Origin of the sequence: Rahnella sp. AN3-3W3 (genome assembly GCF_003263545.1) — a bacterium.
Taxonomy (GTDB): domain Bacteria; phylum Pseudomonadota; class Gammaproteobacteria; order Enterobacterales; family Enterobacteriaceae; genus Rahnella; species Rahnella variigena.
This window is the reverse complement of sequence record NZ_JYDG01000080.1, coordinates 1-40,388: the sequence shown is the minus strand read 5'-3', so window position 1 is coordinate 40,388 and position 40,388 is coordinate 1. Positions and strand designations below refer to the sequence as shown.

General features: G+C 53.2%; 33 protein-coding genes, 6 tRNA genes and 1 rRNA gene. 6 read left to right on the top strand and 34 right to left on the bottom strand.

Features of this window, described 5'->3' with window-relative positions; all coding sequences use genetic code 11:
- Positions 1-2: 2 nt before the first annotated feature.
- From UC15_RS19695 to trxA, 17 genes are all read right to left on the bottom strand, one after another.
- A tRNA-Pro gene (locus tag UC15_RS19695) sits at positions 3-79 on the bottom strand.
- Between the two features lie 59 nt (positions 80-138).
- Positions 139-224: transfer RNA gene (locus UC15_RS19690), tRNA-Leu, on the bottom strand.
- Between the two features lie 29 nt (positions 225-253).
- Positions 254-329 (bottom strand) — tRNA-His (locus tag UC15_RS19685).
- Between the two features lie 68 nt (positions 330-397).
- Positions 398-474: transfer RNA gene (locus tag UC15_RS19680), tRNA-Arg, on the bottom strand.
- Between the two features lie 143 nt (positions 475-617).
- A complete protein-coding gene (locus UC15_RS19675) occupies positions 618-2,012 on the bottom strand; it encodes an amino acid permease (protein ID WP_112290315.1) in 1,395 nt (464 codons plus the stop codon).
- A 240-nt stretch (positions 2,013-2,252) separates the two neighbouring features.
- Positions 2,253-2,993 carry a lipopolysaccharide N-acetylmannosaminouronosyltransferase gene (gene wecG / locus UC15_RS19670; protein WP_112290313.1) on the bottom strand — a complete coding sequence of 247 codons (741 nt, stop codon included), beginning with the start codon at positions 2,991-2,993 and terminating at the stop codon, positions 2,253-2,255.
- Positions 2,977-4,356, bottom strand: a complete 1,380-nt coding sequence (gene wzyE, locus UC15_RS19665; RefSeq protein ID WP_112290312.1) for an ECA oligosaccharide polymerase — start codon at positions 4,354-4,356, stop codon at positions 2,977-2,979. The genes wecG and wzyE overlap by 17 nt, the downstream gene beginning before the upstream one ends.
- The gene (locus tag UC15_RS19660; protein ID WP_112290310.1) at positions 4,353-5,435 is read right to left on the bottom strand and encodes a TDP-N-acetylfucosamine:lipid II N-acetylfucosaminyltransferase; all 1,083 of its coding nucleotides are present in this window, start codon (positions 5,433-5,435) and stop codon (positions 4,353-4,355) included. Before UC15_RS19660 ends, wzyE begins: the two co-directional genes overlap by 4 nt.
- On the bottom strand, positions 5,432-6,682 hold the full coding sequence (gene wzxE, locus UC15_RS19655; RefSeq protein ID WP_112290309.1) for a lipid III flippase WzxE: 1,251 nt from the start codon (positions 6,680-6,682) through the stop codon (positions 5,432-5,434). The genes UC15_RS19660 and wzxE overlap by 4 nt, the downstream gene beginning before the upstream one ends.
- Before the next feature lies 1 nt (position 6,683).
- Complete coding sequence (rffA, locus tag UC15_RS19650) at positions 6,684-7,814, bottom strand: dTDP-4-amino-4,6-dideoxygalactose transaminase (protein ID WP_112290308.1); 1,131 nt, start codon at positions 7,812-7,814, stop codon at positions 6,684-6,686.
- 4 nt (positions 7,815-7,818) lie between these two features.
- Complete coding sequence (gene rffC / locus UC15_RS19645) at positions 7,819-8,529, bottom strand: dTDP-4-amino-4,6-dideoxy-D-galactose acyltransferase (RefSeq protein ID WP_198659740.1); 711 nt, start codon at positions 8,527-8,529, stop codon at positions 7,819-7,821.
- The gene (gene wecC, locus UC15_RS19640; RefSeq protein ID WP_112290305.1) at positions 8,520-9,782 is read right to left on the bottom strand and encodes a UDP-N-acetyl-D-mannosamine dehydrogenase; all 1,263 of its coding nucleotides are present in this window, start codon (positions 9,780-9,782) and stop codon (positions 8,520-8,522) included. The genes rffC and wecC overlap by 10 nt, the downstream gene beginning before the upstream one ends.
- Positions 9,779-10,909 carry a non-hydrolyzing UDP-N-acetylglucosamine 2-epimerase gene (wecB, locus tag UC15_RS19635; RefSeq protein ID WP_112290303.1) on the bottom strand — a complete coding sequence of 377 codons (1,131 nt, stop codon included), beginning with the start codon at positions 10,907-10,909 and terminating at the stop codon, positions 9,779-9,781. Before wecB ends, wecC begins: the two co-directional genes overlap by 4 nt.
- A complete protein-coding gene (wzzE, locus tag UC15_RS19630; protein WP_112290318.1) occupies positions 10,906-11,958 on the bottom strand; it encodes an ECA polysaccharide chain length modulation protein in 1,053 nt (350 codons plus the stop codon). The genes wecB and wzzE overlap by 4 nt, the downstream gene beginning before the upstream one ends.
- A gap of 42 nt (positions 11,959-12,000) precedes the next feature.
- Positions 12,001-13,086, bottom strand: a complete 1,086-nt coding sequence (wecA, locus tag UC15_RS19625) for a UDP-N-acetylglucosamine--undecaprenyl-phosphate N-acetylglucosaminephosphotransferase (protein ID WP_112290302.1) — start codon at positions 13,084-13,086, stop codon at positions 12,001-12,003.
- A 288-nt stretch (positions 13,087-13,374) separates the two neighbouring features.
- Positions 13,375-14,634, bottom strand: a complete 1,260-nt coding sequence (rho, locus tag UC15_RS19620; protein ID WP_013577536.1) for a transcription termination factor Rho — start codon at positions 14,632-14,634, stop codon at positions 13,375-13,377.
- Between the two features lie 415 nt (positions 14,635-15,049).
- Positions 15,050-15,376: a thioredoxin TrxA gene (trxA, locus tag UC15_RS19615; RefSeq protein ID WP_013577537.1), complete on the bottom strand. Its 327-nt coding sequence runs from the start codon at positions 15,374-15,376 to the stop codon at positions 15,050-15,052.
- A gap of 117 nt (positions 15,377-15,493) precedes the next feature.
- On the opposite strand from trxA, the gene rhlB reads away from it, so the two are divergent.
- On the top strand, positions 15,494-16,786 hold the full coding sequence (gene rhlB / locus UC15_RS19610) for an ATP-dependent RNA helicase RhlB (protein WP_112290300.1): 1,293 nt from the start codon (positions 15,494-15,496) through the stop codon (positions 16,784-16,786).
- A 6-nt stretch (positions 16,787-16,792) separates the two neighbouring features.
- A complete protein-coding gene (gene gppA, locus UC15_RS19605) occupies positions 16,793-18,283 on the top strand; it encodes a guanosine-5'-triphosphate,3'-diphosphate diphosphatase (RefSeq protein WP_112290299.1) in 1,491 nt (496 codons plus the stop codon).
- A gap of 100 nt (positions 18,284-18,383) precedes the next feature.
- Here the strand turns inward: gppA and rep are convergent, their stop codons facing one another.
- Positions 18,384-20,408 carry a DNA helicase Rep gene (gene rep, locus UC15_RS19600; RefSeq protein WP_112290297.1) on the bottom strand — a complete coding sequence of 675 codons (2,025 nt, stop codon included), beginning with the start codon at positions 20,406-20,408 and terminating at the stop codon, positions 18,384-18,386.
- Between the two features lie 175 nt (positions 20,409-20,583).
- On the opposite strand from rep, the gene ppiC reads away from it, so the two are divergent.
- Positions 20,584-20,865, top strand: a complete 282-nt coding sequence (gene ppiC, locus UC15_RS19595) for a peptidylprolyl isomerase PpiC (protein WP_015690589.1) — start codon at positions 20,584-20,586, stop codon at positions 20,863-20,865.
- 104 nt (positions 20,866-20,969) lie between these two features.
- Here the strand turns inward: ppiC and ilvC are convergent, their stop codons facing one another.
- A complete protein-coding gene (ilvC, locus tag UC15_RS19590) occupies positions 20,970-22,445 on the bottom strand; it encodes a ketol-acid reductoisomerase (protein WP_056772344.1) in 1,476 nt (491 codons plus the stop codon).
- 186 nt (positions 22,446-22,631) lie between these two features.
- On the opposite strand from ilvC, the gene ilvY reads away from it, so the two are divergent.
- Positions 22,632-23,513 carry an HTH-type transcriptional activator IlvY gene (ilvY, locus tag UC15_RS19585; RefSeq protein ID WP_112290295.1) on the top strand — a complete coding sequence of 294 codons (882 nt, stop codon included), beginning with the start codon at positions 22,632-22,634 and terminating at the stop codon, positions 23,511-23,513.
- 48 nt (positions 23,514-23,561) lie between these two features.
- Here the strand turns inward: ilvY and ilvA are convergent, their stop codons facing one another.
- From ilvA to UC15_RS19545, 7 genes are all read right to left on the bottom strand, one after another.
- Entirely contained in the window at positions 23,562-25,106 is a 1,545-nt protein-coding gene (gene ilvA / locus UC15_RS19580) for a threonine ammonia-lyase, biosynthetic (protein WP_112290293.1), read from the bottom strand.
- A 5-nt stretch (positions 25,107-25,111) separates the two neighbouring features.
- On the bottom strand, positions 25,112-26,962 hold the full coding sequence (gene ilvD, locus UC15_RS19575; protein ID WP_112290317.1) for a dihydroxy-acid dehydratase: 1,851 nt from the start codon (positions 26,960-26,962) through the stop codon (positions 25,112-25,114).
- Between the two features lie 203 nt (positions 26,963-27,165).
- The gene (locus UC15_RS19565; protein ID WP_101079475.1) at positions 27,166-28,095 is read right to left on the bottom strand and encodes a branched-chain amino acid transaminase; all 930 of its coding nucleotides are present in this window, start codon (positions 28,093-28,095) and stop codon (positions 27,166-27,168) included.
- A gap of 16 nt (positions 28,096-28,111) precedes the next feature.
- A complete protein-coding gene (gene ilvM / locus UC15_RS19560; protein WP_013577547.1) occupies positions 28,112-28,375 on the bottom strand; it encodes an acetolactate synthase 2 small subunit in 264 nt (87 codons plus the stop codon).
- Positions 28,372-30,036, bottom strand: a complete 1,665-nt coding sequence (gene ilvG / locus UC15_RS19555; RefSeq protein WP_112290290.1) for an acetolactate synthase 2 catalytic subunit — start codon at positions 30,034-30,036, stop codon at positions 28,372-28,374. Before ilvG ends, ilvM begins: the two co-directional genes overlap by 4 nt.
- Positions 30,037-30,184: 148 nt before the next feature.
- Complete coding sequence (ilvL, locus tag UC15_RS19550; protein WP_015699153.1) at positions 30,185-30,286, bottom strand: ilv operon leader peptide; 102 nt, start codon at positions 30,284-30,286, stop codon at positions 30,185-30,187.
- Positions 30,287-30,418: 132 nt separating this feature from the next.
- Positions 30,419-31,657 carry an MFS transporter gene (locus UC15_RS19545; RefSeq protein WP_112290289.1) on the bottom strand — a complete coding sequence of 413 codons (1,239 nt, stop codon included), beginning with the start codon at positions 31,655-31,657 and terminating at the stop codon, positions 30,419-30,421.
- Between the two features lie 367 nt (positions 31,658-32,024).
- On the opposite strand from UC15_RS19545, the gene UC15_RS19540 reads away from it, so the two are divergent.
- A complete protein-coding gene (locus tag UC15_RS19540) occupies positions 32,025-33,560 on the top strand; it encodes a YifB family Mg chelatase-like AAA ATPase (protein ID WP_112290287.1) in 1,536 nt (511 codons plus the stop codon).
- 25 nt (positions 33,561-33,585) lie between these two features.
- Here the strand turns inward: UC15_RS19540 and UC15_RS19535 are convergent, their stop codons facing one another.
- Positions 33,586-33,924 (bottom strand): DUF413 domain-containing protein, encoded by a 339-nt coding sequence (locus tag UC15_RS19535; RefSeq protein WP_112290286.1) that lies wholly within the window; start codon positions 33,922-33,924, stop codon positions 33,586-33,588.
- A gap of 118 nt (positions 33,925-34,042) precedes the next feature.
- On the opposite strand from UC15_RS19535, the gene hdfR reads away from it, so the two are divergent.
- Complete coding sequence (gene hdfR, locus UC15_RS19530) at positions 34,043-34,867, top strand: HTH-type transcriptional regulator HdfR (RefSeq protein ID WP_112290284.1); 825 nt, start codon at positions 34,043-34,045, stop codon at positions 34,865-34,867.
- Between the two features lie 11 nt (positions 34,868-34,878).
- On the opposite strand, the gene yjfF is transcribed toward hdfR, so the two are convergent.
- From yjfF to rrf, 7 genes are all read right to left on the bottom strand, one after another.
- Positions 34,879-35,865 (bottom strand): galactofuranose ABC transporter, permease protein YjfF, encoded by a 987-nt coding sequence (gene yjfF, locus UC15_RS19525; RefSeq protein WP_112290283.1) that lies wholly within the window; start codon positions 35,863-35,865, stop codon positions 34,879-34,881.
- Positions 35,865-36,884 (bottom strand): galactofuranose ABC transporter, ATP-binding protein YtfT, encoded by a 1,020-nt coding sequence (gene ytfT, locus UC15_RS19520; protein ID WP_112290281.1) that lies wholly within the window; start codon positions 36,882-36,884, stop codon positions 35,865-35,867. Before ytfT ends, yjfF begins: the two co-directional genes overlap by 1 nt.
- A gap of 10 nt (positions 36,885-36,894) precedes the next feature.
- On the bottom strand, positions 36,895-38,376 hold the full coding sequence (ytfR, locus tag UC15_RS19515) for a galactofuranose ABC transporter, ATP-binding protein YtfR (RefSeq protein ID WP_198659741.1): 1,482 nt from the start codon (positions 38,374-38,376) through the stop codon (positions 36,895-36,897).
- A 111-nt stretch (positions 38,377-38,487) separates the two neighbouring features.
- The gene (gene ytfQ / locus UC15_RS19510; protein ID WP_112290278.1) at positions 38,488-39,444 is read right to left on the bottom strand and encodes a galactofuranose ABC transporter, galactofuranose-binding protein YtfQ; all 957 of its coding nucleotides are present in this window, start codon (positions 39,442-39,444) and stop codon (positions 38,488-38,490) included.
- 404 nt (positions 39,445-39,848) lie between these two features.
- Positions 39,849-39,924 (bottom strand) — tRNA-Trp (locus UC15_RS19505).
- Between the two features lie 52 nt (positions 39,925-39,976).
- Positions 39,977-40,053, bottom strand: a tRNA-Asp gene (locus UC15_RS19500).
- A gap of 98 nt (positions 40,054-40,151) precedes the next feature.
- Positions 40,152-40,267: ribosomal RNA gene (gene rrf, locus UC15_RS19495) — 5S ribosomal RNA — on the bottom strand.
- Positions 40,268-40,388: the final 121 nt, after the last annotated feature.

The following is a 40,388-nucleotide window of genomic DNA, read 5'->3' as shown; positions in this document are numbered from 1 at the left end:
TGTGGTCGGCGAGAGAGGATTCGAACCTCCGACCCACTGGTCCCAAACCAGTTGCGCTACCAAGCTGCGCTACTCGCCGATGTCGTGCATCTTACTACTTTCTGATGCTAACTGCATCATTTAAATGAAATTTGTGTGTGGTGCGAAGGGAGGGACTCGAACCCTCACATCCGAAGGACACTAACACCTGAAGCTAGCGCGTCTACCAATTCCGCCACCATCGCATGTCACAATCACAAAATCATTTTTAGAGTGGGGTGGCTAATGGGGCTCGAACCCACGACAACTGGAATCACAATCCAGGGCTCTACCAACTGAGCTATAGCCACCATATCTCTAACTACTAACGTGAACTGTCAGACTTCAACATTTCACCGCAACTCTAGCGCATACTAAATGGTGCGCCCGACAGGATTCGAACCTGAGACCTCTGCCTCCGGAGGGCAGCGCTCTATCCAGCTGAGCTACGGGCGCTTAGCGCCGTTGCGGGTGGGGATACTACGGTTTTAACGCTTGGCTGTCTAGTGCTTTTTTTCAGAAATATTGCGTTTGATTACGCTTTATCCAATACGCATTAAAAGTAAGCGCCTTCCCTTCCCCACCCATGACTTACGGCGTTATTTTAGTTTTTCCGACGTCAGCGCGGCACGTTTGTGCATGCCGAGGCCGAAGTATATCAGCGACACCGCCGCGATGAAAATCCCACCTACCAGCAATGAAACGCGGGTATCCGGATTAATCGCCATACCGACCAGCACACACGCCAGGAAAAGCAGCGTCAGATAGTTGGTATAAGGAAAAAGAATCGATTTAAACGGATGGTTTTTCAGTTTCTCTTTATGCGCATCACGAAAACGCAGCTGGCTGATCAGTACCACAAACCACGGCACCATGCCCGGCAATACGCTGGCGCTGTAAACGTACACAAACACTTTCTCAGGATTCGGAATGATGTAGTTCAGGCACGAACCGACCAGCAGACACAAAATCGTGATCGCAATGCCGTAAACCGGCACACCGCTTTTAGATACATTGCTCAGGAACGCAGGCAGCTGACGATTCTGAGACAACGCATACAGCATACGTCCGCAGCTATACATGCCGCTGTTACAACCCGACAGTGCCGCTGTCAGCACCACAAAGTTGATAATACCCGCCGCTGAAGCGATACCAATCTTCGCGAAGGTCAGCACGAACGGACTGCCGTGCGAGCCCATTTCGTTCCACGGGAAGATGGTGATAATAACGAAAATCGCGCCAACGTAGAAAATCAGGATACGCCACAGGATGTTATTGATGGCGCGTTTGAGGGTAACCTGCGGGTTTTTGGCTTCACCGGCGGTGATACCCACCAGTTCCACGCCCTGATAGGACGCCACGACAATACACAGCGCAAACAGGAAGCCTTTCCAGCCGCCGGCAAAGAAGCCGCCGTGCGCGGTCAGGTTCGCAAACCCCACCGGTTCGCCGTGATTACCAAATCCGAAGAAAATCACTGCCAGCCCGACCACGATCATCACAATGATGGTGGTGATTTTGATCAGCGCAAACCAGAACTCCATTTCGCCATAGAGTTTCACAGCCGCGAGGTTTGCCGCAGCAACAATCGCCACAGCCGCCAGCGCGGGGATCCACTGCGGTAAATCCGGGAACCAGTATTGCGCGTAAACGCCAATCGCGGTGATTTCGGAAATCCCCACCGCTATCCACATGAACCAGTAACTCCACGCGGTGAGATAACCGTAATACGGCCCGAGATATTTATGCGCATACACCGCAAACGAACCGGCCACCGGCTCCAGATGCAGCATTTCGCCCATCGAGCGCATGATAAAGAAGACGAACACACCGGCCAGAATGTACGCCAGTAACACTGACGGCCCGGCCCATTTCAGGGTGCTCGCCGCGCCCATGAATAATCCAACACCGATGGTACCGCCCAGAGCGATCAGCTCAATATGTCTCGCCTCCAGCCCCCGGTGTAGCCCACCCTTTTCTTCTTTATTCTCCATAGATCCTCAATTTCTCTCTCGTTGTGTTTGCCTTCCGGAAGGAGCGGAATGTTATTTTTATTGTGATGATGCCCGTATAGGGCGGAAAAACGGCGTTATGGTTCCGTATTTTCCGACGAGTTGCAAACGCCTATTGAGAAAGATAAGCACTGATATGCAAAGCGGACAGGAAACACAGGCAAGAGAAGTGAAGAAATGAGAGGTGACGCGCCGTCCTGAAGATTCAGAACGGCGGATTCATTACAGACGACCGGTGTAGTAATAACGCACGAATTTGAGCAGTTTTAGCTGACGACGCAAACGGCTTGGCTGCAAAATAAGACGATAGAGCCATTCCAGCCCCATGTTTTGCCAGATTTTTGGTGCCCGTTTCACGTGGCCGGTGAAAACGTCGTAGGTGCCTCCGATGCCCATATAGAGCGCATCCGGATGAACCAGACGACAATCACGCATCAGGATTTCCTGTTTCGGCGAGCCCATCGCCACCGTCACAATCGCTGCCCCGCTGCCTCTGACGCGTTCGAATAACGAGCCACGCTGCTCCGGCGTAAAGTAGCCATTCTGGCTGCCGACAATATTGACGTTCCACTGCGTGCGCAGCTTTTCTTCCGTTTGTTCCAGAACTTCAGGTTTGCCGCCAATCAGAAAGACCGGCGTTCCTTCACGACCGGCGCGATCCATCAGGCCTTCCCAGAGATCGGCACCGGCGATACGGGAAACCTGCGCCTGCGGGTATTTACGGCGGATGGCCCGCACAATGCTGATACCGTCGGGATATTTGTATTCAGCGCGGCCAATCAGCTCACTCATTTCCGGATTACTTTCGACGGTCAGTACTTTCTCGGCATTTATCGCCACCAGCGCACCGGTTTTCACCTTGTGACCGGCAAAAAGGTAATCGAGAAAATGCGCCATATCACGAAAGCCCCAAAGGCGGATCCCGCGGATATCGTATTGCGGAACGTTATTCTCCAGATTCATGACTCTTCCTTACTGCCAGCGGCTCCATGAGGTTTTTTCTGCGGGGTATTTTGGCACGTATCAGCCCGGCGGCGTCAAACATCCAGTACAACAATTTGGCCACCACCAGACATGCGCCGAAAACGACACAGAAGAAGACCACCCGCGAAAAGAAGGAATCCACGCCTTCACGGGCCAGCACAATCATATTAAAGACCGCACCGAAGCAAAAACTTTGCAGGATGGCGGCTTTGTAGCGGTTGGTGTCTGCTTTGCCTTTTTCGTACAACCAGTCGAACCATTTGATGATCATACCGACGGCGACAGCGCCCAGCGGGATAAACCACACGCCGCCCATCACCACCAGCGAGCCAATCAGCGTTGGTGAAATCGCCAGACCGGAATGGTTATCCAGCACTTCCCAGGTGAAATAGTTTGCCGAGTTGAGCACCACGCCCGGGCGATCGTGCCAGAGCCAGCCGGGGATAAAGACGTAGAAATCACGCACAATCGGTGCCAGTCCCTGAAAACTGATTTTGTCGTAGTTTTGCAGCAACAGCCCCAGATTCTCCCACGGCGAAAAGGTATCGCGCGTCAGATAAAGGAAGGTATAAATGGCTTCCGGACCGCTGACGTTCAGACCGTAGCGTTTCAGCGCCAGCCAGAACATCCCGACGATACCCAGCACGCCCGCCGCCGCCAGCATCCATAAGCTGATCCAGCCACGAACAATGCCGATAAACAGAAACAGGGCGAACGCGATAATGATATTGGCGCGGGTTCCGCCGACGATGACATACGTCAGGAAGCCAAACGCCACCGTACTGGCAAGGAAAAACAGCCAGCGGCGCACGTCAGGTTTGAGGAAAAAGACCACCAGCATGGCCGGAATAAAGAAGTAGAAGAAGCGCTTGAGCGCCACGCCGGACACATCGCTGGAGAATATCTGGCTGTAAGACTTGAGCTTAAACAGCAAAAAGCCGTTATGCGCAAAGAAAATAGAAACCGTCACCACCGCAATCAGCGCCAGCAACATCCAGGTGAGATGGGTTTCCACCCGGTTCATGGTAAACAGCGGGCGTGAAGGCCCGTCACGTTTTGCCTTCAGCCGTGTTTTATAGCTGACGTAATAAATGCCGTAGAAACAGGTGGCGGCCAGCATGGCCTGCAACAGGTTTTCGACCGGCACCACTTTCACATCAAACTGGAATACCAGCAGACAAGTCAGAGGAAAACCGAAATAGAACGTCAGCAGATAGAGCAGCGAAAACAAGACGTTGAAGTTAAAGCGCACGCGGCGAAACTCTTTATACGTCAGCGTCAGAATGAACAGCAGCGAGAACGCATACACCAGTGACAAGCCACCGAGCTGTGTCAGCGTCATGATGCGTCTCCCGCCGCCAGCTGCAAGGCCTGCTGCCAGCCCGCGATGTAATTCGGATTAAAAAAGGCGATATTTTGGCGGTCGGCGCTCAGCAACTGGCGTCGTGCTTCCGCCACTGTTTTGGCATCCAGCGCATCACCATAAAACAGCACAGGCAAATGCTGCTCAGCCAGATCCTGCCAGAACGGATTCTGACGGCTGACAACGAACGGCACGCCGAACTGGATAAGCAGACATTGCGTCCCAATGCCCTGCTGGCGGTCGAAAATAAAATACCCCAGCGAGCAGCGGCGCAGCACGTTGAGATAGTCGTCAAACGCCATCGCGCCGGTCATCAGTTCAACGTGTTCAGGCGCAAAAAGTTTCAATGCTTCAGCACGAACCTGCTCAATGTAAGTCTGGTTATTGGCCGGATAGCCCATCGGGATAATCACCCGGATATCGGCTCCGAACTGCTGATGCAAAGAATGCAGCGCTTCAATATGCCGGTTAGTGCGATCGCCGGAGTTACCGACAAGAACCGTCATCGGCCCTTCGGGCTGGGGCAAATCCGCAGGCTGCGTCAGCGCCGGATCCATCCGCGTCGGGAAATAGAGCAACGAAGAAGGCACGCGGGGATGGCGCTGATGGAAGTGGATCAGGTCACCGCGGGTGGCGAAAACATGCCCGATACGGCCCTGCGCCAGACGACGCATCAGATAGAACAGGCGGAATTTCAGACCGCCTGCCGATTCATAAAGGTCTGCGCCCCAGATATGCCAGCTGACCTGTCGCGCCTTAATTTTGCCGGTCAGCAATGCCAGCCAAAGTGTCGGATTAAACTGGCCGTGGAAGAAAAAGTGATGTGTCCGCTCCTGCGCACGGGAAATCACCGCCGCCGCCAGCGTCTTTTTATCCGGATAAACGCGAATATCCAGACGCGTGAACTCAGCAAACGCTGATGCATCCGCCGCCGCGACCATAAAATGACAAATCAGCTTTTCCGGCGCGCATTCGGCCAGTACATCATTAAAAAAGCGCAGTACGGTGACATTATGGTGGGGAATGTCAGATCCCAGAACGTGAATCAGCGTTGTCATGCTCGTCTACGATAGATAACAAATACGGTGCAACACAGGGTGAAATAGACGATGTAGGTCGCCATATAGGCCTGTGCAGCGCCAAGAGAACCGTGTATCGGGATCAGCCAGTGAGAGAATCCCGTCAGTAACGCGAACTGGCTGATTTCAGTCAGCACGTAAAAGCGCAATGACGCTCTGGCGATCACCAGATACCCAAAAACATACGAGCCGACTTTCAGCACATCGCCGACCAGCTGCCACGCGAACAAATCTCGCATTGCGATAAATTGTTTTGAAAACAGCAGCCAGATAGCGAAGTCGCGCAGCAGCCAGACGGTAAAACTGACCGCCGCTACCGCAGGCAAAACGAATTTCAGCGATTTCACAATCTCGCGAGTGACATCGCGTTTATCGGTCATGCGCGATAACGTCGGTAACAGATACACGCTGAAAGAGGCGGTAATGAACTGTAAATAGGCATCGGAAATGCTGCTGACACCCTGCCAGATCCCCACATCTTTCCAGCTGTAATGCTCCGCCAGCAGATTTCGCATCATCACATACGCCACCGGTAAGGTAACGGAGGTGATCAGCGCCATCAGCGTAAATTTGCCCAGATGGCTGGCGATAAAGCGATCCCAGCCAGGCTTTAAATAATGCAGCGGGAAGGATTTTCGCCGCCACAACATACCGCCCGCAGGCAGGATCACCAGCGCCGGCACCAGCGCCAGCCCGGCCAGAGCGCCTTCATAGCCGCCCAGCTTAAAGCACAGCAGATAGGCCAGAAGACCGATCAGGCTGCCGCCGATCACCGCCAGCGCGTTGCCCATGGCATCACGGTAGCCTTTCAGGATGGCCTGAAAATAGTTGGCGTAGGCGATGCCCATCTGAATAAAAGCCACAAAGCGGACGACCGCCTGGTAGCGGTCATGGCCGAACAGCGCGACACTCACCGGTCCGGCGGCCAGCAGAAACACGGCCGCCAGCACCGTCGAGAAACCTAAAATCAGCGTGGAAGACGTGCCGAGAACGGCTTGTAACCGCTCCGGGTTTTCATGATGTTCAGCGACGTATTTGGTAACGCCGTTGAAAATGCCGGCACCAGAAAGCACGCCCAGCACGGTCACCAGCTGGCGGAAATTCCCCGCCTGCCCCACACCATCAGGCCCGAAAACCACCGCCAGCAGTTTCACCACCAACAGCCCGGCACCGATTTTAATCAGCGTGGAACCGGCGGTCCAGACGGACGCTTTTGCCAGCGACATATCAGGCGAAATATTGCAGCATGGCCGCAATCACCGTGCGCTGGGTATCGTCGGTCATGTTGTAGAACAACGGCAGTCGCACCAGACGTTCGCTCTCTTTGGTCGTGAAACGATCGACACCAGAGAAACGACCAAAATCTTCACCCGCCGGACAGGCGTGCAGCGGGATGTAATGGAATACAGTCAGGATATCCGCCGCTTTCATGTGACGAATAAACGCGTCGCGGTCTTCGATATCGTTCAGGCGGACATAGAACATGTGGGCGTTTTGCACGCAATCCTGCGGAACTGAAGGCAACTGAACGCGGCCAGCGTCGGCCAGATCCTGCAACGCTTCGTAATACTCATTCCAGATGCTCAGACGGCGCTGGTTAATCTTTTCAGCGGCATCGATATTTCCCCACAGATACGCGGCCTGTAAATCGGACATCAGATAACTGGAACCGATATCACGCCAGGTGTATTTATCCACCTGCCCGCGGAAGAACTGACTGCGGTTAGTGCCTTTTTCGCGAATGATTTCAGCGCGGTCAATCAGCGCCGGATCGTTAATCAGCGTTGCCCCGCCTTCGCCACCCGCAGTGTAATTTTTGGTTTCGTGAAAACTGAAACAGCCGATATGACCTATAGTGCCCAGCGCTTTGCCTTTATAAGTCGACATCACGCCCTGCGCCGCATCTTCCACCACAAACAGACGATGCTTTTCGGCCAGCGCCATAATGGTGTCCATTTCACAAGCCACACCGGCGTAATGCACGGGAACAATCACTTTCGTTTTCTCAGTGATCGCCGCTTCAATCAGGGTTTCATCGATATTCATGGTGTCCGGACGGACATCAACAAACACGATTTTGGCACCACGCAGCACGAACGCATTAGCGGTCGAGACAAAGGTGAAGCTCGGCATGATCACTTCGTCGCCGGGCTGAATGTCGAGCAATAACGCCGCCATTTCCAGAGAAGCGGTACAGGATGGCGTCAGCAACACTTTCGGGCAGTTAAAACGTTGTTCAAACCACTTCTGGCAGCGCAGGGTAAATCCGCCATCGCCACACAGTTTGCCGCTGCTCATCGCCTCGCGCATGAAATCAATTTCAGTACCCACAATCGGTGGCGCATTAAAAGGGATCATCGTTTCACCTGTACAACCAGTATGCCGTGCGGGCAACTTTGCCACCGCTGGCGAGATAAAGATTCAAGGCCGCGAGATTGCCGGTTTGGGTGGCGACATACAATCGCGACACGCCCTGTTCAGCACACCATTTTTTCGCAGCCGCCATTAACTTTTTGCCCGCTCCCTGCCCCTGACACTCAGGTCTGACAGCCAGCAGGCCGATTCTTACGTCATCTTCGGACAAACGTCGCAGCGTGACAAAACCCAGTTCGTTGCCCTGTTCATCGTCTGCCCACAGGCAAAGGTGATCAAAGGTGCCGAGAACCGCTTTTTCTGCCCACATCGCGTAAAAACGTGCGCTGTCATCCGGCTGATACCAGGGTGCGCGAAAACGACTGAGGCGAAATGCCTGACGGGCAATTGCGGTCGCATCGGCAATGTCTTCCGGAATGGCCAGACGCCCGGCCGCCAGCGCGTTATCCTGCGGCGTCACCGTCACGCAAATGTCCGTTTCACCTTCTGCCAGCCGGAAACCCAGCGCCGAAAGCGCATCCAGCGTGTGCGTTTCTGACGCATCCACTTTCGCCTGCACCAGCGCATAGTCATCCAGCGCCTGTGTCGTGATGCCAGTCGCTGTGGTGTCCGGTGTCAGTCGCGCGCTTTTCAGCCCGAAGAATTCACTCTCCCAGACCAGCGGTTCAAGCACGCCGCGCAACGGCTGGTTTATCGCCATACGCCTTTGGTATCCACAATCCAGGACTGCTGGATCTGATCGGCGGGGATCGCTTTAAACGATTTATGATCGACCAGCATCACCAGCAGATCGGCTTCTTTCAGCGCACGATCAACAGGCTGTAGCGTGACTTTGTCCGCGAGTGACGCCGGAAGATGATGCACGTTAGGTTCAACCGCCCAGGTTTCACCTGAATGCCAGTCAGCAATCAGATTGGTCACTTCAACTGCCGGACTTTCGCGGAGATCGTCAATATTCGGTTTAAAAGCCAGCCCGAAGCAGGCGATTTTGATATCAGCAGCACGCTTGCCGGTCACGGTAAGGCAATCCGCCAGCGCCGCTTTCACACGGTCAACGACCCAGTGCGGTTTGCTGTCGTTCACTTCACGCGCCGTGCGGATCATGCGCGCCAGCTCAGGGTTTTGTGCCACGATAAACCACGGATCAACTGCGATACAGTGGCCGCCGACACCCGGACCGGGTTGTAAAATATTCACGCGCGGATGGCGGTTCGCCAGACTAATCAGTTCCCAGACGTTAATCCCCTGTGCATCACAAATCAGCGACAGCTCGTTCGCAAAGGCAATATTCACGTCACGGAAACTGTTTTCGGTCAGCTTGCACATTTCAGCGGTGCGGGAATGGGTGATCACACATTCGCCTTCGAGGAAAATGTTATACAAGTCACTGGCTCGCTGTGAACACACCGAAGTCATGCCGCCAATCACGCGGTCATTTTTAATCAGCTCAACCATCACCTGCCCAGGCAAAACACGTTCAGGACAGTAGGCGACGTTGATATCAGATTGCTCGCCGGCCTGCTGAGGGAAGCTCAGATCAGGGCGGGCTTCTGCCAGCCACTGCGCCATTTGCTCTGTCGCACCGACCGGTGAAGTGGATTCCAGAATAATCAGATCGCCTTTTTTCAGAACCGGCGCCAGCGAGCGGGCGGCAGATTCGACGAATTTCATATCCGGCAAATGATCGCCCTTAAATGGCGTCGGTACGGCAATCAGGAACGCATCAGCCGGTTCAGGCTGCGTCGTTGCGCGCAGGAAACCGTCTTCAACCGCACGCTTTACCAGCACATCAAGGTCTGGCTCAACAATATGGATAGCCCCGCGGTTAATGGTTTCCACAGCGTGCTGATTGATATCCACACCCACCACTTTTTTCTGACGGGAGGCGAAAGCGGCGGCGGTAGGTAAACCGATGTAACCCAGGCCAATAACAGAAATAGTGTCAAAACTCATTGTGATACCCAATGATTTTTCAAAGCGTCAAGAATGTGGCGACAGGCATGCCCGTCACCGTAAGGATTGTGCGCCCGGCTCATGCTGTTGTATTCGTTTTCATCGTTCAGCAGGCGATTCACTTCCTCTACTATTTTAGCGGGATCTGTCCCTACCAGCCGCACCGTTCCGGCATCAACCGCTTCCGGGCGTTCGGTAGTTTCACGCATCACCAGCACGGGCTTGCCCAGCGACGGCGCTTCTTCCTGCACGCCACCGGAATCGGTGAGGATCAGATACGCTTTATCCATCAGATAGACAAACGGCAGATAGTCCTGCGGATCAATCAGAACAATATTATCAATGCCTTGCAGAATGCGGTTCACCGGTTCACTGACGTTCGGATTGAGATGGACCGGATAAACGATTTGTACGTCGGGATGCTGACGGGCGATGTCCGCTAAAGCCGAGCAGATGCGCTCAAAGCCTTCCCCGAAACTTTCGCGACGGTGGCCGGTGACCAGAATCAGCTTTTTAGCGGCATCAAGGAACGGGTAGCTATCCGCCAGTTGCTGAGCCAGCGACGCATCAGTGTTAAAGCGATCGCGTACCCACAGCAGCGCATCAATCACGGTATTGCCGGTGACAAAAATGCCCTGCGGAGCAATATTTTCCTGCTGCAAATTTGCGCGGGCGTTTTCCGTCGGTGCGAAATGCCACTTAGCCAGATGCCCGGTCAGCAGACGGTTGCCTTCTTCCGGCCAGGGAGAAGAGAGATCGCCGGTACGCAATCCTGCCTCAACATGACCGACAGGGATCTGGTGATAAAACGCAGCAAGGCTAGCCGACAATGTCGTCGTCGTATCGCCATGCACCAGAACTACATCAGGCTGGAATTCATCCAGCACAGGCTTCAGCCCGGTCAGGATGCGGCTGGTAATTTCCGTCAGCCCCTGCCCCGGTTTCATGACATTAAGATCATAATCCGGCGTAATTTCAAAGAGGCGTAATACCTGGTCGAGCATTTCACGGTGCTGGGCCGTGACACAAACTTTGGATTCAAATGCCGCATCCTGCGACAAAGCGAGCACCAGCGGGGCCATTTTAATGGCCTCCGGACGGGTGCCGAAAATCGTCAACACTTTCACAATGTGTTTCTCTTATTTTTACGGCGAGTCAGGGCCACGCCAGCCCCGATGAGACCACCGACAATGCCCCACATAATCATCAGTAATACCCTGCGGGGACTGTCACGTTTTACTGGCTCTTCCGGCGTTCTCAGATAACGATAGGTCTGGAATTTCGCGGTGAGCGTAGGGCCGACATTCAGTGTTGAAAGCATCGCGCGGTTCTGGTCGTAATCAAGATCAAACCCCGGACCTGCAGCCTGCAATAATTCCAGACGTGCTTTCAACATCGGCACGCCCAGCAGGAACATATCGGAATTCGGCAGTTCTTCGGCAGGCGTATCGGTCACGCTTTTATTGATATTTTGCTGCTGAGCTATCTTAAGTGCCTGTTCAGTAGTGTTTGTCGTGCGGGCGAAAACTGCCTGCGCCACGGCTTCCTGACGCTTCACCTGGGCTTTCATGGACTGTGTACGAGCCGCCCATGCGCCTTCCAGCTCATCATATAAATGCTGTGCCGCGCGATGACTGGCGAAATCAACATACTGACGCAGCAGCTTATTGGCGTCGGTGGCGTTTTCCGCTGTCAGCTTAACGATATCATTCGGCACTTTAGCCGCATCACGCGCCGTAAACTGAATGTCGTTGATCAGTTCATCGAGCAGAACGGCATCGGCACGCGGGTCATTCTCCTGACGCTGCTTGTAATAAGGACTTTGCATCCAGAAATCGCGGCGTGTGTCGTACGCTGCCAGCTGCATAACAAACTCGTTATATGCTTCATCAGAAATCGCCGGACGGTTAACGTCCGATTGCGGCGCATTACGGATATCTAAATTGCGCAGGAACTGCGCCTGGGAGAAATAGGAAGACAGATTATTCACTGTCGGGCGGTCAGTGATCGCCATGGAACTCCACTCCTGTTTCATCAGATAAGACGAACCCAGTGCCACCAAAGCAAACAGTATCGCCAGGCCAGCAATCCAGAATTTACCGTTCCATAGCGTGCAGCACAGGCCGCGAATATCGAGTTCATTCTCGATGTCGTGTTCGTTCTGGTTTCTGATCATTTCTGGTTTATCCACATCTGATGTTCCCTGCTTGAAATATGATTAATGAGCGGTCAAGCGACGAATGCGCCTTTTCATTCGTTTAATCAGTCGCGCGACTTTCCAGGCTCGTTTTATACAGACCCCGTAGAGCAGAAACGCGAAGAAGAATAAAACTAACATCGCCCATTCGGGCACGAAGGAGAGATGTTCTCCGATAACGCCTATAGCCGCCAGTATTGCAGCGGCCAAAGTAATCAAAACAAAAGCCTGACGGGAAGTAAAACCGGCGCGCATGATCAAATGATGAATGTGCTGGCGATCTGCGCTGAACGGGCTCATTCCCTTACGCAGTCGGCGGTACATAATAGCAATCATGTCCATCAGCGGAATGGCGATAAGCCAGAGCGCAGTCACCGGATTCATCGGATGAGATTCTCCTTGCGTGCTTTGCAAAAGGATCCAAATTACCGTGAAGCCAATCAGCGTACTGCCCGCATCACCCATAAAGACTTTGTAACGCGGCCCCAGAATGCCGAGATTCAACAGGATATAAGGTAAAGTCGCAGCAATCATCGCAAAGCACCAGAGCGCCAGCTCCATATGCCCGCTGTCATACATGATGATGCCTAATGAGCCGAAGCTGACACAAGACAGGCCGCCCAGTAACCCGTCTATTCCATCGACCATATTAAAGGCATTGATGGCCGCCCATACGGCAAACAGAGTGATGAGATAGCCAAATGGCCCAAGCAGCATTTCCCAGGGGCCAATAATGTGTCCGAGATTTCGTAAGGTAAGGTTGGCGAAGATCATCATCAGGACAGCGACCGCAGCCTGCACAAGCGCGCGGACTTTGACGCTGATGTCGTATCTGTCGTCCAGCGCGCCGACGAATACCAACAGACCGGCACAGGCCAGATAAAGCGAAGCGTGGGGAATACGATAGTCAGTGATCAGGAAGGTGAAGCAAATTCCTGCATAGACAGAAATTCCGCCGACCAGAGGTATCATCCCCTGATGACGTTTACGAAAGTTGGGTCTGTCAACCAAGCCGACAATATTCGCCATCTTCCGGATAACGAATAAAAACAGGAATGAAAATACAAAAACAACAGCTAGCTCAGTACTCATATTGAGTAAATTCACAGTTAAGAGATCTCTTCTGCAAAAATAAGGTGCGGGGAATGGAAAACATCATAAACCTCACAGCCTTAAATCATATCCTATGGTGACAGTTATGGTTTTGTCTCGGGCAAGACCTTATCTGCTGCCATTTCTCGGGCAATCTACCGACAAAGTAAAGAAAGGGCATGTGAAAAACCATCAGCTATTATCCTAATAGTCTGACCATCTTTCCAAAGTAGCATTATGGTAGCTACCAAAAGCAAAAAACGCCACGACTGAGCGTGGCGTTAGACTGAGTTTTACACCAAATTACGACCGTTTCATCATGTCGAAGAAGTCGTCATTGGTTTTGGTCATGGCGAGCTTGTTAATGAGGAATTCCATCGCATCAATCTCACCCATTGGATGAATGATTTTACGCAGGATCCACATTTTTTGCAGCTCTTCAGACGTGGTCAGCAGCTCTTCTTTACGGGTACCTGAGCGGTTGTAGTCAATCGCAGGGAATACACGTTTTTCAGCGATTTTACGCGCCAGATGCAGTTCCATGTTGCCGGTACCTTTGAATTCCTCATAGATAACTTCATCCATTTTAGAACCGGTATCGACCAGCGCCGTAGCGATGATAGTCAGGCTTCCGCCCTCTTCCACGTTACGTGCAGCACCGAAGAAACGTTTTGGACGGTGCAGGGCGTTGGCGTCCACACCACCGGTCAGGACTTTACCTGACGCTGGAACCACGGTGTTGTAGGCACGCGCCAGACGGGTGATGGAGTCCAGCAAAATGATCACGTCTTTCTTATGCTCAACCAGACGCTTCGCCTTCTCGATAACCATTTCGGCTACCTGAACGTGACGGGATGCCGGTTCGTCAAAGGTAGAAGCGATAACTTCGCCTTTTACCAGACGTTGCATCTCGGTCACTTCTTCCGGACGTTCGTCAATCAGCAGAACCATCAGTACGCAATCAGGATGGTTGTACGCAATGCTGGTCGCGATGTTTTGCAGCAGCATGGTTTTACCGGCTTTCGGCGGTGCAACAATCAGACCACGTTGGCCACGGCCAATCGGAGACGCTAAGTCGAGTACGCGAGCGGTCAAATCTTCTGTTGAACCGTTACCACGTTCCATACGCAGACGTGAATTTGCATGCAGAGGGGTTAAGTTTTCGAACAGGATTTTGCTGCGGGCGTTTTCGGGTTTGTCGTAGTTAACTTCGTTAACTTTCAACAGGGCAAAATAACGTTCACCTTCTTTAGGTGGGCGGATTTTACCGGAAATGGTGTCGCCAGTGCGAAGGTTGAAGCGGCGGATTTGGCTTGGTGATACGTAGATGTCGTCGGGGCCTGCGAGGTAGGAACTGTCTCCGGAGCGGAGGAAACCAAATCCATCCTGCAATATCTCCAGTACGCCATCACCGAAGATGTCTTCTCCGCTTTTCGCATGCTGCTTCAATATTGAAAAGATAATGTCTTGCTTGCGCATGCGGGCCTGGTTTTCCAGTCCCATATTTTCGCCGAGTGCAATCAGGTCAGAGACCGGCGTATTCTTTAATTCGGTAAGATTCATAATGGTGGGTTCTTAAACTCGGGGTATGTCTCGAACATCTGTCGTGAATGGGTATGGCAGGGTCATCCATGCCTGTTTATTGTATGACACTTAAATAACAGCCCAGAAATCCAGCCGCAGGCAGTCGCACGCGGGCGATTCTTGAGGGGTAATGCTGATATTGAAGGTGTCTTAAAGCCGATTTTGTCAAAACCGTTAGATGGTCAAGCACAGTGCCAGTTCAATTTAATTATTATTCAAAGAAACTTTATAGGCAGATGTTTTTGACACAACAGAGTAAAACGTAAGAATCAAACTACAGGTAAGCTCTATTTGCAGTAAGCGTAAACTTAGCACGCTTCTTGACAGGCGTCTAGCGGACAATGTGAAAAACACGGCAGCCCGCTAAACACCTGGCTTGGGTCATCCGGACCTATTACAGATTAGCTGTTAAGAACTCTTTCAGCTGACCTTTCGACAGTGCGCCAACTTTAGTTGCTGCGACTTCGCCGCCTTTAAATAACAGCAGGGTAGGAATACCACGGATGCCGTATTTAGGTGCAGTACCTGGGTTTTCATCGATATTCAGTTTCGCGATGGTCAGCTTGCCTTCGAACTCAGTGGCAATTTCATCCAGAATTGGAGCGATCATTTTGCATGGTCCGCACCACTCTGCCCAAAAATCGACCAGCACCAGCCCTTCGGCTTTCAATACGTCGTTGTCGAAACTGTCATCGGTCAGGTGAATAATTTTATCGCTCATGTTTACTCCAAAGGATTATCTTTACCTTGTTGATGTAGCATTAACCAACATCAGGTTGACTTTATTTCACCGGATACGCTTTCGTAAAGCAATAGTTAGCTGATATTCTACCACACTATGAGCAAAACACACTTGACCGAACAGAAGTTTTCCGACTTCGCCCTGCACCCGCTGGCAGTAGAAGCCCTTGAAAAGAAAGGGTTCCATTACTGCACGCCTATTCAGGCATTGGCATTGCCGATCACGCTCGCTGGGCGTGATGTTGCAGGTCAGGCGCAAACCGGTACCGGCAAGACGCTGGCTTTTCTAGCGTCTACTTTCCATTATCTGCTTTCTCACCCTGCTGCGGAAGGTCGTCAGACTAACCAGCCGCGTGCCTTGATCATGGCACCTACGCGTGAACTCGCGGTGCAGATCCACTCCGACGCCGAAGCATTATCTGAATCTACCGGACTGAAACTAGGTCTGGCCTATGGCGGCGACGGTTACGACAAACAGCTTAAAGTGCTGGAGAGCGGCGTGGACATCCTGATTGGAACCACTGGCCGTTTAATCGATTACACTAAACAGAACCATATCGACCTGGGCGCAATCCAGGTAGTGGTGCTGGATGAAGCAGACCGCATGTTCGATCTGGGTTTCATCAAAGATATCCGCTGGTTGTTCCGCCGGATGCCACCTGCTAATCAACGCCTGAACATGCTGTTCTCAGCAACCCTTTCCTATCGTGTGAAAGAACTGGCGTTCGAAAACATGAACAATGCCGAGTCGATTGAAATCGAACCGGAACAAAAAACCGGTCACCGTATTCAGGAAGAACTGTTCTATCCTTCAAACGAAGAAAAAATGCGCCTGTTACAGACGCTGATTGAAGAAGAATGGCCAGACCGTTGCATTATCTTCGCGAACACCAAACACCGCTGTGAAGACGTCTGGGGCCATCTGGCTGCCGATGGTCATCGCGTTGGCTTGCTGACCGGCGACGTTCCGCAGAAAAAACGTCTGCGCGTTCTGGAAGATTTCACCAAAGGCACGATCGATATTCTGGTGGCGACTGACGTTGCTGCCCGTGGTTTGCACATTCCTGCCGTGACGCACGTCTTTAACTATGACCTGCCTGACGACTGTGAAGACTACGTACACCGCATTGGCCGTACCGGTCGCGCGGGACTGAGCGGTCATTCCATCAGCCTGGCCTGTGAAGAATATGCCCTGAATCTGCCGGCGATTGAAACGTACACCGGCCACAGTATTCCGGTCAGTAAATATAACAGCGATGCGCTGTTAACTGATTTGCCTCCTGCAAAACGTCTTGCCCGCTCGCGTACCGGTAACGGCCCGCGTCGCAACAGCAATTCGTCTTCACGTCGCAGCAGTGCACCACGTAGCAACCGTAAACGTCCGGGCTGATAACCTATGCTAAGCTCCACCTCACTGTATGCAGCGATTGATCTGGGCTCTAACAGCTTTCACATGCTGGTTGTTCGTGAGGTGGCAGGCAGTATCCAGACCCTCGCCAGAATTAAACGCAAAGTGCGTCTGGCAGCCGGTCTGGATAAGCAAAACCTGCTTTCTCAGGATGCGATGCAGCGCGGATGGCAATGCCTGAAGCTATTTTCTGAAAGATTACAGGATATCCCCCGCGACCAAATCCGCGTCGTTGCTACCGCAACGCTGCGGCTTGCCAGTAATGCCGACGAATTTCTGGGTAAAGCGCAGGAAATCCTTGGCTGTCCGATTCAGGTCATCACCGGTGAAGAAGAAGCGCGTCTGATTTATCACGGCGTTGCCCATACGACGGGCGGCCCGGATAAGCGTCTGGTGGTTGATATTGGTGGCGGCAGCACAGAGCTGGTCACCGGTGTTGGCGCGCAGGCCACCACGTTGTTCAGTCTTTCCATGGGCTGTGTGACCTGGCTTGAGCGTTATTTTGCTGACCGCAATCTGGCCAAAGAAAACTTCGACCAGGCTGAACAGGCCGCGATCGACATGATCCTGCCTGTGGCACCTGAGCTGATTGCCAATGGCTGGCAGATTTGCGTCGGGGCTTCAGGAACCGTGCAGGCATTGCAGGAAATCATGGTCGCTCAGGGCATGGATGAACGCATCACGTTGCCTAAGCTTCAGCAACTCAAACAGCGCGCCATACAGTGTGGCAAACTGGAAGAGCTGGAGATTGAAGGCCTGACTCTTGAACGTGCGCTGGTTTTCCCCAGCGGACTGTCCATTCTGATCGCCATTTTCAAAACGCTGAATATCGAAACCATGACACTCGCTGGCGGTGCGCTGCGTGAAGGTCTGGTTTACGGCATGCTGCATTTGCCGATTGAACAGGATATTCGTCAGCGTACGCTGCGGAATCTGCAACGCCGTTACCTGCTCGATAATGAACAGGCCGAACGCGTCGCTCAGCTGGCAGAGAATTTCTCGCTGCAGGTGGCTCAGGAATGGAAACTGGATGCCCGCGCCCGAGACTTACTCAACAGCGCTTGCCTGATCCACGAAATCGGACTGAGTGTCGATTTCAAAAAAGCGCCGCATCACGCCGCGTATCTTATTCGTCATCTGGATTTGCCGGGCTTCACGCCTGCGCAGAAAAAGCTGCTGGCGACGCTTTTGCAAAATCAGAATGGCACGCTGGATTTGCCGCTGCTGAATGAGCAAAACGCTGTACCGCCGCGTCAGGCTCAGCGTCTTTGCCGCATTATGCGACTGGCGATTATCTTTGCCAGCCGCCGCCGCGACGACACATTGCCTGCGGTGCGTTTACGCGCCAATGATGATGAGCTGAGTGTGATTGTGCCACAGGGCTGGCTGGAACAGCATCCGTTGCGCGCTGAAGAGTTAGAACAGGAAAGCCACTGGCAGAGTTATGTCCACTGGCCGATGTTTATCGAAGAACAGTAAACGTTCATTTGAAAATCATGAAAAAAAGCAGAGACCTGAGCGATCAGCCTCTGCTTTTTTTGTGGTTCATGTTTAAGATCTGATAATTAAAGTCTGACGACTAATTGCCGCCCTTGGCTTTCGCCAGCTGTTCGCGAATTTTCTCCAGATGGCTTTGCCCTTTCACCATGCGCTCCTGGGCGCTGACCACCTTACGTTCACTTTCCCACGCCAGATCGTCCTGCGGTAATTCCATCAGGAAGCGGCTCGGTTCCGGGCGGATCAGCTCACCGTACTGGCGGCGCTCGCGGCAAAGGGTAAACGTCAGCTCTTTCTGCGCACGGGTAATACCCACATACGCCAGACGCCGCTCTTCATCCACGTTATCTTCGTCAATACTGCTCTGATGCGGCAACAGCCCTTCTTCCATGCCGACCAGATAGACATACGGGAACTCCAGCCCTTTTGAGGCGTGCAGCGTCATCAGCTGAACCTGATCCAGCTCTTCATCATTCTCGCCACGTTCCATCATGTCGCGCAGCGTAAAGCGCGTGACCACCTGAGTGAGCGTCATCGGCTCATCCAGATCGGTGCCTTCCAGCATTTCTGTCATCCAGCTGAACAGCTGATTGACGTTTTTCATGCGCATTTCTGCCGCTTTCGGACTCGGCGAGGTTTCGAACAGCCAGCTTTCGTAGTCAACGCCGTGGATCAAATCTCTGACGGCAGCGACCGGTTCACGTTCTGCCAGCTCGGAAATATTGCCCATCCAGTGCGTGAAACGTTGCAGGGATTCCAGGCCACGACCGGTCAAAGACTGACTCAGTCCCATATCAAAACTGGCTTTGAACAATCCTTTGTTGCGCTGATTCGCCCACTCCCCCAGTTTCTGCAACGTAGCCGCACCAATTTCACGGCGTGGCGTGTTAACGATACGCAGGAAAGCACTGTCGTCATCGGGATTGGTCAGCACACGCAGATAGGCCAGCAGGTCTTTAATCTCCGGTCGGGAGAAGAAGGAAGTGCCGCCGGAAATACGGTACGGGATGCGGTTCTGCATCAGCATTTTTTCAAACAGGCGCGACTGGTGATTACCGCGGTATAAAATTGCGTAATCGCCATACGCTGTTTTATTGATGAAGTGATGAGCGATCAGCTCACCCACGACGCGTTCCGCCTCATGGTCTTCATTATTCGCTGTCACCACTTTCAGTGACTCGCCATAAGCCAGTTCAGAGAACAGACGCTTCTCGAACACATGCGGGTTATTGGCGATCAGAATGTTGGCGGCTTTCAGAATACGCTGGGTGGAACGGTAATTCTGTTCCAGCTTGATGACCTGCAACTGCGGGAAATCTTCTTTCAGCAGCACCAGGTTTTGCGGCCGTGCGCCACGCCAGGAGTAAATCGACTGGTCATCGTCGCCGACCACCGTAAAGCGTGCGCGGTTGCCGACCAGCAGTTTCACCATCATGTACTGGCTGGTGTTGGTGTCCTGATATTCATCGACCAGCAGATAACGCAGCTTGTTCTGCCAGCGTTCGCGCACTTCTTCATTTTTCTGCAACAGTAGCGTCGGCAACAGGATCAGGTCGTCGAAATCGAGAATATTACAGGCACGCATATGGTCCTGATAAAGGCTGTAGCAGTGCGCGAAGATCTGATCGCGTTCCGATCGCGCCAGACCGGCGGCATGAGAAGGATCAACCAGATCGTTTTTCCAGTTGGAGATCGTCGATACCAGTTGCTGCAATAATGTTTTATCGTTCTCCAGCCATTTCTCGCTCAGTTCTTTGAGCAGCGCCAGCTGGTCCTGATCATCAAATAAAGAGAAGTTAGATTTCATGCCCAGCGCGGCAAATTCGCGTTTGATGATCTCCAGCCCGAGCGTATGGAAGGTGGCAATCAGCAAGCCCCGCGCCTCTTTGCGCCCGAGGGTTTGTCCGACACGCTCTTTCATTTCGCGTGCGGCTTTATTGGTAAAGGTGACGGCCGCGATGTGACGTGCCTGATAGCCACATTCACGGATCAGGTGTGCGATTTTATTGGTAATTACCCTGGTTTTGCCGGAGCCAGCCCCCGCCAGAACCAGGCAGGGTCCGGTGACGAATTCGACGGCGTTTTGTTGGCTGGGGTTTAATCGCATGGCGTATTTTTGCTCACCTGATAGACAAGGACGGCGATTGTAGCAGAAACGTCGGCTGAGATTGACTGGCTTTACAGCGCAATTTCTTATCCCGGAACGCAGGCCGGATTCCCCCCGCGCCGTTTCAGATGTTACATTACGCGTCTGGAAACACTCTCGCAAAAAAGGTCTTATCATGGCAAAAACTGCCGCAGCAATGCACATCCTGGTAAAGGAAGAAGCACAGGCGCTTGATCTTCTGGAACAACTGAAGAACGGTGGCGATTTTGAGAAACTGGCTAAGAAGCATTCTACCTGCCCGTCAGGTAAGAAAGGCGGCCATTTAGGTGAATTCAAGCAAGGCGCAATGGTGCCGGCTTTCGATAAAGTGGTTTTCTCAGCACCACTGATCGAGCCACAAGGCCCGCTGCACACTCAGTTCGGTTACCACATCATTAAGATTTTGTACCGCAACTAAGTTTTGCTTCAGCCAGAACCAAAAGAAAGGGCACCGCATTTTCATGCAGTGCCCTTTTTATTTATCTTCCGAAAACCCTAAATAATTCGAGTTGCAGGAAAATCTTAACTCGCGACGGCGATACGCTTCATATCGGTCATATAGCCACGCAGAGTACGGCCGATAGACTCAATCGGGTGGTTGCGAATGGCTTCGTTAACATCACGCAGCTGCGCGTTATCAACCTGCGTTTCAGCCACAGATTTGCCCAAATCGCCCGCCTGCAGCGTGGTCATGAACTCTTTCAGCAACGGCACGGCAGCGTTAGCGAACAGGTAGTTACCGTATTCAGCGGTATCAGAGATAACCACGTTCATTTCGTACAGACGCTTACGCGCAACGGTGTTGGCGATCAGCGGCAGTTCGTGCAGTGATTCGTAGTAAGCCGATTCTTCGATGATGCCGGAAGCCACCATGGTTTCGAAGGCCAGCTCAACGCCCGCTTTCACCATCGCAATCATCACAACACCGTGGTCGAAGTATTCCTGCTCGGAAATTTTACCGTCGAACTGTGGTGCGTTTTCGAACGCAGTTGCGCCCGTTTCTTCACGCCAGGTCAGCAGGTTTTTGTCGTCGTTCGCCCAGTCAGCCATCATGCCGCTGGAGAATTCGCCGGAGATGATGTCGTCCATGTGTTTCTGGAACAGTGGCGCCATGATCTCTTTCAGTTGTTCGGACAGCGCATAAGCACGCAGTTTCGCCGGGTTAGACAGACGATCCATCATCAGCGTGATACCGCCTTGTTTCAGCGCTTCGGTGATGGTTTCCCAGCCGAACTGCAGCAGTTTTTCTGCGTACGCTTCATCAACACCGTCAGCAACCAGTTTGTCGAAGCACAGCAGAGAACCCGCCTGCAACATACCGCACAGGATAGTCTGCTCGCCCATCAGGTCAGATTTCACTTCGGCTACGAAAGAAGACTGCAGAACGCCCGCACGGTGGCCGCCGGTAGCTGCTGCCCAGGCCTTAGCAATCGCCATGCCTTCGCCTTTCGGGTCGTTTTCCGGATGAACCGCGATCAGTGTTGGTACACCGAAACCACGTTTGTATTCTTCACGCACTTCGGTGCCCGGGCATTTCGGCGCAACCATCACTACGGTGATGTCTTTACGGATTTGCTCGCCCACTTCAACGATGTTGAAACCGTGGGAATAGCCCAGCGTTGCGCCGTCTTTCATCAGAGGCTGAACCGCTTTAACCACCGCGCTGTGCTGTTTGTCTGGCGTCAGGTTAACCACCAGATCCGCTTGCGGGATCAGTTCTTCGTAGGTGCCGACTTTAAAGCCGTTTTCGGTCGCTTTACGCCATGAAGCACGCTTCTCAGCAATGGCTTCTGCACGCAGGGTGTAAGACACATCCAGACCGGAATCACGCATGTTCAGACCCTGGTTCAGGCCCTGTGCGCCACAGCCTACAATCACCACTTTTTTACCTTTGAGATAGCTGGCTTCGTCCGCGAATTCATCGCGACCCATGAAGCGGCATTTGCCCAGTTGTGCCAGCTGCTGACGCAGGTTCAGTGTGTTGAAATAGTTAGCCATGTGTTGCTCCGTTCTATCGAGGTAAGTGCTGTTATTTTTTGTTTCACCGGTGAGCTGGTGAACGCCGTGAATTCACTATATGTCATGTGACACATTGCTTAAATTGATATATTACGAAGATGACGTTGCAGATTATGCAATACTCTCAATCAGTCATCTTTAACGCCAAAGAGCCGGACATTCTTTATGGACTTACGTGATCTGAAACTGTTTTTACATCTGGCGGAAAGCCGCCATTTCGGGCGTTCGTCGAAGGCGATGCATGTCAGCCCGTCCACGTTATCGCGCCAGATCCAGCGGCTGGAGGAAGAACTCGGCCAGCCGTTATTTCAGCGAGATAACCGCACCGTACAACTGACAAGTGCAGGCGAACAACTCAAAAACTTTGCCCAGCAGACGCTGTTGCATTACCAGCAACTGCGCAGCGGGTTGGATCAGCATGGCCCGACGCTGAGCGGCGAACTGCACCTGTTCTGCTCAGTCACCGCCGCCTACAGCCATTTACCGCCGATCCTTGACCGTTTCCGTGCGCAGCATCCGCTGGTCGAAATCAAACTGACCACCGGCGACGCCGCGGATGCGGTTGAAAAAGTCCAGTCCACAGAAGCGGATCTGGCGATTGCCGGTCGTCCGGAAAGTTTACCGGGCAGCGTCGATTTCACGCAGATCGGCGAAATCCCGATGATCCTGATTTCCCCTTCGCTGCCTTGCGCGGTGCGTACGCAAGTCAGCGAGCCACATCCGGACTGGTCACAAATTCCGTTTATCCTGCCGGAACACGGCCCGGCGCGAAAACGTATCGACATCTGGTTCAAACGCAACCGCCTGAGCAATCCGCAGATTTACGCCACGGTGTCCGGCCACGAAGCCATTGTGTCGATGGTCGCGCTCGGTTGCGGGATTGCGCTTATTCCGTCGGTGGTGGTCGATAACAGTCCGGAGCCGGTACGCAACCGTATTTCTGTTCTGGATAACGTCACGCTCGGCGCACCGCTGGAGCTGGGCGTCTGCGTGCAGAAAAAACGTCTGAACGAACCGCTGATCGACGCGTTCTGGCAGTTACTCTGAGCAATCGCCGGATAAAAAAAGGGGCACTTTTCAGGTGCCCCTCTGAGTCTAGCCCGCTAAAAAGAAGCGGAACGCCGGATTATCACTTTCGTTGTGACAGTCATAGCCCAGCGCAGACAGGTTCTGTTCGAACTCTGGCTCTTCTACGTTCAGCTCAAACGCCGCCAGCACGCGACCAAAATCGGTGCCATGGCTGCGGTAATGGAACAGCGAAATATTCCAGTGCGTGCCCAGCGTGTGCAGGAATTTCAGCAAGGCACCCGGAGATTCCGGGAATTCAAAGCTGTAAAGCCGCTCGCGCAGAGGCTTGGTCGGACGCCCGCCCACCATGTAACGCACGTGGAGTTTCGCCATTTCATCGTCGGACAAATCCACAACCTGATAACCGTCGTGATTCAGTTCGTCGATGATTTCCTGACGCTCTGCATGCCCGCGCGTCAGACGCACACCCACAAAAATGCAGGCGTTGTCCGCATCGGCATAACGGTAGTTAAACTCCGTCACCGAACGGCCACCCAGCAGCTGACAGAATTTCAGGAAGCTGCCTTTGCGCTCAGGAATGGTCACCGCCAGCAGCGCTTCGCGTTGCTCGCCCAGCTCGCAGCGTTCTGACACATAACGCAGACCGTGGAAATTCACGTTCGCGCCGGAAAGCACATGCGCCAGACGCTCGCCCTGAATGTTGTGCTGCTGCACGTATTTCTTCAGCCCTGCCAGCGCCAGCGCGCCGGAAGGTTCAGCAATTGCACGCACGTCTTCGAACAAATCTTTCACTGCGGCGCAGATGGAATCGCTGTCGACAGTGATCACGTCATCGAGATACTCGCGACACAGACGGAAGGTTTCGTTGCCGATGCGCTTCACCGCCACGCCTTCTGCGAACAACCCGACACGCGCCAGATCCACCGGTTCACCGGCGTCCATTGCCGCGCGCAGACAGGCTGAATCTTCGGCTTCAACGCCGATCACCTGAATCTGCGGCATCAGCTGTTTGATAAGCACCGCCACACCGGCAGCCAGACCGCCGCCACCGACGGGTACGAATACGCGATCGAGATGCGCATCCTGTTGCAGCAGTTCCATCGCCAGCGTGCCCTGTCCGGCGATCACCGCCGGATGGTCGAACGGTGGCACAAACGTCATGCCCTGCTCCTGCGATAGCGTGATCGCTTTGGCTTTCGCCTCATCGAAATTCGCGCCATGCAGCAACACTTCACCGCCAAAGTTACGCACGGCATCCACTTTGATATCCGCTGTGGCAACCGGCATCACAATCAGAGATTTGATACCTTTTTTGGTCGCCGACAATGCAACGCCCTGCGCATGGTTACCCGCTGACGCCGTGACGACGCCGCGTGCGGCCTGCTCTTCGGTCAGGCTGGCAATCATCGAATACGCACCGCGCAGTTTAAAACTGTGGACGGCCTGACGATCCTCCCTCTTCACCAGAATGGTATTACCCAGCCGGGAAGAGATCTTTTCCATGACCTGCAAAGGCGTCACCTGCGCGACTTCATAAACCGGCGCACGCAGCACGGCACGCAGATATTCTGCGCCGCACGGCTGGTCGGGTAGAGGTTGTGATACCGCCATGACTGTCAGCCTCCCAGCTTAGACTTGTCGCGTACTGCGCCTTTGTCCGCGCTGGTTGCAAGCAATGCGTAAGCACGCAGCGCCAGAGAAACCACACGTTCACGGTTTTTCGGCGTCCAGGCTTTGTCGCCACGCGCCAGTTCGGCTTCGTGACGCGCTGCCAGTTCCGCCGCAGGAACGTCCAGCACCATTTTGCGGTTTGGAATATCGATGTCGATGATGTCGCCATCTTCCACCAGCGCAATCAGGCCGCCGCTGCCCGCTTCCGGAGAAACGTGGCCGATGGACAGACCGGAGGTACCGCCGGAGAAACGACCGTCGGTGATCAGCGCACACTCTTTGCCCAAACCCATGGATTTCAGATAGGTGGTCGGATACAGCATTTCCTGCATGCCCGGCCCGCCTTTCGGCCCTTCGTAACGGATAACTACCACGTCGCCGGAAACCACTTTGCCGCCGAGGATCGCGGAAACGGCATCATCCTGGCTTTCGTAAACTTTGGCCGGACCACGGAAAGTCAGGTTGGATTCATCCACGCCTGCGGTTTTAACGATGCTGCCCGCTTCGGCGATGTTGCCGTAAAGCACGGCCAGACCGCCGTCTTTACTGAAAGCATGTTCCAGAGAACGGATACAGCCTTCGGCGCGGTCGTCATCGAGCGTATCCCAGCGGCAATCCTGTGAGAACGCCTGGGTAGTACGGATACCTGCGGGACCGGCGCGGAACATTTTTTTCACCGCTTCGTCTTTGGTCAGCATGATGTCGTACTGATCCAGCGTCTGGTTCAGGGTCAGGCCGAGAATGTTTTTCACGTCGCGGTTCAGGAGATTGGCGCGATCCAGTTCGCCCAGAATAGCCAGCACGCCACCGGCACGGTGAACGTCTTCCATGTGGTATTTCTGTGTGCTCGGCGCAACTTTACACAGGTGCGGGACTTTGCGTGACAGACGGTCGATGTCGGTCATGTCGAAGTCGATTTCGCCTTCCTGCGCGGCAGCCAGCAGGTGAAGAACGGTGTTAGTCGAGCCGCCCATCGCGATATCCAGGATCATGGCATTTTCGAATGCAGCTTTGCTGGCGATGTTGCGCGGCAATGCGCTTTCATCGTCTTTTTCGTAATAACGTTTGGTCAGCTCAACGATGCGGCGACCGGCGTTCAGGAACAAATCGCGGCGATCGGCGTGCGTTGCCAGCAATGAACCGTTACCCGGCTGAGACAAACCCAGCGCTTCGGTCAGGCAGTTCATCGAGTTGGCGGTAAACATACCGGAACAGGAACCGCAGGTCGGACAGGCAGAACGTTCGATTTGTTCGCTGTCGGCATCGCTGACGTTCGGGTTTGCGCCCTGAATCATCGCATCGACCAGATCGAGTTTGATGATTTTGTCAGAAAGCTTGGTTTTACCGGCTTCCATCGGACCGCCGGAAACAAAGATCACCGGAATGTTCAGGCGCAGTGAGGCCATCAGCATTCCCGGGGTGATTTTGTCGCAGTTGGAAATACAGACCATGGCATCGGCACAGTGCGCGTTAACCATGTATTCCACGGAGTCCGCGATCAGCTCGCGAGAAGGCAGTGAATACAGCATGCCGCCATGACCCATGGCGATCCCGTCATCCACGGCGATAGTGTTGAACTCTTTCGCCACGCCGCCAGACGCTTCGATTTGCTCGGCAACCAGTTTACCCAGATCGCGCAAATGCACGTGGCCCGGTACGAACTGGGTGAATGAGTTGACGACGGCAATAATCGGTTTGCCGAAATCGTTATCCGTCATGCCGGTGGCACGCCATAAAGCGCGGGCGCCAGCCATGTTGCGACCATGTGTCGTGGTGTGGGAACGGTACTTAGGCATGCTCTGTTCACTCCAAATCATTTCTGTTTAGCAGGCAACGATATCGCTGCCTGCTGAATTTCTAATTTATCCTCATCATTACCCTAAATCATTCGGGTTGCAGCAAGGCGGCAACTGAATGAATCCCCGGGAGCTTACTCAGGTAAGTGACCGGGGTGAATAAAGGCAGCCAACGCAGAAGCAGCCTGAAGGATGACGGGTAATTACTGTGGGTTGATTGGATCCAGCCAACCCCATTTATCTTCGGTTTTGCCGGTGAACAGGCCGAAGAACGCATCCTGAATTTGTTTGGTGACCGGACCACGTTTGCCGATGCCGACCTGAATGCCATCGACGCTGCGAACTGGCGTGATTTCTGCGGCAGTACCGGACATGAAGACTTCGTCAGCCAGATACAGGGATTCACGGGACAGAACTTGTTCGCGAACTTCCAGACCCATGTCTTTCGCCAGTTTAATAATCGCGTCACGGGTGATACCCGGCAGGGCGGAAGAGGTGAACGGAGGTGTAAACAGAATGCCGTCTTTCACTTCAAACAGGTTCTCGCCTGCACCTTCAGAGACATAACCGTGAACGTCCAGCGCGATACCTTCCTGATAACCGTGGCGACGTGCTTCGCTGCCGACCAGCAATGAGGACAGGTAGTTACCACCGGCTTTCGCGGCAGTTGGAATGGTGTTGGCGGCAACGCGGTTCCAGGAAGACACCATTGCGTCAATGCCCTGCTCCAGCGCTTCTTCGCCCAGATACGCGCCCCAAGGGAAGGCCGCGATAATCACGTCAGTTTTGTAGCCGTCCGGCGGGTTAACGCCCATACCCACATCGCCGACAAATACCAGCGGACGAATATACGCGCTGACCAGATTGTTTTTGCGCAGAGTCTCGCGGCAAGCTTCCATCAGCTCATCCACGCTCTGAGAAACCGGCATACGGTAGATTTTTGCGGAATCGCGCAGACGCTGCATGTGTTCACGGTGACGGAATACGACCGGGCCTTTATGGGAGTCGTAGCAACGCACGCCTTCAAATACGGATGTGCCGTAATGCAGTGCGTGTGACATGACGTGAACCTTCGCTTCTGCCCACGGAACCATCTCGCCATTGAACCAAATGTAATCAGCTTTCTTCGTCATTCTTTCGTTCCTTTACTCACGCATTCGCGCGTATTTGTTGTGATGTATGTTGCTGAATCTCGACACAAGCGACATCCATAAGTTTGCGTAACTGTGATGACAGTAAATCTACCGGGCGCTGGCTGGCAACGGTCAATTCGATATTTATGTTTTCCGCGTTGACCATCGGGGTCATGTTCATCGCGCACACCTGGAAACCACGGTGGCGGACAACGCGTAATACGCGTTCTAACATTTCAGGGCGGAAACGGGCCTGGATTGAGACGTTATGCTGCATCATGACATTTTCTCCAACATGGTTTCGTTGCCTGCGCCCGGTGGAACCAGCGGCCAGACATTCTCATTTTCGTCGATGGAAACCTGAAGCAAATACGGGCCTTCGCTATTGAAGAACGCGTCCAGAGCGGCATCGACTTGGTCTTTACGGTGGATACGCTGGCCGGGGATGTTGAATGCGCTGGCCAGCGTTACAAAATCGGGATTATCAGAAAGGTTGGTTTCACTGAAGCGTCCGTCGAAGAACAGTTCCTGCCACTGTCGGACCATCCCTAAACGCTGGTTATCCAGCAGCAGGATTTTGACGGGCAACTGTTTTCGTTTGATGGTGCCCAGCTCCTGAACGTTCATCATGAACGAGCCGTCGCCGGAAACGCAGATCACCATGTCGTCCGGACGGGCAACCTGTGCGCCGACGGCCGCCGGAACGCCAAAGCCCATCGTGCCCAGACCGCTGGAGGTGATGAAGTTTTCCGGGTGGCTGAACTGCATGTGCTGCGCGGTCCACATCTGATGCTGACCGACGTCGGTGGTCACGACGGTACTGGCAGATTTACGATCAGAGATTTGTTTCAGTAACAGCGGCGCATAAATCGCTTCGCCCGGATGGTCGTAGCGCCATTCGCCCTGCGCTTTCAGCGTCATCACTTCGTCACGCCATGCGCTGATATTAAGCGGCTGGCCGTTCTTAGACGATGAGTAAAGCGCAGGTAACAGAGCATTCAGATCGCCCTGCAACGCAACGTGCGCCTGACGCAGTTTGTTCAGTTCGGCCGGGTCGATATCCATATGGATAACGGCCGCGTTTGGCGCAAAGGTGTTCAGCTTGCCGGTCACCCGGTCATCAAAACGCGCACCGACGGCAATCAGCAAATCGCAGGACTGAACCGCCAGATTCGCCGCTTTCGTGCCGTGCATACCCAGCATTCCCAGATAGCACGGGTCAGTGGCATCCGGTGCGCCCAGCCCTTTCAGCGTCGCTACGGCCGGGATACCGGTTGCTGAGATGAATTCGCGTAAGGCCGGAACTGCCTGCGCCATCCCCACGCCGCCGCCGACGTAGACCATCGGTTTTTGCGCCGCAGCGATCATCGCGCTGGCCTGTTGCAGTTCAGCCACCGGATGCGGGAAGGTTTCTTCCACCGCCAGCAGGTGTGGCGGCAATTCTCCGGTCGCCAGCTGGATGTCTTTCGGGATGTCGATCAGAACCGGCCCCGGACGCCCTGAAGTGGCGATGGCAAAAGCTTCCGCCATGATTTCCGGCAATGCATCCAGCGATTCAACCAGGAAGCTGTGTTTGGTGCAGGCCAGAGACAAGCCTAAAACGTCGATCTCCTGGAAAGCATCGGTACCAATGAATGCGGAGCCAACCTGACCAGTGATAGCCACCAGCGGAACAGAATCTAACAGCGCGTCGGCCAGACCGGTGATGAGGTTGGTCGCGCCAGGACCGGAAGTGGCGATACAGACGCCAACTTTCCCGGTTGAACGGGCATAGCCGATAGCAGCCATTGCGGCGCCCTGCTCGTGCCGGCACAACAGGTGTTCCACGCCGCCGTCATACAATGCATCGTATACCGGCATGATTGCCCCGCCAGGATATCCAAATACTGTATTTACACCCTGCGCACGCAACGCTTGTACTACCCACTGTGCTCCGTTCATCCTTATTCTCCTGCCTTTTTGCGACAAGTGCAGAATATTATGCTGTTGCTCATTTTCCGACCCCGCTTCACTGTTCTCTGAAATTCCTGACCCAAAAAAAAAACCCCGGACCTTTCGGTGCGGGGTTTCTTTTCAGGTTCAGGCTTGTTTAATAAGCCTTTCTTCGTCCAAGTGCAGCCCCGCACGGTGGGATAATAATCACCACCACGCTAATCACGACTAGGCTAACTACGAGGAGAAGGGCTTTCATTTTTAGGTTTCTATAATTCATATTGCGAACGATTGCCTACAGAGTTATCACAGTCAGCTATTTAATGACAACATTTTTCTTGCGTTATTATTTGCAGTCCGTTGCACAATTCGCAGGAAATCGTCTGATAAATCAAACCTTAGCGCGATCATTGACCTTCTGATTATTTATTGCTCCGGCAATGGCTTTTCCGCGGGTATCCCGGCCAAAGGCCACCAGCGCCGAAATCAGAATGGCGACAGTACCGGCCACTATCGCCATTGCCAGTCCGTAATTGTGTCCATGGCTTTCGGCAATGTAGGCCTGAAGCGTCGCATTCACTGAAGCAATCAGGTTGCCGAGCTGGTAAACAAATCCCGGCAGAACCGCGCGGGTGTTGGCGGGCACCAGTTCTGTCAGATAAGTCGGCACCACGCCCCATGCGCCCTGCACCATAAACTGCATCAGAAACGCCCCGAGTCCCAGCATCCACGAACCGCCGGAAAATGCCCATAGAGGAATGACCGGGAGTGAAAGCAGTGCGGCAATAATAATCGCCTTCTTGCGACCAATCTTTTCAGAAAGCGAACCAAAGAAGATCCCGCCGATAATTGACGCGATATTGTAGCTTATGGCGATTAAACTGACGGTATGTGCATCGAAACCGTGCTGAACTTTCAGGAAGGTCGGGTAGAGATCTTGCGTACCGTGACTGAAGAAATTAAAGCCCGCCATCAGCACCACCAGATAGACACACAGCTTCCAGTTTTTCTTCAGCACCGGCATCAGAGCCGTGCTTTCATTACGTTCCCGCGCTGCCAGCCAGACCGGTGACTCCTGCACTTTGAACCAGATAAATGGCAGCAGGAAAATCGGCACCGCACCAATCACAAACATTCCGCGCCAGCCCACCACATCAAACAATAAGCCGTACACCACGGCGGCCAGCAGATAACCAAAGGGATAACCCGCCTGGAAAATCCCCGACATCATGCCACGTGAACGGTCAGGAATGGTTTCCATCGCCAGCGAAGAGGCCACGCCCCAGACACCGCCCATCGCAATGCCGTAAATGACGCGAAGGATCAGGAATACGGTCAGCGAAGGCGCCGCTGCGGTACACAACTCGAAGAATGAAAACAGCGCGATGTTGACCATCAGAACCGGTTTGCGCCCGTATTTCTCCGCAGCACGCCCGAACAGCAGCGCACCGATTGGCCGTACGGCCAGTGTCAGCAGGATAGCCAGCGTGACCTGTTTGATATCAACCTGAAACGCCGTGGCAATATCACTGAGCAGGAAGACCAGAACGAAGAAGTCAAAAGCATCGAGAGTCCAGCTCAGAAAACTGGCGATGGCAACGTTACGCTGCCGAGAAGTCCAACCAAACATGGATGTATCCCTATTCCGGAATAGCTGTAGGTTATGCGCTCACCGGGGCGTTCCGGAAAACCCTCAGTAAGGCCGCGAGATGTTAATCAATGATTCGCATTTGTTTATTTATTGTTAAATGCAATTAAATTAAACACCTCAGCCTGTATAACCAGCAACTTAATTAGCGGGCTAATTTGTTTCCGAACACATCAAACTGTTAATGAGTATTGCTGCGGTTGCGATACGCTTCGCATCTGTCTGTGTTAACCCACTGACTTACAGAATATTTATCCGCGATGTTACGCATCGTGCAAATCTTCTCCCCGCAAGTGTTTCAGGCTCAGGCATGCTGCCCCCCAGGAAATCTCACAGCAAAGGAAAAAGCATGTCATTAGCCGTGGTGTATACCCGCGCCTCACTGGGTGTTCAGGCGCCCGGCGTCTCGGTCGAGGTACATATCAGCAACGGTTTACCGGCTCTGACGCTGGTCGGTTTACCGGAAACCACCGTCAAAGAGGCCAGAGACAGGGTTCGCAGCGCCATCATCAACTGCGGATTCACCTTTCCGGCAAAACGCATCACCGTGAATCTTGCGCCAGCCGATTTGCCGAAAGAAGGTGGCCGGTATGATTTATCCATTGCGCTGGCGATTCTGGTGGCCTCAGAGCAGCTTCAGGGGGATAAGCTTGAGGAGTACGAGTTTGTGGGCGAACTCGGGCTTTCTGGTGCGCTACGCAGTGTAAATGGTGCGATACCGGCAGCACTTGAGGCGCAGAAAGCAGGCCGGATATTGATCCTGCCGCAAAGTAATCAAACGGAAATGACGCTGCTCGATCCCGGTGTCGCGCGGGTGGCCGGGCACTTATTGCAGGTCTGTGCGTTTTTGCAGGGCGAAGATAATTTGCCGGCCATCGAATTTCCCGTTCACCCGGCCATTCCGGCACATCAGCCTGACATTTCAGACATCATCGGGCAGGAACAATCCAAGCGCGCACTGGAGGTCGCGGCGGCAGGCGGCCATAATTTATTGCTGATAGGACCGCCGGGCACCGGAAAAACCATGCTGGCGAGCCGGTTGCCGGGATTGTTGCCACCGCTGACCAATGAGGAAAAGTTAGAAACCGCAGCTATCGCCAGTCTGGTGTATAACCCGGAAGAAGACGGCGGTTTTTCACGCGTACGGCCATTTCGGGCACCTCATCACAGCACGTCGATGAGTGCGCTGGTCGGGGGTGGCTCGCTGCCCAGACCAGGAGAAATATCGCTGGCCCATAATGGTGTGCTGTTTCTCGATGAACTGCCTGAATTTCAGCGGCAGGTTCTGGATGCTTTGCGCCAGCCGATGGAATCCGGCGAAATCACCATTTCCCGCGCACGGGCGAAAGTCCGCTATCCCGCAAGAGCGCAGTTGATTGCAGCGATGAATCCCAGCCCGACCGGACATTATCAGGGCATCCACAACCGCACGCCGCCACAGCAGGTTTTACGCTATCTGAGCCGGCTTTCGGGGCCTTTCCTCGACCGGTTCGATCTGTCGATTGAAGTCCCGCTCCTGCCGCCCGGTATTTTGAGTCAGCAAAACCATACGCCTGTTCTGAGGGAAAACAGCGCACAAGTGCGGGAACGGGTACTGAACGCCAGAGAAATACAGTTAAACCGCGCGGGGAAAATCAATGCGCATCTGAGCAGCAGCGAAGTGGAAACGTATTGTGTGTTAACCAAAGCAGACGCAGAGTTCCTGGAAGAGGTACTGCATAAGCTGGGTTTATCGGTAAGAGCCTGGCATCGCATTCTGAAAGTCGCGAGAACATTGGCTGATTTGGGTAGTGTTGAGGAGATTGAACGACGGCATATTGCTGAGGCGCTAAGCTATCGCAGCATGGATAGGCTATTGTTAACTCTGCATAAGAGTCTGGCATAAAAAAACGGGGCATCGCCCCGTTTCATTAGTCATCGCTTTCCGTGTAGTCTTCTACAGCGTCAGCCTGCGGTTTACCGCCAGACAACGTGTGGAATTTCTTCGGACGACGGGTGCGGACAATGTATTTGTTCCACACTTTTTCTGCATCTGTCACAGGTTCACGCGTACCGCGGCAAACCTCCAGGAACAGTTTTTCTTCGTCGTTAGCAGGCTCACGTTTTCCCAGATCCAGCTCGTTAAAGGCAAAGCCGTAACGTTCTAGCATTTGCGCTTCTTTAATGGTGAAATCGCCATGCCGGGAGAACCCGCGAGGGTAATGTTTATTATCAAAAAAACGATTTGTCGTGGTGAAGCTTTCCGCCATCTGACACGCTCCTAATTCTCTCATGGTCGTGCTGTTATGGCGCGGAGTATTAGTTAGGCTTGACATTGTGTAAAACAAAACATTTAAATCTTAACGACAAAAAATATTGGAGATAGTTTTGGACACGGAATTACTGAAAACCTTTTTGGAGGTCAGTAGAACTCGCCACTTTGGTCGGGCGGCGGAATCCCTATATCTGACGCAATCTGCCGTCAGTTTTCGTATCCGACAACTGGAAACCCAACTTGGCGCCAATTTGTTCACACGGCATCGCAACAACATCCGGTTAACGCCCGCAGGAGAACGCCTGCTGCCTTATGCTGAGAATCTGATGTCGACCTGGCAGATGGCGAAAAAAGAGGTGGTACGTTCGTTACAGCACACTGAATTGTCGATTGGGGCAACGGCCTCGCTTTGGGAAGCCTATCTGACCCCGTGGCTGCAATCGCTTTACACGCAGCGCGGCGCACTGAGACTTGAGGCACGCATCGCCCTTCGCCAGTCTCTGGTCAAACAATTGCATGAAAGACAACTGGATTTACTGATCACCACTGAACCGCCGAAGATGGATGAGCTTTCAAGCCAGCTGTTAGGTAATTTCTCGTTACGACTTTTCTCATCACAGAAAACGGTCAGGGAAGAACATCCACCGTATGTGAAACTGGAATGGGGTGCGGACTTTCCTCAGCAGGAAAAGCTGCAAAACAGCGATCAGGAACCGGTGCTGACCACAACCTCTGCGCATCTGACGCGCCAGTTGCTGGAAAATACCGGCGGTTGCGCTTTCCTGCCCGCGCATTGGGCGAAGGAATATCCGCAACTGTCGGTGCATGAAGAGATCCCGCCGGTGATCCGCCCGCTGTACGCCGTCTGGCTGCAAACCAGCGATCAGCAGGTTCTGATCCGTCAGTTACTCAAAACGCCGCTGATCACTAATCTCTGAACCGTCCGGCCTCAGGACGGTTCAGGCCGCGGATGGCGCGCTCTTCTTGCTGTCCAGAAGGTACCCATACCTTTTTGCAATCCGATGAAGATGAACAGCAACACACCCATCACGATTTTGGTCCACCACGAGCTGAGCGTGCCATCGAAAGTGATGTAGGTTTGTATCAGCCCCTGAATGAGCACGCCAAACAAGCTGCCCAACACTGTGCCTACGCCGCCGCTCAGCAACGTACCGCCAATGACGACAGAAGCGATAGCATCGAGCTCTACGCCGCTGGCAGCGAGTGCATACCCTGCAGATGTGTACAGCGAGAAAATGATGCCGGATAACACGGCCAGCGAACTTGAGAGCATATAGATATAAATCGTGGTACGGCGAACCGGCACCCCCATCAGCGCAGCCGAAACGTTACTTCCGCCGACGGCATAGACGTTGTTACCAAATCGCGTGCGATGCGCCAGAATAATCCCGCCCAGCACCACCAGCAACATGACCAGAGCCAGCAAAGTGAAACGGCCGCCTCCGGGCATTTTCCAGGCATAATTGGCGAGGAAATCATAAACCGGATGGTTAATCGGCAACGATTCTTCCGAGACGATAAAACTCATTCCGCGCACAAAAAACATGCCCGCCAGCGTGATGATGAAAGCCGGCAGTTTTAGCGTATCAATAATCCAGCCCATCAGCGCCCCGAACAGCGCGCCCATCAAAAGCACAATGACAAACGCGTAACCGGGCGCAATACCGTAAGTGCCTATCAGTTTCGCCAGCAATACGCCCGTGAAAGCGATAACAGAGCCCACGGAAAGGTCGATACCGCCGGAGAGAATAACGAACGTCATACCGACCGCGACAATGCCCAGGAAGGCGTTGTCCGTCAGTAAATCAAAGAAGACACGCGTGGAAGCAAAGCCCGGAAACTGCGTGAAGCAATAAGCGTATCCGGCCAGGAACACCAAGATAGTAATCAGCAGGGGCAGATTTCTTTTAAGCATTATCCCTTCCTCCGGAACAGATTACTGAGCGAGACGCGGGGTGACTGAACCACCAGTACGGCGAGAACCACCAGGGCTTTCAGTACCAGATTGAATTCGGGTTTAAAGCCGGAGAGCAGAATGCCGGTATTCATTCCCTGAATAATCAGCGCACCGACTACCGAAAGAAGCAGGTTAAAACGGCCGCCCAGCAACGAGCCGCCACCGATGACGACGGCAAGAATAGCGTCAAGCTCCAGCCATAAACCGGCGTTATTAGCATCTGCACCGCGGATATCCGCGGTCACAATCACGCCTGCAACAGCCGCGCAAATCCCGCAGATGACGTAAGTAGAAATCAGCACCAGACGGGCGTTTACGCCAGCGTTATAAGCAGAGCGGATGTTGATACCCACCGATTCGATAAATAACCCGAGCGCCGTTTTTCGCGTCAGCGCCCAGACCAGCACCAGCATGACGACGGCGATAATCACCGGCATCGGCAGATAAAACAGAGAACCACTGCCAAACTGCGATAAACCGTTATGTTCAAATGTGACAATCTGTCCTTCCGTTATTAACTGTGCGATCCCCCTTCCGGCGACCATCAGCATCAGCGTGGCAACGATCGGTTGTATTTGCAGGACTGCGACCAGAAATCCATTCCACAAGCCACATATCGCACCAACACCAACTGATGCCAGCAATACCATCGCCAGCGGATATCCCTGTACGGTCATGGTCGCCGCCGTCGCACCCGCTATCGCCATCACGGCTCCGACGGAAAGGTCGATCCCGCCGGTCGCGATAACCAGCGTCATCCCAAGAGCCAGCAGTGCTACAGGCGCGCCGCGGTTGAATATATCTACCAGGCTGCCAAACAGCCGGCCATCCTGAATATGAATAGAGAAAAATCCGGGGGCGACCAGGCTGTCGATGATTAATATGGCGACGAAAGCGCCGATTTGCGTGGCACCCTTAGGAAATACAAATCTTACTTTGCGCGGTCTTCCCGTCATTGGCAGACTCCTGTTGCTCATTGATATCTCCTCATTGCGCCGCAATGGCTTTCATAATGGCTGGTACGGAGATTTCAGCCTGCTCTATTTCTGTCACATGACGACGGTCGCGTAACACCACAATCCGGTCGGCATAGCCCGACAGCTCTTCCAGTTCAGATGAAATGACCAGTAAGGCCAGCCCTTCATCGCAAAGTTTCTCAATCAGACGGATGATTTCTGCATGAGCCCCCACATCAATGCCACGTGTGGGTTCGTCGAGAATGAGGAAACGGGGATTGGTCGCAAGCCAGCGGGAAAGAAGCACTTTTTGCTGATTACCGCCGGAGAGATACTGAATTTCCTGCTCCGTACCGGGTGTGCGGATACCGAGCAGTTTGATGAATTTTTCGGCTATCTGGTGCTGTTCTTTCATGGGAAGAGGTCGCAACCAGCCGCGCTGGGCCTGTAAGGCAAGGATGATATTTTCACGTACTGTAGCAGCACCGATAATCCCATCCGTTTTGCGATCTTCCGGGCAATAACCAAACCCAAGTTTCGCGGCCTTGCGGGGGGTGCTGATGGTTTCGGGTTTGCCATCAACCTGCGCGCTGCCGCTGTCATGTCCCTTGATACCGAAGATCAACTGCGCCGTTTCTGTTCGCCCTGATCCCAGCAAACCTGCCAGCCCTACGATTTCGCCACGCCGTACTTTCAGGTCGAAATTTTCAATGACCCCACGACGGCCATAATCTTTGAAATCGACCAAAGGCTCGCCCGTCACATTGCGATGCTCGGTACGCTTTAGCAGGCTTTCATCAAAGCTGTGTCCCAGCATCATTGGCACCAGATCGATACGTGGCAGATCAACAGTACGTTCAGATCCCACCCGTTTACCGTTACGTAAAACCGTTATCCGGTCGCTGATCCGATAAACCTGGTCGAGGAAATGCGTCACGAAGATCATCCCCACGCCTTTATCACGCAGCTGAACAAGAATATCGAGCAACATGCTGACTTCTTTGGCGTCCAGGCTGGCTGTTGGCTCATCGAGTATTAAGACTTGCGCTGAAAGATCGACAGCGCGGGCAATGGCCACGATTTGCTGGATAGCAATGGAATAAGTGGAAAGAGGCTGGCTGACATCCAGATGCAGACCATAACCTTCAAGAAGGGATTCGGCCTGTTGTTCCATCTTGCGCTGATTGACCAGCCCGAAGCGGGTCGGTTCGCGCCCGATGAAGAGATTGGCGGCAACAGAGATATTCGGCAGAAGGTTTACTTCCTGATATACCGTGCCGATCCCAAGCGACTGAGCATCAGCGGTATTGACAGGTTCAATCGATTTTCCGTTGAGAAAAACTTGTCCGGAAGAGCGTTTATAAACACCGGTAAGCGCTTTAATCATCGTGGACTTGCCCGCACCGTTTTCACCTAACAGTGCCACTATTTCGCCACGTTCGAGCGTGAAGTCGACATTTTCCAGCGCTTTAACGCCGGGAAATTCTACGGATAAACCGCGGACCTCAAGCAGTGTTTCTGAACCAGGATTATCCGTCACGTCACTACTCCTGCTGCATTCGCCAGGGGGCGAAAAGGGAATAATTTTTACCGGCCTGCTGCTGAGGCAAGCCGGTAAACCGGCTTAATAACCCATGTCTTTTTTCATGTCGTATTCTTTCTGAGCCATATCCGGCAGGATAAGCGCAGACTGAGTCTGAATGAATTTCTTAGGCTGAGTGCCATCCTTTTTCATTGCAATCAGAGCATCAAATGCTGGGCCCGCCATATTAGGCGTCAGCTCAACAGAAGCATTCGCTTCACCGGCCAACATCGCTTTGTAGATGTCAGGAACGCCATCGATTGAAACAATTTTAATCTGCGAACCCGGCTTAAGGCCGGCTTCTTTAATGGCCTGAATCGCACCGATTGCCATGTCATCGTTATGGGCGTAAACAGCACAAATGTTCTTACCGTTTTGCTCAGCCTTGATGAAGCTTTCCATGACTTCTTTACCTTTACTACGGGTGAAGTCACCAGATTGTGAACGGATAATTTTGACGTTTGGCGCAGCTTTCAGCGCATCGGCAAAGCCTTGTTTACGGTTTAAGGCGACGCTTGCGCCCACGGTGCCTTGTAATTCAACAACATTACACGGCTTACCTGCGACATCTTTGACCAACCAGTCTCCGGCCACTTTGCCTTCATATACGCTGTCCGAAGCCACTGCGGCGGTGTAGAGAGAAGGATCACTGACTTCGATAGTACGGTCTAACAGGAATACCGGGATCTTGGCTTCTTTAGCTTCCGTCAGAACCGGAGCCCAGCCGGTGGCCACGACCGGCGCGATGAAAATGGCATCCACACCCTGAGCGATAAAGGAGCGTATGGCTTTGATTTGGTTTTCTTGTTTCTGCTGAGCATCAGCAATTTTGAGTGTGATACCGCGTTTTTCGGCCTCGGACTTAGCCACTTTTGTTTCCGCAGAACGCCACCCAGACTCAGAGCCAATCTGCGAAAAACCAACAACCAGCGGAGCTGCATGAGCCGCGCCACAAAGTGCTGTTGCCACTGCTGCTGCCACAATTAAGCGTTTGTACATGTTTCTTTCCTCGCGTGTAGTCTGAGCTACTTTTTGTTATGACTCGTAGGGTACGGCCAGGACGTTCACCCGACCTCAGTGTTCATTCCTCTCGACACTACGTCAGGAAAAAGAATGAAAACAGTATTGTCAGGGGCGGTTTGTCGTCACAGGACGATGATTAGGTTTAGTACACTGGGAAAAAGGGAGCATGAGCGGGGTCACATACGGGGAGAACAATCAATTAGTGCATGTATTCAGCCAAAACATGACAAAAAACAACCAGGAAAATGGAGCGGATTGAGCCGAAATGGTGCAAAAGCCGGCAAGACAGAGGTTTTATTGAGGGACTAATGAGCGCGATAAGAAAGGAGGACAAATTACATACGAAAAAAAACCCCTCGCTTTCGCGAAGGGTTTCAATATGGCAGGGGCGGAGAGACTCGAACTCGCGACACCCGGTTTTGGAGACCGGTGCTCTACCAACTGAGCTACGCCCCTAAATTACGCTTAACATTATGCCTGCTAAAATTAGCAGGCATAATCAAATAATTGGCGGAACGGACGGGGCTCGAACCCGCGACCCCCTGCGTGACAGGCAGGTATTCTAACCAACTGAACTACCGCTCCACCGGTTCTTTCACACGCATCAGCAATCGGCTGATGCCTGCTTGTTCCTGTTATTTTCCTTGTCACGGGAAAAGGAACACGTTCTTTACTAATTTGATGCCTGGCAGTTCCCTACTCTCGCATGGGGAGACCCCACACTACCATCGGCGCTACGGCGTTTCACTTCTGAGTTCGGCATGGGGTCAGGTGGGACCACCGCGCTACTGCCGCCAGGCAAATTCTGTTTCATCCATACCGCATCATGTCATGATTTCTCAACACACTCCGCCATACGAATCAATCTCGGAACAATCAGCTGAAAATCTACTTCAAGTCTCTAAAACACCTTTGGTGTT

What these genes read in the sequence shown, in the direction of transcription:
- UC15_RS19675 (WP_112290315.1), bottom strand. Translation starts at nt 2,012, where the DNA reads ATGGAGAATAAAGAAGAAAAGGGTGGGCTACACCGGGGGCTGGAGGCG.
- wecG (WP_112290313.1), bottom strand. Translation starts at nt 2,993, where the DNA reads ATGAATCTGGAGAATAACGTTCCGCAATACGATATCCGCGGGATCCGC.
- wzyE (WP_112290312.1), bottom strand. Translation starts at nt 4,356, where the DNA reads ATGACGCTGACACAGCTCGGTGGCTTGTCACTGGTGTATGCGTTCTCG.
- UC15_RS19660 (WP_112290310.1), bottom strand. Translation starts at nt 5,435, where the DNA reads ATGACAACGCTGATTCACGTTCTGGGATCTGACATTCCCCACCATAAT.
- wzxE (WP_112290309.1), bottom strand. Translation starts at nt 6,682, where the DNA reads ATGTCGCTGGCAAAAGCGTCCGTCTGGACCGCCGGTTCCACGCTGATT.
- rffA (WP_112290308.1), bottom strand. Translation starts at nt 7,814, where the DNA reads ATGATCCCTTTTAATGCGCCACCGATTGTGGGTACTGAAATTGATTTC.
- rffC (WP_198659740.1), bottom strand. Translation starts at nt 8,529, where the DNA reads ATGGCGATAAACCAGCCGTTGCGCGGCGTGCTTGAACCGCTGGTCTGG.
- wecC (WP_112290305.1), bottom strand. Translation starts at nt 9,782, where the DNA reads ATGAGTTTTGACACTATTTCTGTTATTGGCCTGGGTTACATCGGTTTA.
- wzzE (WP_112290318.1), bottom strand. Translation starts at nt 11,958, where the DNA reads ATGATCAGAAACCAGAACGAACACGACATCGAGAATGAACTCGATATT.
- rho (WP_013577536.1), bottom strand. Translation starts at nt 14,634, where the DNA reads ATGAATCTTACCGAATTAAAGAATACGCCGGTCTCTGACCTGATTGCA.
- trxA (WP_013577537.1), bottom strand. Translation starts at nt 15,376, where the DNA reads ATGAGCGATAAAATTATTCACCTGACCGATGACAGTTTCGACAACGAC.
- rhlB (WP_112290300.1), top strand. Translation starts at nt 15,494, where the DNA reads ATGAGCAAAACACACTTGACCGAACAGAAGTTTTCCGACTTCGCCCTG.
- gppA (WP_112290299.1), top strand. Translation starts at nt 16,793, where the DNA reads ATGCTAAGCTCCACCTCACTGTATGCAGCGATTGATCTGGGCTCTAAC.
- rep (WP_112290297.1), bottom strand. Translation starts at nt 20,408, where the DNA reads ATGCGATTAAACCCCAGCCAACAAAACGCCGTCGAATTCGTCACCGGA.
- ppiC (WP_015690589.1), top strand. Translation starts at nt 20,584, where the DNA reads ATGGCAAAAACTGCCGCAGCAATGCACATCCTGGTAAAGGAAGAAGCA.
- ilvC (WP_056772344.1), bottom strand. Translation starts at nt 22,445, where the DNA reads ATGGCTAACTATTTCAACACACTGAACCTGCGTCAGCAGCTGGCACAA.
- ilvY (WP_112290295.1), top strand. Translation starts at nt 22,632, where the DNA reads ATGGACTTACGTGATCTGAAACTGTTTTTACATCTGGCGGAAAGCCGC.
- ilvA (WP_112290293.1), bottom strand. Translation starts at nt 25,106, where the DNA reads ATGGCGGTATCACAACCTCTACCCGACCAGCCGTGCGGCGCAGAATAT.
- ilvD (WP_112290317.1), bottom strand. Translation starts at nt 26,962, where the DNA reads ATGCCTAAGTACCGTTCCCACACCACGACACATGGTCGCAACATGGCT.
- UC15_RS19565 (WP_101079475.1), bottom strand. Translation starts at nt 28,095, where the DNA reads ATGACGAAGAAAGCTGATTACATTTGGTTCAATGGCGAGATGGTTCCG.
- ilvM (WP_013577547.1), bottom strand. Translation starts at nt 28,375, where the DNA reads ATGATGCAGCATAACGTCTCAATCCAGGCCCGTTTCCGCCCTGAAATG.
- ilvG (WP_112290290.1), bottom strand. Translation starts at nt 30,036, where the DNA reads ATGAACGGAGCACAGTGGGTAGTACAAGCGTTGCGTGCGCAGGGTGTA.
- ilvL (WP_015699153.1), bottom strand. Translation starts at nt 30,286, where the DNA reads ATGAAAGCCCTTCTCCTCGTAGTTAGCCTAGTCGTGATTAGCGTGGTG.
- UC15_RS19545 (WP_112290289.1), bottom strand. Translation starts at nt 31,657, where the DNA reads ATGTTTGGTTGGACTTCTCGGCAGCGTAACGTTGCCATCGCCAGTTTT.
- UC15_RS19540 (WP_112290287.1), top strand. Translation starts at nt 32,025, where the DNA reads ATGTCATTAGCCGTGGTGTATACCCGCGCCTCACTGGGTGTTCAGGCG.
- UC15_RS19535 (WP_112290286.1), bottom strand. Translation starts at nt 33,924, where the DNA reads ATGGCGGAAAGCTTCACCACGACAAATCGTTTTTTTGATAATAAACAT.
- yjfF (WP_112290283.1), bottom strand. Translation starts at nt 35,865, where the DNA reads ATGCTTAAAAGAAATCTGCCCCTGCTGATTACTATCTTGGTGTTCCTG.
- ytfT (WP_112290281.1), bottom strand. Translation starts at nt 36,884, where the DNA reads ATGAGCAACAGGAGTCTGCCAATGACGGGAAGACCGCGCAAAGTAAGA.
- ytfQ (WP_112290278.1), bottom strand. Translation starts at nt 39,444, where the DNA reads ATGTACAAACGCTTAATTGTGGCAGCAGCAGTGGCAACAGCACTTTGT.